The organism is Empedobacter sp. UBA3475 (assembly GCF_002378465.1).
GTDB classification, from domain to species: domain Bacteria; phylum Bacteroidota; class Bacteroidia; order Flavobacteriales; family Weeksellaceae; genus Empedobacter; species Empedobacter falsenii_B.
The window spans coordinates 1-46,670 of sequence record NZ_DFRA01000063.1 but is presented as its reverse complement, the minus strand read 5'-3'; the positions used below and the strand labels follow the sequence as shown (position 1 = coordinate 46,670).

General features: G+C 31.2%; 44 protein-coding genes, 7 tRNA genes and 1 pseudogene. 26 read left to right on the top strand and 26 right to left on the bottom strand.

The annotated features are described in order from the left end of the window. Positions 1 to 297 (top strand): Lrp/AsnC ligand binding domain-containing protein (locus B3I31_RS13035; RefSeq protein WP_291046406.1); only part of this gene is annotated, 297 nt, incomplete at its 5' end. A 78-nt stretch (positions 298 to 375) separates the two neighbouring features. On the opposite strand, the gene B3I31_RS13030 is transcribed toward B3I31_RS13035, so the two are convergent. Then, positions 376 to 828 carry a CopD family protein gene (locus tag B3I31_RS13030; RefSeq protein ID WP_286495935.1) on the bottom strand — a complete coding sequence of 151 codons (453 nt, stop codon included), beginning with the start codon at positions 826 to 828 and terminating at the stop codon, positions 376 to 378. Positions 829 to 861: 33 nt separating this feature from the next. Then, positions 862 to 1,161 carry a hypothetical protein gene (locus B3I31_RS13025; RefSeq protein ID WP_286495936.1) on the bottom strand — a complete coding sequence of 100 codons (300 nt, stop codon included), beginning with the start codon at positions 1,159 to 1,161 and terminating at the stop codon, positions 862 to 864. A gap of 443 nt (positions 1,162 to 1,604) precedes the next feature. Between B3I31_RS13025 and B3I31_RS13020 the strand changes: the two genes are divergently transcribed. Further along, positions 1,605 to 1,808 carry a YwbE family protein gene (locus B3I31_RS13020; RefSeq protein WP_286495937.1) on the top strand — a complete coding sequence of 68 codons (204 nt, stop codon included), beginning with the start codon at positions 1,605 to 1,607 and terminating at the stop codon, positions 1,806 to 1,808. A gap of 171 nt (positions 1,809 to 1,979) precedes the next feature. Here the strand turns inward: B3I31_RS13020 and B3I31_RS13015 are convergent, their stop codons facing one another. Continuing rightward, on the bottom strand, positions 1,980 to 3,707 hold the full coding sequence (locus B3I31_RS13015; RefSeq protein ID WP_286495938.1) for a hypothetical protein: 1,728 nt from the start codon (positions 3,705 to 3,707) through the stop codon (positions 1,980 to 1,982). Between the two features lie 662 nt (positions 3,708 to 4,369). On the opposite strand from B3I31_RS13015, the gene B3I31_RS13010 reads away from it, so the two are divergent. Beyond that, on the top strand, positions 4,370 to 4,561 hold the full coding sequence (locus tag B3I31_RS13010) for a helix-turn-helix domain-containing protein (RefSeq protein WP_286495961.1): 192 nt from the start codon (positions 4,370 to 4,372) through the stop codon (positions 4,559 to 4,561). A 44-nt stretch (positions 4,562 to 4,605) separates the two neighbouring features. Further along, positions 4,606 to 5,187 (top strand): annotated as a pseudogene (locus B3I31_RS13005) (DDE-type integrase/transposase/recombinase); the annotation flags it as partial. A 342-nt stretch (positions 5,188 to 5,529) separates the two neighbouring features. Here the strand turns inward: B3I31_RS13005 and B3I31_RS13000 are convergent. After that, positions 5,530 to 5,614, bottom strand: a tRNA-Ser gene (locus tag B3I31_RS13000). 339 nt (positions 5,615 to 5,953) lie between these two features. Here B3I31_RS13000 and B3I31_RS12995 point away from each other — a divergent pair. The 3 genes from B3I31_RS12995 (at position 5,954) to B3I31_RS12985 (ending at position 10,855) form a co-directional block, all read left to right on the top strand. Continuing rightward, positions 5,954 to 7,393, top strand: coding sequence for a glyceraldehyde-3-phosphate dehydrogenase (locus B3I31_RS12995; protein WP_286495940.1), 1,440 nt, complete (start codon positions 5,954 to 5,956; stop codon positions 7,391 to 7,393). Positions 7,394 to 7,574: 181 nt separating this feature from the next. After that, entirely contained in the window at positions 7,575 to 10,574 is a 3,000-nt protein-coding gene (locus B3I31_RS12990) for a hypothetical protein (RefSeq protein ID WP_291046416.1), read from the top strand. A 65-nt stretch (positions 10,575 to 10,639) separates the two neighbouring features. Continuing rightward, positions 10,640 to 10,855 (top strand): hypothetical protein, encoded by a 216-nt coding sequence (locus B3I31_RS12985; RefSeq protein ID WP_291065907.1) that lies wholly within the window; start codon positions 10,640 to 10,642, stop codon positions 10,853 to 10,855. A gap of 51 nt (positions 10,856 to 10,906) precedes the next feature. On the opposite strand, the gene B3I31_RS12980 is transcribed toward B3I31_RS12985, so the two are convergent. Then, entirely contained in the window at positions 10,907 to 11,944 is a 1,038-nt protein-coding gene (locus B3I31_RS12980; protein ID WP_180904915.1) for a hypothetical protein, read from the bottom strand. Positions 11,945 to 12,048: 104 nt separating this feature from the next. Here B3I31_RS12980 and B3I31_RS12975 point away from each other — a divergent pair, with 104 nt between their 5' ends. Continuing rightward, positions 12,049 to 13,560, top strand: a complete 1,512-nt coding sequence (locus tag B3I31_RS12975; protein WP_219034775.1) for a carbon-nitrogen hydrolase family protein — start codon at positions 12,049 to 12,051, stop codon at positions 13,558 to 13,560. 172 nt (positions 13,561 to 13,732) lie between these two features. Here the strand turns inward: B3I31_RS12975 and B3I31_RS12970 are convergent, their stop codons facing one another. Then, positions 13,733 to 14,989: a DUF3748 domain-containing protein gene (locus B3I31_RS12970; protein WP_291078052.1), complete on the bottom strand. Its 1,257-nt coding sequence runs from the start codon at positions 14,987 to 14,989 to the stop codon at positions 13,733 to 13,735. 433 nt (positions 14,990 to 15,422) lie between these two features. Then, a complete protein-coding gene (locus tag B3I31_RS12965) occupies positions 15,423 to 15,935 on the bottom strand; it encodes a gamma carbonic anhydrase family protein (protein ID WP_286495943.1) in 513 nt (170 codons plus the stop codon). 59 nt (positions 15,936 to 15,994) lie between these two features. Between B3I31_RS12965 and B3I31_RS12960 the strand changes: the two genes are divergently transcribed. Then, positions 15,995 to 16,876, top strand: coding sequence for a NifU family protein (locus B3I31_RS12960; protein ID WP_125348840.1), 882 nt, complete (start codon positions 15,995 to 15,997; stop codon positions 16,874 to 16,876). Positions 16,877 to 16,946: 70 nt separating this feature from the next. Here B3I31_RS12960 and B3I31_RS12955 read toward each other — a convergent pair whose 3' ends face one another. The 3 genes from B3I31_RS12955 to B3I31_RS12945 all read right to left on the bottom strand — a co-directional run bounded on the left by B3I31_RS12955 (position 16,947) and on the right by B3I31_RS12945 (position 19,445). Further along, positions 16,947 to 17,522: a hypothetical protein gene (locus B3I31_RS12955; RefSeq protein WP_125348839.1), complete on the bottom strand. Its 576-nt coding sequence runs from the start codon at positions 17,520 to 17,522 to the stop codon at positions 16,947 to 16,949. Positions 17,523 to 17,606: 84 nt separating this feature from the next. Beyond that, complete coding sequence (locus B3I31_RS12950) at positions 17,607 to 18,389, bottom strand: hypothetical protein (RefSeq protein WP_280049999.1); 783 nt, start codon at positions 18,387 to 18,389, stop codon at positions 17,607 to 17,609. A 36-nt stretch (positions 18,390 to 18,425) separates the two neighbouring features. Then, positions 18,426 to 19,445 carry an isoaspartyl peptidase/L-asparaginase family protein gene (locus B3I31_RS12945; protein WP_291060451.1) on the bottom strand — a complete coding sequence of 340 codons (1,020 nt, stop codon included), beginning with the start codon at positions 19,443 to 19,445 and terminating at the stop codon, positions 18,426 to 18,428. Positions 19,446 to 19,559: 114 nt separating this feature from the next. Between B3I31_RS12945 and B3I31_RS12940 the strand changes: the two genes are divergently transcribed. The 5 genes from B3I31_RS12940 to B3I31_RS12920 all read left to right on the top strand — a co-directional run bounded on the left by B3I31_RS12940 (position 19,560) and on the right by B3I31_RS12920 (position 24,568). Then, positions 19,560 to 20,594, top strand: a complete 1,035-nt coding sequence (locus B3I31_RS12940) for an AI-2E family transporter (RefSeq protein ID WP_291060453.1) — start codon at positions 19,560 to 19,562, stop codon at positions 20,592 to 20,594. A gap of 23 nt (positions 20,595 to 20,617) precedes the next feature. Further along, positions 20,618 to 21,049: an acyl-CoA thioesterase gene (locus B3I31_RS12935; RefSeq protein ID WP_052217929.1), complete on the top strand. Its 432-nt coding sequence runs from the start codon at positions 20,618 to 20,620 to the stop codon at positions 21,047 to 21,049. A 93-nt stretch (positions 21,050 to 21,142) separates the two neighbouring features. After that, a complete protein-coding gene (locus B3I31_RS12930) occupies positions 21,143 to 21,628 on the top strand; it encodes a SixA phosphatase family protein (protein ID WP_038336593.1) in 486 nt (161 codons plus the stop codon). After that, positions 21,625 to 23,691: a polyphosphate kinase 1 gene (ppk1, locus tag B3I31_RS12925; RefSeq protein WP_221856143.1), complete on the top strand. Its 2,067-nt coding sequence runs from the start codon at positions 21,625 to 21,627 to the stop codon at positions 23,689 to 23,691. Before B3I31_RS12930 ends, ppk1 begins: the two co-directional genes overlap by 4 nt. Then, positions 23,681 to 24,568, top strand: a complete 888-nt coding sequence (locus tag B3I31_RS12920; RefSeq protein WP_291060456.1) for a Ppx/GppA phosphatase family protein — start codon at positions 23,681 to 23,683, stop codon at positions 24,566 to 24,568. Before ppk1 ends, B3I31_RS12920 begins: the two co-directional genes overlap by 11 nt. 95 nt (positions 24,569 to 24,663) lie before the next feature. Here the strand turns inward: B3I31_RS12920 and B3I31_RS12915 are convergent. The 4 genes from B3I31_RS12915 to B3I31_RS12900 form a co-directional block, all read right to left on the bottom strand. Continuing rightward, a tRNA-Ser gene (locus B3I31_RS12915) sits at positions 24,664 to 24,748 on the bottom strand. Positions 24,749 to 24,879: 131 nt separating this feature from the next. Next, positions 24,880 to 25,287: a hypothetical protein gene (locus tag B3I31_RS12910; protein ID WP_219034769.1), complete on the bottom strand. Its 408-nt coding sequence runs from the start codon at positions 25,285 to 25,287 to the stop codon at positions 24,880 to 24,882. 85 nt (positions 25,288 to 25,372) lie between these two features. Beyond that, positions 25,373 to 26,104: a YebC/PmpR family DNA-binding transcriptional regulator gene (locus B3I31_RS12905; protein ID WP_219034768.1), complete on the bottom strand. Its 732-nt coding sequence runs from the start codon at positions 26,102 to 26,104 to the stop codon at positions 25,373 to 25,375. Positions 26,105 to 26,199: 95 nt separating this feature from the next. Then, a complete protein-coding gene (locus B3I31_RS12900) occupies positions 26,200 to 28,308 on the bottom strand; it encodes a M3 family metallopeptidase (protein ID WP_219034767.1) in 2,109 nt (702 codons plus the stop codon). 225 nt (positions 28,309 to 28,533) lie between these two features. Between B3I31_RS12900 and B3I31_RS12895 the strand changes: the two genes are divergently transcribed. Genes B3I31_RS12895 through B3I31_RS12885 form a run of 3 tightly spaced genes read left to right on the top strand, consistent with a single transcriptional unit; the run spans position 28,534 to position 31,453 of the window. Beyond that, a complete protein-coding gene (locus tag B3I31_RS12895) occupies positions 28,534 to 29,178 on the top strand; it encodes an NUDIX hydrolase (protein ID WP_115001319.1) in 645 nt (214 codons plus the stop codon). 19 nt (positions 29,179 to 29,197) lie between these two features. Further along, entirely contained in the window at positions 29,198 to 30,082 is an 885-nt protein-coding gene (locus B3I31_RS12890; RefSeq protein ID WP_038334575.1) for a lysophospholipid acyltransferase family protein, read from the top strand. Positions 30,083 to 30,100: 18 nt separating this feature from the next. Continuing rightward, positions 30,101 to 31,453 carry a UDP-N-acetylmuramate--L-alanine ligase gene (locus tag B3I31_RS12885; RefSeq protein ID WP_115001321.1) on the top strand — a complete coding sequence of 451 codons (1,353 nt, stop codon included), beginning with the start codon at positions 30,101 to 30,103 and terminating at the stop codon, positions 31,451 to 31,453. Between the two features lie 392 nt (positions 31,454 to 31,845). Here B3I31_RS12885 and B3I31_RS12880 read toward each other — a convergent pair whose 3' ends face one another. The 3 genes from B3I31_RS12880 to B3I31_RS12870 all read right to left on the bottom strand — a co-directional run bounded on the left by B3I31_RS12880 (position 31,846) and on the right by B3I31_RS12870 (position 33,744). Then, entirely contained in the window at positions 31,846 to 32,670 is an 825-nt protein-coding gene (locus tag B3I31_RS12880; protein WP_291060459.1) for a helix-turn-helix domain-containing protein, read from the bottom strand. Positions 32,671 to 32,689: 19 nt separating this feature from the next. Then, complete coding sequence (locus tag B3I31_RS12875; protein ID WP_038334569.1) at positions 32,690 to 33,016, bottom strand: DMT family transporter; 327 nt, start codon at positions 33,014 to 33,016, stop codon at positions 32,690 to 32,692. A 74-nt stretch (positions 33,017 to 33,090) separates the two neighbouring features. Continuing rightward, entirely contained in the window at positions 33,091 to 33,744 is a 654-nt protein-coding gene (locus B3I31_RS12870; RefSeq protein ID WP_291060461.1) for a hypothetical protein, read from the bottom strand. A 218-nt stretch (positions 33,745 to 33,962) separates the two neighbouring features. Here B3I31_RS12870 and B3I31_RS12865 point away from each other — a divergent pair, with 218 nt between their 5' ends. Then, the gene (locus B3I31_RS12865) at positions 33,963 to 34,721 is read left to right on the top strand and encodes a 5'-methylthioadenosine/adenosylhomocysteine nucleosidase (protein ID WP_280063251.1); all 759 of its coding nucleotides are present in this window, start codon (positions 33,963 to 33,965) and stop codon (positions 34,719 to 34,721) included. Between the two features lie 99 nt (positions 34,722 to 34,820). Here B3I31_RS12865 and B3I31_RS12860 read toward each other — a convergent pair. From B3I31_RS12860 to B3I31_RS12840, 5 genes are all read right to left on the bottom strand, one after another. Continuing rightward, positions 34,821 to 34,901 (bottom strand) — tRNA-Tyr (locus B3I31_RS12860). 32 nt (positions 34,902 to 34,933) lie between these two features. Then, positions 34,934 to 35,007, bottom strand: a tRNA-Thr gene (locus tag B3I31_RS12855). Positions 35,008 to 35,048: 41 nt separating this feature from the next. Further along, positions 35,049 to 35,125 (bottom strand) — tRNA-Thr (locus B3I31_RS12850). A 7-nt stretch (positions 35,126 to 35,132) separates the two neighbouring features. Then, positions 35,133 to 35,213 (bottom strand) — tRNA-Tyr (locus B3I31_RS12845). Between the two features lie 17 nt (positions 35,214 to 35,230). Continuing rightward, positions 35,231 to 35,304, bottom strand: a tRNA-Thr gene (locus tag B3I31_RS12840). A gap of 277 nt (positions 35,305 to 35,581) precedes the next feature. Between B3I31_RS12840 and B3I31_RS12835 the strand changes: the two genes are divergently transcribed. From B3I31_RS12835 to B3I31_RS12825, 3 genes are all read left to right on the top strand, one after another. Beyond that, entirely contained in the window at positions 35,582 to 37,228 is a 1,647-nt protein-coding gene (locus B3I31_RS12835; RefSeq protein ID WP_291088131.1) for a Na/Pi cotransporter family protein, read from the top strand. A 29-nt stretch (positions 37,229 to 37,257) separates the two neighbouring features. Next, positions 37,258 to 37,647 carry a hypothetical protein gene (locus B3I31_RS12830; protein WP_115001331.1) on the top strand — a complete coding sequence of 130 codons (390 nt, stop codon included), beginning with the start codon at positions 37,258 to 37,260 and terminating at the stop codon, positions 37,645 to 37,647. 208 nt (positions 37,648 to 37,855) lie between these two features. Further along, entirely contained in the window at positions 37,856 to 38,839 is a 984-nt protein-coding gene (locus B3I31_RS12825) for an acyl transferase (RefSeq protein ID WP_286495957.1), read from the top strand. 42 nt (positions 38,840 to 38,881) lie between these two features. Here the strand turns inward: B3I31_RS12825 and B3I31_RS12820 are convergent, their stop codons facing one another. From B3I31_RS12820 to B3I31_RS12810, 3 genes are all read right to left on the bottom strand, one after another. Continuing rightward, entirely contained in the window at positions 38,882 to 39,988 is a 1,107-nt protein-coding gene (locus tag B3I31_RS12820) for a hypothetical protein (protein WP_219034758.1), read from the bottom strand. Between the two features lie 6 nt (positions 39,989 to 39,994). Continuing rightward, positions 39,995 to 40,750: a DUF3857 domain-containing protein gene (locus B3I31_RS12815; protein ID WP_125348827.1), complete on the bottom strand. Its 756-nt coding sequence runs from the start codon at positions 40,748 to 40,750 to the stop codon at positions 39,995 to 39,997. Positions 40,751 to 40,820: 70 nt separating this feature from the next. After that, the gene (locus B3I31_RS12810; RefSeq protein WP_221856027.1) at positions 40,821 to 41,711 is read right to left on the bottom strand and encodes a TIGR01777 family oxidoreductase; all 891 of its coding nucleotides are present in this window, start codon (positions 41,709 to 41,711) and stop codon (positions 40,821 to 40,823) included. A gap of 45 nt (positions 41,712 to 41,756) precedes the next feature. On the opposite strand from B3I31_RS12810, the gene B3I31_RS12805 reads away from it, so the two are divergent. After that, the gene (locus tag B3I31_RS12805) at positions 41,757 to 42,632 is read left to right on the top strand and encodes an ion transporter (RefSeq protein WP_286495960.1); all 876 of its coding nucleotides are present in this window, start codon (positions 41,757 to 41,759) and stop codon (positions 42,630 to 42,632) included. Here B3I31_RS12805 and B3I31_RS12800 read toward each other — a convergent pair. Next, positions 42,629 to 43,600: a YihY/virulence factor BrkB family protein gene (locus tag B3I31_RS12800; RefSeq protein ID WP_219034754.1), complete on the bottom strand. Its 972-nt coding sequence runs from the start codon at positions 43,598 to 43,600 to the stop codon at positions 42,629 to 42,631. The two genes, B3I31_RS12805 and B3I31_RS12800, sit on opposite strands and share 4 nt — an antisense overlap. Positions 43,601 to 43,626: 26 nt before the next feature. On the opposite strand from B3I31_RS12800, the gene rlmH reads away from it, so the two are divergent. From rlmH to B3I31_RS12780, 4 genes are read left to right on the top strand one after another with little or no spacing between them, the layout of a single operon-like run. Further along, the gene (gene rlmH, locus B3I31_RS12795) at positions 43,627 to 44,100 is read left to right on the top strand and encodes a 23S rRNA (pseudouridine(1915)-N(3))-methyltransferase RlmH (RefSeq protein WP_115001348.1); all 474 of its coding nucleotides are present in this window, start codon (positions 43,627 to 43,629) and stop codon (positions 44,098 to 44,100) included. Continuing rightward, positions 44,093 to 44,926: a CPBP family intramembrane glutamic endopeptidase gene (locus tag B3I31_RS12790; RefSeq protein WP_219034753.1), complete on the top strand. Its 834-nt coding sequence runs from the start codon at positions 44,093 to 44,095 to the stop codon at positions 44,924 to 44,926. The genes rlmH and B3I31_RS12790 overlap by 8 nt, the downstream gene beginning before the upstream one ends. Further along, positions 44,927 to 45,508, top strand: a complete 582-nt coding sequence (rdgB, locus tag B3I31_RS12785; RefSeq protein WP_219034752.1) for an RdgB/HAM1 family non-canonical purine NTP pyrophosphatase — start codon at positions 44,927 to 44,929, stop codon at positions 45,506 to 45,508. Continuing rightward, entirely contained in the window at positions 45,505 to 46,425 is a 921-nt protein-coding gene (locus B3I31_RS12780) for a ribonuclease Z (RefSeq protein ID WP_219034751.1), read from the top strand. The genes rdgB and B3I31_RS12780 overlap by 4 nt, the downstream gene beginning before the upstream one ends. Positions 46,426 to 46,670: the final 245 nt, after the last annotated feature.

The following is a 46,670-nucleotide window of genomic DNA, read 5'->3' as shown; positions in this document are numbered from 1 at the left end:
CGAAGTCATGAAGTACGACAGCTGTTCGTAGAAATTGAATTGGATACAGATAAAATTGAATTTATTGATGAAATAAAATCAACTTTCAATAAAACTCCTCAAATTCAGCAATGTTATTATGTAACAGGTGAAGTAGATTTTGCATTGATTATGGTGGTTAATACTATGCGAGAATACGAATCCTTGACTCGAAAATTATTTTTTAGTAACTCGAATATACGACGTTTTAAAACTTTTGTCAACATGCATACAGTTAAAACTGGATTACAAATACCATTACCTAAGAATGATTCATAGCTACTTTGTTACTATTGTTCTCTACTAAACTATAACAAGAAATTTAATAAATAGATAGGCTAAACTACTAATATTTATCTAAATACCACCATATCGTACGAAGCTACCTAGTATTAACATGATTATACTAATCGTTGTCACCGCTATAATATGAAATGTCATGAGAGGAAGTTTTGTATCATCTGTTTTTAAACGAGGAAGCACATAAAATTGAGCACTCAAAGCCAATAATACAATTGTTGCTAAGCCTATCAGTTTTAATGAGACAACTCTTTCAATGGGGTTTTCGAATTGAAACCAATTACTAATCTTGATCGTGTAGATATAAGACATTCTTACTCCTGTAATAACCATAACTAATAAAGCTGGAAGTCCTATTCGTTCGTATTTACTTTCAAAAGAGAACAATTTCTCTATCGATTTTTCTTTCCATACTTGTGGTAAAATAACCAAACTTAATATAATATGTCCACCAACCCATATCGTAGCGCCTATTAAATGGAAAATTAATAATAGATGTAATTCGTGCATATCAAGAAATATTAATTCATTTTATTGATGATCTTATTTTACTAAAATCAACTGACTATTTACTAAAGCCTCTAACTTATGTATAACATTTGGTTCTATCGTTATATAGTCACTAGAGCTTAATTCTATTGTTTGTTCATTTTCATCTGAATACACTACTTTTCCAGTAACACATAAAAGCAAAGCAGGTATTTTTGTACTGTGCTCTTTTAAAACACTTTTTTCTAATAATTGAATTGATGTTACATTACTAGATTCGCCTTTGAAAATACTTATCGCTCCAACGCTTTTATCAGTATCATGAATACTATTTAAATTTGGTAAATTTTCCATAATGAATTATTTATCTTCTAAATTTATTCCAAATCAATTAAATACTCGACCAAATCTATCTTATATTTTCTTATTTATACTCAGTAATAATTAATTTTTAAATCAATTACCATTTCAAATAAAAATCACTTCACTTCTCCCCTATTTTGTTCGCCCACTTTTTCCGAAACATTATCGAACAACACTCGAACAAATCCTATTTCTAGTTTTATGATTTTCACCTCAACCCCTCTCCAATAAAAGAAAGTTGTATTCTTGTTATTCTTGCCTTTATATTCAATCTCAAATTTTTTCAGCTGGGTTGTAAATAAAATAATAAAAGAGAAAATTCATAAATTTCATATTCAATCCCATTTCATTTTTACCTTCCAGATGAATGTATTTTTTAATTTCCTTTACGATAGAATGAATATCTTTTCCATTTATTTTAAGATATTTGTAATATGGATGGTAAAACAAGAGCAAATATAAAACCTGGTATGCTGGTTAATATTGTATTGAAAAAGGATCAACGAACTGGCGAATTGACTGAGGGTATCGTGAAAGATTTATTGACTTCTGCGCCTTATCATCATCGTGGTATAAAAGTTCGTTTGACGGATGGACAAATTGGACGTGTGCAAGAAATTATTGAAGACGATTTTTAGAATGCATCAAACTATAAATTAAAAGCTCTTATCAATACAGATAAGAGCTTTTTACAATTTTTCACCTTTGCCTTTTCTATTTCAACAAATAGATTTTAATTAACAAATTGTGTGTTATAACAACTTAAACCATCTATTTGAATAATTTTATTTCAAAATGCACAACTGGTTTTAATTAAGAATCCTATAAATCGGATATTGTCTGTAAGTATTCTTCTCAAAATAAGGCGAATTTTTATAAACCCAATCCAACTGTGCTTCGCCATCATTAGCAAACTCTGGTTTTAATGCTTTTTCTGCTTCAAATGCGGTTTTCAAAACCACATTATTTTTCAATAATTCAGCAGCTGTATCCTCAAAAATATAAGCCGAATAATATTCTTTCTGACCTAATATTCCATCGAAAAAATTCCAGTTAAAGAACGAATCCAATGCCTCTGGTTCTAAGGTTTCAAGAATATATTTCACTCCATCTTGTTGTGTTGGCACAATATAATCTCCTTCAAAAAATTTAAGCGATTTCATCGATTTTGTAACCACCGTTTCGTAATGATTATAATGTCCTTCATATGCATTTTTATTGGTTTTAAAATCTGATATTTTATACGATTCGACGTTAATTAATGTATCATTTTCTATTCGTTTCATTTGAATATCATTTCGTTGCAAAGCTTCTACAACGCGATATTCAGCTTGTGGAAGAACATAATATTTCGGAATTGTAATGTAACTAATTGGTTTTGCAGAATTGAATAATTTAATTTTTTTTGTAAATGGTTTCGATCGATCATAGTACAATCTATCTTTTCCCGAAACCGCACTTGGCTTGTATCCTGCTTCAAATCCTTTAAAATTCATTGTTGTAAATTGAGTAGAATCTATTTTCCAACGAATTCCATATTGATTTCCGACCTGATATTGTTTTAGATTTTCTTTTCGTAAATTTCTGATTGTCAAATATTCTTTATCTAAATTTTCTAGATTTACCAACATATATTTATACGTTGCGTCTACACGGTTTTCATAAGGCTTTAACATATGTGTTTCGGGCATTGTGCTTAGTGCATTAAACAATGTTGTATAACCTGTAGAATAGCGTGGAGAATCTTCGAAAGCTGCAAAACCAATATCAGGAACATCGCCATGTATGTTCACATATTGCGTACTTTCGTAACCATTTTTTTGCATTTCGGCTAGATTATTTGCTTGATATGTCGTATAAAAATAATCGCCCAAAACATTTCCTACACGCGCTTTAAAAGACGAAATATAGGTAAATGTGTACTGATAATCTGCCCCATTACTTACATGATTATCAATAAAAACATCAGGTTTCAACCAATGAAAAATCGTCTGAAAGCTTTTTGCATTTTTTGAATCATTTTTAATAAAATCTCTGTTCAAATCATAATTTCTGGCATTTCCACGAAAACCATATTGTTCAGGTCCATTCTGATTTGCGCGCGAAAAAGCCCCTCTATTCAACATACCACTTACATTATAGGCCGAAATCGCAGCAATAATAAAATTCTTAAGCGGTTTAATTTTTTTCATTGCCAAATCTCGCATCAACATCATCGTCGCATCAATTCCGTCCGGTTCTCCAGGATGAATTCCATTGTTTACGAAAAGCACTGCTTTTGTTTTACGTAATTCTTTTATATCTTTTTCTTTAAATGGATTATAAACAACTACATAAATTGACTTTCCATTATCGTCTTCTCCTTTTTTTACATACTGTATTGTCTCAAAATTTTCCGCTAAATTTTGATAAAACACATTCATTTCATCATAGGTTGTAGTTTGATTTTTATTTCCTTTTTCGTAAGGAGTTATAAAATTATTTTGACCAAAAAGTAGTGTAGAAGTAAGAAATAAAAACAGTATTTTAAAATTCATATCATTAATTTCTTACTAAAATAGAGAGAATACAAAAGATTCAACATGAAAATGAATTATTTTTCTAAAATAATCTTCTACATACAGTAAAAAACATTTGAAATTATAAGGAGAAGCTCTTGTGGAGCTTAGGTAAACTTGTTACAAGTTGATTAATAAATTATATGTTCATTTTTTTTCTTGATAAAAAAAACGAACCAAAAAAAATCAAGTCCGTGCCTACAAGTCGGTCAATAACGACTACTCGCTAAATGCTTTAAATTATTCACATATAAAATGTGAACAGTAAATCATTTTTAACGCTCACTACGTAGAATTGACACTCGACTCTTCAGCAATGACAGCTTTAAAATTCGTTATTATAAGTGAATTTGAATATTGAAAAAGGAATTAAAAATCCGACGATTTAGTATCGAAATGAAATTCAATTCTAAATTATTGGAATAAAAAAAGTTGGAGTGTCTGAGTGGAACGAGTTGACAACTTTATGAAAATAATTTAGTTAGTTGAATCATTGAGAGACTACTGTCGGCATCTTTTTTTGTTTCGTTTTTTTTGGATGAACAAAAAAATGAAAAGAAGAAATATAGAATCACCCTATCCCTACTTCCTCTTATCATTTATTTTATTTAATTAACTCGTATATTACTGAAATTAAATAAATTAAAACATATAACAAAGTTCACGAATTCTACGACAGTGCAGATGTGCAAAGGCTACTTAACGTTAGTGAAAAAACGTTGTATCGCATGAGGAGAAACAAGACGATTCCTTGTTTTAAGCTCGGTAAAAAGTACTTTTTCCCAAAACATTTCTTTAATATAAAATTCTTGGATAAGAGCCTTTTTTGTTAAAGAATGTCTTATCCTAAAATAAGTTGACACCAAATCAACTTATCATGAAAGAATCATACTTAGAAAGAGAAAAGCGTACACAACGCGATTACACCTTAGGCTTTAAGTTAGCTGTTGTACGCCAAGTAGAAAAAGGCGGCTTTACGTATAAACAAGCCCAAAAACACTACGGTATACAAGTTCGACTAGGCACTCAATGGGGTTACCTGAGTTTAATAACAGATGCTTATTCAAGAAAAATAATGGGGTATTGCTTCCGTGAAGATTTATCAGCTGATGGTTGTATTGAAGCGCTTAACATGGCAGTAAATAACAGGCTTTATAATGAATCTATAATTCATCATTCTGATAGAGGATCGCAGTATTGCTCACATAAATATGTAGATTTATTACTCTCAAATAACATAGCTATAAGTATGACAGAAAAAGGTGATCCCTATGAAAATACAATGGCAGAAAGGGTTAATGGAATAATTAAAATGGAATTTAATTTATATGAAAGCACATTAGGTTTTGATCAGACAAAAATTAAAATTACTAATAGTATTAAAACTTATAATGAATTAAGACCACATACAAGTTGTGATTATTTAACTCCAAATGCTGCGCATTTGCAGTCAGAAAAATTAAAGAAAAGATGGAAAACTATAATAGAAGTTTTAATAATCAAAACTCCTTTGTATAGTAAATTTAGGATTAAGATCAATTGGTGTGTAACTATAACAGGATTTATTTAAAAACATGTATAGTTATTTTAGGACCGGGTCATTTGTTTATTCTAAAGCTAATACTTTACAGAAAAAAGAATTTGTAAACATAGTGTTCGACAGCAGTTTACACTATGAAAATGGGATTTATCAAATACCTACAATGATGGATTTATTTTCGAGTAACCATTTGAAAATAAAGGAAGAAAACTTTTTTATTTATACAAAAAAAGAGATTCTAAGTAATAGAATCCCTTTCAGCGGAGAGTGAGGGATTCGAACCCCCGGAGGTGTGACCCTCAACAGTTTTCAAGACTGCCGCATTCGACCACTCTGCCAACTCTCCAACACAGCGTTTATTGCCGTATTGCGAGTGCAAATATAGAACGCTTTTTCGAATTTGCAAATAAAAATTTTTAACAATTATTTTACGAAAACGTTTTCGTAAAATTCAATTCAATTTAAATTAAACAATAAAATAATGGTTAATAGCTACTTATTAGTATTCATAAAATTTAAAATTTCCTATTAAAAATTTATTTTTTTTCTATATTTTAGTATTTTCGTAGGAATAGTTGTGTTTTTATGACAATAATTAGTTTTTGTAAAAAAAATGTACGAAATCGTTATAATTGATTACTTTTGCCAAGAATTAAGTAAATAAACACAAATAAACATTTATTAAATGAACCACTCTTCTTATGATCAACAACTTGCATCTTTCAATGAAATGAGCAAAAAGGTTGTAGAATTCATTAAAATTGTTTCAGATTTATGGTATGATCAATCTGTTGAATTGGTAATTTTCCGTAATCAATTAGTTGATAAAAACGTTAGTGACATCGTAAATCTACATCAGTATGCTGAGGAATTTGTAGAAAAAAAGATTGCTATCGACGATACATTAGCGATTGCTAAAGCTATTTCTGAAGCTAAATTACCAGCTTCTAGACTTGATGTTGGAAAATTAGCTAAAGAATATATTTCTGGGAATTACGCTTCGGCAGAAGCTTTCGTTGAAGAGAAATTAGGTGCAAGCAAAAATGTAAAAAGTGTTGAACCAAAAGACGTTGTTTTATACGGTTTTGGTCGTATCGGACGTTTATTAGCTCGTGAGTTGGCTTCTCAAATGGGAAAAGGTCAACAATTAAGATTACGCGCTGTTGTAACACGTGATAAAAACGATCCTGTTTTGTTAGAAAAAAGAGCTTCTTTGTTACGTCATGATTCTGTTCATGGTGATTTTGACGGAAACGTTGTAGCTGATCACGAAAATAATGCTTTAATCATCAACGGAGTTTCTGTTTATATGATTTCTGCAGCTCAGCCAGAAGAAATTGATTATACTACTTACGGAATTAATAATGCTTTAATTATTGATAACACAGGTGTTTTTAAAGATGAAGAAGCGTTATCTCGTCATTTAAAATCTGTTGGTGCTGATAAAGTTTTATTAACAGCGCCAGGAAAAGGTGTTCCGAATATTGTTTACGGTGTTAATCATGAAGAATATAGCCCAGAAAATGTAAATATATTCTCAGCTGCTTCTTGTACAACAAATGCAATTACACCTATTTTGAAAGTTGTTGAAGATAATTTAGGTGTTGTAAAAGGGCATTTAGAAACAATTCATGCTTATACAAACGACCAAAATTTGGTTGATAATATGCACAAAAAATATCGTCGTGGACGTGCTGCTGCTTTGAATATGGTAATTACTGAAACTGGTGCTGGTAGTGCTGTAGCAAAAGCTTTACCAAGTTTAGCAGGTAAATTAACTTCGAATGCAATTCGTGTTCCTGTTCCAAATGGATCTTTGGTTGTCTTGAATTTAGAAGTTAGTAAAGATACTTCTGTAGAAGCGGTAAACAATTTGATGAAAGATGCTGCATTGAACGGAGAATTAGTTGAGCAAATTAAATTTTCGTTGAACAATGAATTGGTTTCTTCGGATATTGTTGGAACTTCTGCTCCGTCGATTTTCGATAGTAATGCGACAATTGTTTCTGCCGATGGTAAAAATGTTGTGATGTATGTTTGGTATGATAACGAATATGGATACAGTCACCAAGTAATGCGTTTAGCAAAACACATTGCAGGTGTTAGAAGATATACATACTATTAATAGTATTTTTTCCCTTTATTTAAAATTAATCCGTTAACATTTATTTGTTAGCGGATTTTTTTTGTAGGATATTCATTTAAAAATACTTAAGTAAATTTTATGTATTATTTTTGTTAATGTTATATTAATATTAGTTTAGAAAATTAACTTTTTTTAAAAAAAACTTAAAACAATTTATCGTATGAAAAAACTTTACTTTTTTAAATCATCCTTATTAACATTATTGTTATCAGGATTTGCTTTTGGACAGGGAACAGAAACTTTTGAGTCCCAAACAGCATTAAGTAGTTCTTATGCAACAGGATCATTTACTGGAGAAACAGGAGGAATTGTATGGAATTATACAAATGCAAGAAATGAAAGTACATATCCAATCACAAATAAAGGAATCCTATTTCAAGCTTCAGGAAATACATTAGAAACTACAATTTCTAATGGAATCGGAAAATTATCTTTTGATGTCAGAAAAGCTTTTACTGGAGGTTCAAATAATAGAAAGATTGAAGTATTAGTAGATAATGTAGTTGTTTACACTTCACCAACATTTGGAAAAGCACAAACGGATGCTACTATTCATTCATTTGAAGTAGAAATAAATAAGTCAGAGGCAGCTGTTATTACATTTAGAAATGCAGGACCACAACTTACTTTAGATAATATTTCTTGGACTGCCGCTGGAATAGCAACGGAAAAACCAGTTGTGTCTCCACGAACAATTACAGGAACTTATGGTGTATTATTGCCTGATGGAGCTGTGACAGCAACTAATAATCCTACCTTTTGGACTCAAACAGGTATTTTACCTTTAGGAATTACATTTGATAATGGCGTTTTCTCAGGTACACCTGAACAAGCAGGAACATTTACAGCACAGGTAGCAGCCACAAATCAATATGGAACTTCTGATCCGGCTACTATAACTTTTGAAATTGCAAAAGCAAACCAAACAGTAGATTATAACTTTGAAGCTTTAGTTCAAAACCAAGGAACCACTTTTTCTGGTTTACCATCACAAACAGATCAAGGGTTAAATATTGTGTATACTTCTGCTGATAATTCTATTGTTTCTATAAACGGAAATAGCTTATCATTTGATGGTATTGGTTCTACAACTATTAATGCAACTGCCGTTAGTAATAATAATTATAACGAATTTAGTACAACTTTTGATGTTTCAGTAACAGATCCTAATGCTACTTATTGTTTTGAGGAAACATTTGATGGTTTAAATGGTAATAATACAAGTACTGCAGGATCTAATAAGGCTTGGAATGGGAATTCTAATTTTCCTACTGTAGTTACTGTTTATCAAGCAGGAAATGCTATTAGGTTAGGTTCAAGTAATAACAAAGGGGGGATAACATCAAAAGTGTTAGATCAAATAGCTGGTAATGTAATAGTTTCTTTTGATGTAAAAGGTTGGACAGCAATTGAAGGAAGTGTCAATGTTACATTAGGTTCAGAAACTAAAAATGTTGTTTATACAGCGAAAATGGCAGATAATTTCGAAACACAAACTGTAAGTTTTGAAAACGTAGCTGCTGGTTCTACTTTAAAATTAGAAACATCGGCAAAAAGAGCATTTATTGACAATGTTAAAATTCAATGTTCAACAGCTGAAAACTCTACAACTTGGGACGGAACTGCATGGTCTAATGGAACGCCGGATCTTACAAAAGATGTAATCATCAAAGGTAAAGTAACAGTTGATACGCAATTAGAAGCTAAAACGTTTACAGTTTCAGATGCTGGAGGTTCAGTTGTCGTAAAGTCAGGTGCTCGTTTAATCGTTGATGGGAAGATCGACAATCAAGCTGGTCTTACAGGATTAGTTGTAGAAAATGGTGGTAATTTAATCCAAAATCAAAACGTTGCTAACTCAGGAGCAATTACAGTTAACCGCGATAGTAAATCGATGGTTCGTAATGATATGACGTTCTGGTCTTCTCCGGTTCAGCAGGAAGCATCGCAACAAACTATACGTTCATTCTCTCCGGAAACATTATACAATCGTTTTTGGACATATAATGAAACAACAGATGAATTTACTCAGATTTTAACTTCAGATACAGACTCAAAATTATTTGAACCAGGTAAAGGGGTTTCTATCCGTGTTAAAAACACTTTACCAACAGGGCAAAATACAATTCATAATGGTGCATTTTTAGGTGTTCCGTTCAATGGAGATATAACAGTTCCTGTTCAATTTACAGCAAATGGATACAATTTAGTTGGTAACCCTTATGCTTCTAACATTAATGTGGAAAAATTCTTATTAGCAAATGAGAATGTTAATTCATTATATTTCTGGACACATCAATTCCCTGTTGGTTCTTCAGAATATGCAAATAATTATGCCGCATTCAACGTTGTAGGTGGTGTTATTCCTGATTTGTCAAACATTTCTGTTGGACAAGGATTTATCGTAGGACTTTCTCAAGCTACACCTACAGTTAATTTTAACAATACAATGAGAACTTCGCAAGATGCATTTTTCTATAAAAATTCAATTGCAGAGAAAAACAGAATTTGGTTAAGTTTATCAAAAGAAAGTAAAACAATTAGCCAAATTTTATTAGCTTATATGGATGGAGCTACAAACGATGCGGATAATCAAATTGATGCAAAAGTGATGCAAAGAGGATCTTCAGCAATCTACTCATTGATTAATAATGAAGCATATGCAATCCAAGGACGCAGCTTACCTTTTAAAACTGATGATGTCGTAAAATTAGGTTTTGAAACTTTAGAGCAAGGAAATTACACAATCAATATAGAGAAAGCTGATGGGTTGTTTGAAAAAGGACAGATTGTTTATTTAAGAGATAAAGAGTTAAATCAAGTACATAACTTATCAGAATCAGCTTATTCATTCACTTCTAAAGCAGGAATATTTGATACTCGTTTTGAACTTGTGTATACAAATAAAACATTAGGTACAGATGAATTGTCAAAAGAAAATGTTATTGTTTATACTAAAAACAATACAATTGTAGTGGATGCAAAACAAAATAAAATTTCTTCGGTAGAGTTGTATGATATTCAAGGAAGAAAAATATTTGTGAAAAATAACATTCGTGCAAGTGTTTACCAAGTTGAATCTTCTGCAAAAGGAATTTTAGTTATAAAAGTTCTGACTGAAGACGGAAAAGTTAAGACTCAAAAAGTTGTAAACAAATAATTTAACATCTAATAAAATAGTACAATATGAAAAATATAAAACAAATTATCTTAGTTGCAGGAGTTTTGCATTGTTCAATAGGTCTATCTGCTCAAGAAAATAAGATTTCGTTCTTTGAATCAACTAATCAAAATGAAAGTTCTGCTAGACCAGGAACCGGTGGTGGTGGAACAGATGTTGAAGATGCTGATCCAGCACCAATCGATGATTATTTACCATTATTGGTAATAGGGGCAGGATTGGTTGCTTTACGTTTCAGAAAGCAGTTATTAAAAAACTAATTTCTAAATTATATAAAAAAAGAAAGCTTCTCTATTTTTGAGAAGCTTTTCTTATTTTATCTGTTCCAAACTATTCGCAATTGCTTTATATAGAACTTCACCCATTCTTTCACAATTTTCGTAAGATTGATCTTTATAAAACTTTGCAAAACCAGTTCGTAATTGTGCAACATTTTCTGGTTTAGAAATATGATCATTTTTCATGATTTTCATTAAATCACGAAAACGTTTCGAACTATTCGAAATTCTTTTCGAAATCAAGGATTTTACTTCTTTTCTATATTGATCGACAGAATTTGGTTTCAAGCGATTATTCACCAAATCAACCATAATTTTATTTTCTTTGAAATACTGTGGTCGATAAATTTTTAAATTTCCTTCATAACATTGTTGATCGAAATCTATTGGTCGAATTCTATAGATAACTTGATCAAAATCGTGAATTGGAATCACCACATAATTATACGATCGCATATCACCTAAAAGACCAATAAAACAGCGTTCATTGAACTTTACAAACTCTTTTGCAATCTGATTTTTCTCTAAATCATTACATTTATCCAAATAATTTTTGATAAAAACATCTCCTGGAATTCCTAAAATATGCTCTTCAATCAATGTATTTTTGTAGACCAAAAAATTGATTCGATGTGGAGACAAAATATCTTCTAATTCTAAACCATAAATACGCGAAGCATCTGCTTTTTTGATGTAAAAATTGGTATAATTATCATTCAAAATATTACGAACCCGAATACGAAAAGGTTTCGAATTTCCGAACGTACAATAATCAATAGAATCAACAACAAGATAAGGCAAAGACTCCTCATCTCCGTCTGAATGTAAGTAGGTGTAAATTCTGTTTAGACTATCTTGAATTTCCTGATGTTCCGAGTCGGTATAATAAACACCTAACCAATGCGTATCATTTCCTTCCTTATCTTCCAATGCTACACAACCCGAAAAACGCATCAAATCATCATATTCTACACTCGCTTTTGTTTTGCGATGATATTTCTCTAAATAATGATTTAATTCGTCACTCACAGGATAAATAGGCTTTCTAAACTCTATTTTTACATCTTTCATTTCATGCTTATTAGTCTATACGAAGATAGGTCTAAATTTATTTTTTAAAATTGTTTATTGGATTAATATTTGCTAAATTCAAACATAATCTAAATCTAAATAAAATGAATATTCAGGTCAGAAATTTGACTCTTGAAGATTATAGTGATTTGACTGAATCTACAAAAGAAGCCTATCACAATCAGCTTGGAACTTGGACTGTCGACGAAATTAAAGAATTATTAGCTATTTTTCCGCAAGGTCAACTTTGTGTTGAAGTGGATGGAAAAGTTGTTGCTTCGGCATTAAGTATTGTGGTTAATTCGAAAAAAACGAATATCGAATCGAATTATGATACGATAACATCTAATGGTAAATTTTTAAAACATGATCCAGAAGGTGATGTAATGTATGGAATTGAAGTTTTTGTTCATCCAAATTATCGTCAATTGCGCTTGGGAAGACGTTTATATGACGAACGTAAAGCGCTTTGTGAAGAAATGAATCTAAAATCAATTGTAGCTGGTGGACGTATTCCAAATTATCATAAATATTCGCAAGAATTATCTCCTAGACAATATATAGAAAAAGTAAAAAGTAAAGAAATTTATGATTCAACTTTAGCTTTTCAGATTTCGAATGATTTTAATGTTAAAAAAATCTTGAAAAATTATCTGAAAGATGATAAAGAATCCTTAGAATACGCCACTTTATTAGAATGGAATAATATCTATTACGAACCTGAATTGAAATCTAATTCACCGACAAAACGTACTATTCGTCTTGGTTTGGTGCAATGGCAAATGCGTTTATTTAATGGTTTACAAGATTTTTATGATCAAATTGAGTTTTTCGTAAGTGCGGTAAGCGATTATGGCTCTGATTTTATTATGTTTCCAGAATTTTTCAATTCGCCGTTGATGAGTCCATATAATCATTTGAAAGAGATTGAAGCGATGCATCAATTAGCAACGATGACGGACGATATTGTGAAGAAAATTCAAGAATTTGCAATTACATATAATGTCAATATTATTTCAGGATCTATGCCTCATCTAAAGGAAGGAAAACTATATAATACGTCATTTTTATGTCATCGTTCGGGGAAATTAGATTCGTATAGTAAAATACACATTACACCAAATGAGTTCAAATATTACGCATTGAATGGTGGCGATGAAATAAAAGTTTTTGATACCGACTGCGGAAAAGTAGGTTTACTAATTTGTTATGATGTCGAATTTCCTGAATTGAGCCGTATTTTAGCCGATCAAGGAATGGAAATTTTATTTGTTCCATTTATGACTGATACGCAAAATGGTTATACGCGAGTACGTAGTTGTGCGCAAGCTCGTGCAATAGAAAATGAGTGTTATGTGGCTATTGCAGGCTCTGTGGGAAATTTACCGCGTGTGAATAATATGGATATTCAATATTCACAATCGGCAGTTTTCACACCTTCAGATTTCTCTTTTCCAAACAATGGAGTTAAAGCAGAAGCAACTCCGAATACAGAAATGGTACTGATTTCTGATGTTGATCTTTATCTTCTAAAAGAGTTGCATGAGTATGGAACTGTAAAAACGATGAAAGACAGACGCAAGGATTTGTATGAAGTAAGACTAATAAAAACATAAAAAAAACCTCCAAATTGGAGGTTTTTTTTAGTTCTTATTCCCATTGGTTAGACTCGAATAAGAGCATAGACCTTAGGTTCGGTTAAGTATCTGTACTAAAATTAGAAATATTTTTTATAAGGGACAAATATTTTTTAGAAAACTTTGAACTTTAACATATTTCAATTTTGTTTTATAACTCTAATTCGAAGATTTGAATAAACTTTTCATTGAAATTATTTGAAACAAATTGATTAAAATAGATTTTTTTTCCATCGTTAGAAAAATGCGGAATTCCCGTTAATTCATTATTGATTTTTTGAACTTGATAGATTTGTTTAGATTTTTTTTCGGTTAAATCATTTAGATATATTTTATCGTTAACAAAATAAATAGCATATTTTCCGTTTGATGAAAGATTGAATGGAGAGGTAATCGAATTTTCTAAAAAAGAATATTGAATAATTTCATTCGAAACTAAATTTACACCAAATAATTGCGTTTTATCAAATTCATCTTCCATCAAAAAATAGATAATTTTCCCGCCAGGAGAAGAACGTAACCAATGTCTAAAATTACTAATTCCATGTTGAGTAAAAGTGATTCGTTTCTGCGAAATACAACTTGGCACATCTGGCAAAGTAGTTAAAGTTCCTTTTAAATTATCGTTTTCATCAAACCTTATTTCATTTGGAATTTCAGCAATAAAAATTTCCGTTTTCAAATTCCCTTTTTCATCACGCACATGTCCCTGAAATGCGATATTGTTTGTTGAGTTAATCCAACATTCATCAAAAGCTTTTTCGACTTCATCACTTCCATTTTTAGGATTTGTCACTATTTTCGAAACGATAATCGAGAACATTTCACCAAAATTATTCTCTAATGTTTTATCAAAATCAACCTCAACTTTTTTTGGAAACATCATTCCAACCACTCGCTGATCTTTTATGTTAGAATTGTGTTTGGATTCTTGTTCCAAGACATAATCGTTGTAAGTAAAACTAATCCAATTCTTCTCTTTTTGCCACGAATGCGAATGTGTTCCTCCACGCAAAGCACCATTTGTAAAGGGAAAATTTATATTTCGAGCATCCATAAAAATAGGCTGATTTGGAAATTCTAAATCAATTGTGACACCTGTCCTTCTTGTTGCCGAATACGGATTTGCTTGATTCGCATTTCGAATACCATGAATAAAAATAACTTTATTCTCAACTTGCGAAAAAGAGGCTGCACCTACACCAGGACCAAACTCTGTTTGATTATTTGTTGTATAAATAATTTCGGATTCGTAAGTTTTCGTGTGAAGTAAACAGATAGAAGAAGTCTCTCCTATTTTTGTATCATCATTACGTGTATCAAAAACAAGATAATTGCCATCAACCGATTGAATTTGATTATGATGAAGCGTATGTCCAAAATCATCATAAGTTAACTGCTTTACCATATCGTATTGTTTAATAATATTTTATTTACTTAATAAACATTTAACAAGCAACTAAAAACGTAATTATTTGATTACTAGAAACATTCTTTATAAAAATTTGTTACAAAACTGTATTTTATTTTTTTTTGTCTAGATTAATTATAATTAAAAATATAATTTTTTCAATGTTTTATTTTCCTTAGTATAAGTTTTGTTAAACCTTAAACAACAAAGGTAATATTTAATGAAGATTTTGGAAAATCTACAACCAGAATTGATTCGCAATATGTTCCACAATCTGGAAATAATAACAACAATTAAATAGTTTTACTCGTATAGACATGTTGTCAATGATATTATTTCTCCTTATCCAAAACAATTGCCTTTTTTGATGGTAAAGTTTGGAATTTCTGGAAGTAGAAAATAAAAGCTCAGTTACAGACTGAGCTTTCTTTTATTTATACCAACTACTATACATCAAATAATTATTGGCGATTCTTTCTATTTCTCCTTCTTTCAATTCTTTTGGAACATCTTTAATTTTTTTCGCTGGAATTCCAGCCCATAATTCTCCTTCTTTTACATGCGTTCCTTTGGTTAAAATTGCACCAGCAGCAATCAAAGAATTAGATTCAACAATGCAATCATCCATCACAATTGCGCCCATTCCAACCAAAACATTATCATGTATTGTACAACCATGTACAATAGCATTATGCCCTATCGAAACGTTATTTCCAATTGTTGTTGGCGATTTTTGATACGTCGCATGTATTGTTGCGTTATCCTGAATATTTACTTTATTCCCCATTTTAATATAATGTACATCTCCACGCACAACTGCTGAAAACCAAATTGAGCAATCATCTCCCATTTCTACCTCTCCTACAACCACAGCATTATCCGCTAAAAAGCAGTTTTCACCGAACTTTGGTGTATGCCCATTTAATTCTTTAATTATTGCCATAACAAAATCTATAATTCTAATGATAAAGATACATTTTTATAGCGTATTTTTGTAGAACTATGAGAGTATACGAAGAAATTACACCAAATAATAATGTGATGAAGTTCGTTTGTGACGAGACTTTAACACAAGGTGGCGTGGAATTCGATAAAGAATCTACAGCTACCGAATCTCCTTTAGCGCAAGTTTTATTGACTATACCATTTATTCAAAAAATATTTATCACAGCGAATTTTGTTGCGATAGAAAAAATAGATGCTGTTGATTGGGCTGATGTTACAGAAGATTTGAAAGAAATTATCAATGAACATTTAGAAGAAAATGCAATTTTAGCACCAATGAAAAAGGCTCCTATTTCTATTTATGCAGAAATGACGCCTAATCCTGCTGCGATGAAATTCGTTTCAAATTCTATGTTAGCGCCAGAAATCATCGAGATAAAATCGAGAGAAAAAGCTGCTGGAGTTCCATTAGCTGTTGCGATTTACAAAGAATATCCTTTTGTTGAAGAAGTTTTTATTGTTGATAATTATGTTTCTTTAACGAAAAACGAAACAGAAGATTGGTCACTTTGGGCGATGGATGTTCGTTCGTTTATTACGAATTATTTACAAGCTGGAGGTCCTGTTTTTGATGAATTTTATGAATTCACAACAGAAGCTCCTGAGCATGTTGTGGTAAAACCTGCTGAAGAGTTTTCTTCTGTTGAGCAACAAATCAAAGCTATTTTAGACGAATATGTTCAACCAGCAGTTGCAAATGATGGTGGAAATATCGAATTAATTGAATTTGATGAAGAAACGCGAACAGCAAAAATGTTATTACAAGGTGCTTGTTCTGGTTGTCCATCTTCTACAGCAACGCTTAAAAATGGTATCGAAGGTATTTTAAAACAAATGATGCCTGATGTTGTAGACAACGTTGAAGCTGTAAATGGATAAGATTAAACACATAGTATCAAAAAAATCCAACTCGTTTTGAGTTGGATTTTTTTTATTTAATATCTCTCGATTATTCATCAAAAAAGTCGATAGAACGACGATAATTATAAAAAAATAACCTTCTGCGAGCTTCTAAATCATTGACACGAATCGACGAAACATCATCAATCTGAAAATACAAAGAGCCTTCGTCCGTTCCTTCCGAACCAATACATTTTAACTCGAAATCATCTTCAGTTAAATTCCGAATAAAACCTGCAAAACGACTATTGTTATTTAATTGAATACGTGATACATATTCGGTTTGATCATTTATTTCGCCTAAAATTTGACGAACCCAATTTTCTTCTGCTGTTGCATTAAATGTGATTGGATTTTCTTGATCCAAATCGGTGTGATGTTCTTTCAAATAATTGAGACATTTGCAGTAATCATCAACATCTATTCGACTAATTTTAAAATAAGGTTCGATTAAAATTCCATCTTTTTTACCATATTTCGAAATGTGTTGCATCGTAAAAAATTCGTCATTAAAATCTAAAATATATCCAGCCCAAAAATTGTCTCCTTCTGGATCATTGTAAACGGCAATAATTGATTGATTTTCTTTTGAGTGTTGTAATATTTTATAGAAGTTAGAATTCATATTTCTTTGGGTTAAAAAGTCAAATTACGAATCTTTGTGGATAAAAAAAAGGTTCTTGATTATTTCAAAAACCTTTTCTTTCTATTAATTCGCTTTTCGGAAAATCGAAGCTTCATAACTTAATGATTGCCAATCTCCTTTTTGCAGATTATCTAATTTTATTTTTTTGTAGATATTTTCTTCTCCTGCAACTGTTATTGTAAATTGTGTACGATCTAAAATATTTTTTTCAGTAATTGTATAATTAATATCAAATTTCTTTTTTGTCAATTTCTCTACAATTGGTTTTAAATAAGCTATAGCAGCTTCAGAATTTTTGAATTGTTCGTTTTGTGGAAATTGCACATCAAAATATCCTTCGTATGTAAAATCTGGTTCTGTAATAATCAAATTATAAGGATCAGCAAACAAGGCTGGACGCTGTTTTTGGTATTCTTTTTCAGTTTTATATTGACGTTTTTCTTCTTTATAAATCAACGGATATTTATCAGCAAGAACAGCTAATTTATCGGTATCATAAGAATACGGAATTCCGTCATGAAAAACATTGTAGAAGGCAGGATTTACCAACCATTGATCGACAATTTTCTTATCTTTTACCATATAAATCATTACTCCATTATCTTGTGCTTGAAAAGTAGATGATTGATATCCATACTCCAAAATTGGTTTTCCTAATTGTATAGCCGCAGCATTTTCTAACATAAAATTAAACTTCTCATAAGCCTTTGTTTCATCGCTTAAAGGAGCCATTCCATATACTTTTGTCGAAGCATCTACATTTTTATCATTAATCATAGAGGTTACTTGCGCTGTTGCAAAATTTGCAAGAACAACAGTGGCTGTAAGTAAAATTTGTTTTATCATGTATTGTATATCTTTATTTTAAAATGTGTTCCAAATTTATTGATAAATTTCGATAGTTATCTTACCTGATTGTGTATTACTTCCGCGATACATTCCGGCAGTGTTAAAAGGAAAACTTGCTTGACCATTTTTATCTAAAATAATCATTCCGCCATCGCCTCCTAAATCACCAATTTTCTTAATAACTTCTTCACCAGCTTTTTTCGAAGAAAGTTTCTTGTAATTCATCAAAGCCGCAACATCATATGCCGCAACAGCTTTTATAAAATATTCGCCCCAACCTGTACTTGAAACACCAACTTCGCTATTTGCATACGTTCCAGCACCAATAATTGGCGAATCGCCTACTCGACCAAAACGTTTATTTGTCATTCCACCAGTCGAAGTTCCTGCCGAGATATGACCTTTATTGTCCAAAGCAACTGCTCCAACAGTACCAAATTTTTCGTCAACAAAATTGAATGGAACATACGCTTGTGTTTTAGCATCATGGTCTAATTCCATTTTTTCTTTATCCTTTTCCAAAACTTTTTGAAGAGAATTCCAGCGTTCCTCAGTTTTAAAATAACTTGGATCAACAATTTCTAAACCTTGAGTTTGAGCAAATTCTTCTGCTCCTTTTCCAACCATCATCACATGAGCAGAATTTTGTAAAACAGCTTTTGCTGCTAAAATTGGATTTTTAATCGTTGTAACTCCAGCCACAGCACCAGCTTGCATTGTATTTCCAATCATCAACGAAGCGTCTAATTCATTTTTACCTTCATGCGTAAAAACCGCTCCTTTTCCTGCATTAAACAAAGGTGAATTTTCCATTACTTTTATGGCTTCTATCACTGCATTTTCACTTTCGCCACCTTGTTTGATGACTTCATAACCTTTTGTCAAAGATTCAGCTAAAGCATCTCGGTACGCTTTTTCCTTTTCGGGTGTCATATTTTTTTTCAAAATTGTACCAGCACCACCATGAATTACCAAAACAACTTTGTCTTGTTTCGTTTGTGCATATGTCGTCATCGTCAAAACGGATAAGATTAAACCAACTATTTTTTTCATGTGTAAAATTTTATTCAACGCCTAAAAATAGAAAAGTTTATAGAAATTAACTATTTTTAGCATTGAATTTGATAACGAAATATCAACAACTGTTATTAAACAAATAAATTACCTATGAACTCTAATAAACACTATCTCTCTAATAACATTTTATTGCAATTAGCTTTTATTGCAATTATACTTTTAGTTTTTGGATTAATTACCAAAAATTTATTGGCTTTTTTTCCAGGTTTTCTTGGTGCTTTGTGTTTGTACGTTTTGCTCCTGAATCCTTTGCAATGGTTAGTTAAAGTAAAAAAATGGAACAAATTAGGAAGTGTAATCTTTTTAATGATTAGTAGTGCAATTCTAATTATAGGACCTCTTTATTTATTAATTCAAATGTTAACGAATAAGGTTATGGTGCTATTAAATGACACAGCTCAAATTAAAAAAGATGTCAATAAAATTATTGAAATGTTGCAAACCAAATTTCATATCGATGTGTTTAGTGCAACAAACATTGAAAAAATAACACAAGTTGGAGGTAAATTATTAGAAAAAACACTGAATGCTTCAATGGATATGACAGTTCAGTTGGGTGTTGCTTTCCTTATTTTGTATTTTATGTTGATGAACCATCAAAAACTTGAAAATTGGTTTTACAGAACAATTCCGCTTAAAACAAGTAATTTAGTCAAAATGAACAAAGATTTGAAAGATTTAGTTATTTCAAATGCTGTCGGAATGCCATTAACAGCCTTTCTACAAGCAATAATTGCCTACATTGGATATCTTATATTTGGTGTAGATGATGCGTTTACTTGGTTTATTTTAACCATTTTTGCTGCAATGTTGCCTGTCGTTGGTGCCGCACTTATTTATGTACCTCTTGGACTATTTTTACTTGCAAAAGGTGAAACTGGATCAGCGGTTGGATTATTAATTTATTGCTTTGTAATTGTTGGGCTTTCAGATAATTTAATCCGTTTAGTTTTACAAAAAAAAATGGCAGATGTTCATCCATTAATTACTATTTTTGGAGTAATCGTTGGTTTAAATCTATTCGGATTTATCGGAATTATATTTGGACCTATCTTATTTTCAGTATTCTTTTGGTTAGTCAAATTGTACAAATACGAATTTATTGATCCAAATCCTGAAGATTAATTATTATTAAAAACCAATTAAAAATGAGTATAGAAAACTTTAAATTCTTTAAACCTTTAGAACCACGTTGGAGCGATTTTGATCCAATTGGTCATGTAAATAATGTATTTTATTTCGAGTATTTCCAGATCGGTAGAGCCTATTATATGATGGCTTCGAGCAAAAAATGGCAATGGACGCGACACATGTTTGTCATTGCACATATGGAAGCGAGTTACCAAAAAGAATTACGTCCAAATGCGATAGAACCTCGTATTGGTGTACGAGTTACAAAATTAGGAAATAAGAGTTTCGATTTTGAATATATTGTCACAAGTAAAAGCGAAAATGGTGAAGATGTTATTCATTGTATCGGAAAAAGTACACAAGTAATGTACGATATGGAAGAGAAAAAATCGATGGAATTGCCAGATTGGGTAAAAAATGATTTTAAGAATTACGAAGGTAATCTTTAGAAAATAATCCTAAAAAAAATACAACAGTAGTTAAGTCTTTTCATTAGATAATGATTAGATTTAACTACTTTTTCTTTTTAAACTCGTTGCGTTATGAAAAATTTGTTTTTAATGCGTCATGCAAAAAGTAAATGGAACGAAAATGTTTCAGATCAATTTCGTTCTATCACAGAGATTGGTGAATTCAAAACGAAGAAAGTAGCAAATTATATTCATCAAAATTTTGAATTGAAATTTGATCAAATATTTTCGAGCAAAGCAGTTCGAGCAAAAGAAACTTCTCTACTTGTCAAACCTATTTTATTTCCTAATCAAACCATTCATATCGAAGATGATTTGTATACTTTTTCGCATTATTTATTAGACAAATGGATTAGAAATTTGGATAATGAATTGCAAAATGTTCTTATTTTTGGACATAATCCTGCGTTTACAGATATTACCAATCAGTTAGGAAATGAAATGATTTACAATCTTTCGACTTCTGGATTTGTCTGGATACAGTTTGATTCTGATAATTGGAAATCGATTCAAAAAGGAAAAACTATAAAAATAATTTTACCTAAAGAAATTAAATGAAAAAATATATAAACCGCGAAATCAGTTGGCTTTCTTTCAATGCGCGCGTGTTGCAAGAGGCTTCTGACGAAACAGTTCCGTTGTTAGAACGAATTCGTTTTTTAGGAATTTATTCGAACAATTTAGATGAATTTTATTCGGTTCGATATTCTACAATTTTGCGCTCGATACAGTTCAAAGATGTAGAAATTGTTTATCAAAATATTGTACCAGATCAAACGGACGAAGAATTGATCGATGAAATCAATGAAATTGTGCGTCAGCAGCGAGTCCAGTACGATGATTTGCATAATCAATTATTCAAAGAATTAGAGAATCACAATATTTTTGTGATAGATGATACATCGATTCCTGAGAATTATTTAGAATTTATTTCCGAATATTTTTACAACGAATTTATTCATACGGTTGGAGTTTTTATTTTAGATGATATTAAAAAAGCACCGCCTTTACGCGATGGATCGTTCTATTTAGCGGTGAAAATGCAATTAAAAGACAAAGTTCAATATGCACTTTTGATTGTTCCAACGCATTTATTTTCGCGTTTTATTGTGCTTCCAAAGTATGATCAAAATACGTATGTCATGTATTTGGAAGACATTATTCGTTTTCATTTGAAAGATATTTTCAAAATGTTTGATTTCGAAACAATTGAAGCACATTCCATCAAAATTACACGAGATAGCGAACTTGATTTTGATAACGATTTAGAACATAGTTTATTAGAAAAAGTCATCAATAGTTTAGAAAATCGTAAAAAAGGTGTTCCTGTCCGATTAGTTTATGATGCTGAAATTGCACCAGATACGTTGAAATTTTTCTTGAAAAAATTACGATTAGATGAATATGATAGTATCAATCCGGGAGGAAAATATCACAACAAACGAGATTTGATGAGCTTTCCAAGCTTTGACATTCCAAATTTAACGTACGAAAAAATAAAACCAATTATTCAGAAAAAACCTTTTGAATATAACAGTTATTTTCAGGCTTTTACGGAAAATGAGGAAATGATGATGGCGCCTTATCACGATTATTCTTTGTTGTTAAAATTTCTTCGAGAAGCTGCAATTGATCCTAAAGTAACCAAAATAAAAATTACAATTTATCGTGTTGCAAAGGATTCGCAAGTGATGCATTCGTTGATAAACGCAGCGATGAATGGAAAAGAAGTAACAGCTGTTTTGGAACTTCGTGCGCGATTTGATGAATCGAATAATGCGATGTGGTCGAAAAAATTGCAAGAAGCTGGTGTGAATGTTATTTTTGGGGTTCCGGGGTTGAAAGTACATTCGAAAATTGGTTATATCGAACGTAAACCAGAAGGAATGTTGGCGCAGAAATATGTGTTTATTAGCACAGGAAATTTTCATGCAGGAACAGCAAAAATTTATACAGATTATACGTATTTCACAACCAATCCGGGAATAACAAAGGATGTTGAACAGATTTTTAAATTTTTCGGAGCTAATTATTTGAACTTAACGTACAATCATTTATTGGTTTCACCTTATGGAACGCGTAAAAAAATTGTCAAGATGATTAAACGAGAAATCAAAAATCATCAAGCTGGTTTACCTGCGGAAATCAACATGAAACTAAACAGTTTAAGCGATAAACAAATCATTGATTTATTGTATAAAGCTTCTCAAAAAGGAGTAAAAGTCCGTTTGGTTGTGCGTGGAATTAATTGTTTGATTCCTGGAGTTAAAAATCTTTCCGAAAATATTGAATGTGTCAGCGTTATTGATAAATTTTTGGAACATCCGCGTGTGTATTGGTTTAAGAATGCAGGCGATGACAAAGTTTATATTTCCTCTGCAGATATGATGGAACGTAATTTGGATAATCGTGTAGAAATTGCGTGCCCGATTTACGATCATAAATTCAAAAAAATAGTTATGGATACGTTTAATTTGAGTTTTGAAGATAACGTAAAAGGTCGCCAAATAACGGCTGAATCTTCTTTAGAATACAAACGAAACAATAAAAAACCAAACCGCTCTCAGTTTATGACCTATGAATATTTTAAAAAATTAAACGAACAAGAAAATGAAGATTAGAAAATTAGGAGCAATAGATATTGGATCTAACGCCATGCGATTGTTGATTAATTATGTTTACGAAGAAGAAGGTCGTACGCCAATTTTTAATAAAACCAGTATTGTGAGAATGCCTATTCGTTTGGGACATGACGTTTTTATTGATGGACAAATTTCCGAAACAAATATAAATCGTATCTGTGATGCTATGTTGTCTTATGCATTGATGATGAAGGTTTATGATATTGAAATTTATAAAGCTTATGCAACTTCTGCCATGCGCGAAGCCAAAAATGGAAAAGATGTTGTAAAAAAGGTGATTAAAAAATCTGGAATTAACATCGAGATTATAGATGGAAAAACCGAAGCTGAATTACTTTTTAATACAGAATTAGGTGATTTTATACAAGACGAAAAAATCTATTTGTATGTAGATGTTGGTGGTGGTAGTACCGAATTAACATTATTAAAAGATAATAAGGTTTTTACGTCAAAATCTTTTGAAGTAGGAACTGTACGTTTGTTGGAAAATAAAGTTTCACCAAATACTTTTAACGAAATGAAACAATGGATTCACGAAAATATTGGTGATGATGAAGTCGAATTAATTGGTTCTGGTGGAAATATCAACCATGTGTACAAATATTCAGGCGTAAAACTAGGAATGCCTTTGAGTAGTGTTTATGTCAAAAAACATTATCAAATTTTACAAACGATGACTGCGGAAGAACGTATGCAGAATTTCAATATGAAACCCGACCGTGCTGATGTAGTGGTTTATGCATTAGAAATTTATAGTAATGTACTAAAATGGTCGCATGCAAAGAAAATTCATGTTCCGAAAATTGGACTTTCGGACGGAATTATTCGAAAAGTATATAAAGATTTAGAAAAATAAATACTTCTATTATAAGGTCAGATTAATCTGGCCTTTTATTTTGATTAAAATTTTATAAAACAAAAAAAAGCTTGAACAAATGTTCAAGCTTTCAGCGGAGAGTGAGGGATTCGAACCCCCGGAGGTGTGACCCTCAACAGTTTTCAAGACTGCCGCATTCGACCACTCTGCCAACTCTCCAATAACGCAGTCTACTGCGGTATTGCGAGTGCAAATATAGAACGCTTTTTCGAATTTGCAAACCTTAATTTAAAGTTTTTTTAATACAAAAACATAGTTTATTCAGTATCAAATAAATATTTTAAAAAAAATTATACAATAACGACCAAAGCTATCTGAATAAGGAAACCAAGCGTAAAAAACAAAGCGGCAAACTTCAATAAAGTAAAACGAAAAGTTTCATTCAAGATTAATTTATTGACCAATGGTTTCGAGATTTTTTCGTCCAAAAGCTTTTCTACTTTTTTATAGAAAATCAATAATAAAATTATAATCATTATAACAACGACAAATACAAAAAAAGAACTCATCGAATGATAAAACATCACTCCCATCGCCATTCCTAATACAGCTAATATTAATTGTGGCAACTGATTAATTGCTTTCCGAATCATTTCTTCGGTTTTACTTAACCAATCAGCTCCAAGAATTTCTGGCGCAGCCATCCAAAATGCAAGAAATTGCAATATCAAACCAAGTAAAGTAAAAATTTTTATCATTCTCAAAAATTCAATTATAGTTAAAGATAAAAAAAACCGTTTAAAATAAATTAAACGGTTTTCATATTATTCTTTTCAAAAAAGATTATTCTTCCTCTTCTTCGTCTTCTTTCATCGTATGATAAACGTTATTTACGTCCTCATCTTCATCAAATTTCTCTAACAATTTTTCGATGTCAGCTTTTTGTTCTTCTGTTAATTCTTTTGTTGTTTGTGGAATTCTTTCAAATTCTGATGAAATAATTTCATATCCACTTTCTTCCAAAGATTTGAAGATTGTTCCGTAATTCTCAAAAGGTGCAATTAATACAATTCCATCTTCATCCTCAAAAATCTCCTCTACTCCAAAGTCAATCATTTCAAATTCTAATTCCTCTAAATCTAGATTTTCAGGTTTTTGAATCTTGAAATTACAGATATGATCAAACATAAATTCAACAGAACCTTGCGTTCCTAATTGTCCATTACATTTACTGAAATAAGAACGAACGTTAGCTACTGTACGATTGTTGTTATTTGTAGAAGTTTCAACTAAAACGGCAATTCCGTGAGGTCCATAACCTTCAAAAATAACTTCCTTATAGTTTTCTGTATTTTTATCAGATGCTTTTTTGATTGCGCGTTCGATATTATCTTTAGGCATATTTACAGCCTTCGCATTCTGAATTACCGCGCGAAGATGAGAATTTGAATGCGGATCAGGTCCTCCTGCTTTTACTGCCATTACGATATCCTTCCCAATTTTAGTAAACGCTTTAGACATTGCTGCCCAACGTTTTAATTTACGTCCTTTTCTAAATTCAAATGCTCTTCCCATTTATACTTGTTTTAATAGTTGCAAATTTATTCATAAAACGAAAAAAATCCAAGAACTATGTCTTGGATTTTTAAGTTGTTAATATTTTAGAATAATTATTTCAATCCGTGGTATTTCAACATTGGTTCAATTGAAGGATTTTTACCTCTAAAATTTTTGTAAATCACATTCAAATCATCCGAATTCCCTTGAGAAAATACTTTATCTCTCAAAATTTGACCATTTTTACGTGACATTCCTCCATTTTCTATTGTCCATTCGTAGGCATCATGGTCTAACATTTCTGCCCAGATATATGCAAAATATCCCGCTGCATATCCTCCACCAAAAATATGGCTAAAATAAGAAGAACGGTAACGAGGCGGAACTTGTGGTAAATTTGTTTTATTATCAATTAAGGCTTGTTTCTCAAAATCGTCTACGCTTGTGATTGTTTTATCGACAGAAACAGTGTGCCAAGATAAATCTAAAGCCGCAGCAGAAAGTAATTCTGTTAACGTATAACCTTTGTTAAAGTTAGATGCTTTTTTCATTTTTTCTACCAACACATCAGGAATCGCAGCTCCTGTTTGATAATGCTTTGCATAATTTTTTAGGATAGATGGCTCCGTTACATAATGCTCGTGAAATTGAGATGGAAACTCTACAAAATCTCTTGAAACATTTGTTCCAGATAAAGTTGGATATTTTTGATTCGCAAAGAAACCGTGCAATGCATGTCCAAATTCGTGGAAAGTTGTTACCACATCATCATACGAAATCAATGCAGGTTGACCATTTGCAGGTTTTGTGTAGTTTCCGACATTATAAATAACAGGTTTTGTGCCAAATAAGTGCGATTGCTCCACGATATTACTCATCCAAGCTCCCCCTTGTTTAGAATCTCTTTTGAAATAATCTGTATAAAATAATCCCAATTGCGAACCATCTTCATTAAACAATTCGTACACTTTTACATCTTCATGCCAAGTTGGTATATCTGTACGTTTTTTGAATGAAATTCCGTACAATTCTTTCGCCATAAAGAAAATTCCATTCTCTACAACTGAATCTAAAACGAAATAAGGTTTCATTTCATTTTCGTCGATATCATATTTCTCTTTACGAACTTTCTCCGCATAATAGTTCCAATCCGCAGCTGTTAATGTATTTGCTGGATTTTCTTTCTTCGCTAAGGCTTCAAATTCTTTTGCATCTTTTTGTGCCATTGCAGTTGCTGCCGGAATCATTTGATTTAAAATTCCTTTTGCTGCTGTAGGATTTTGCGCCATTTGATCTTGCAAATTCCATTCTGCATAATTTGCAAAACCTAATAATTTAGCTTTCTCCGCACGTTTTTTAACCAAAGTTAAAATTGTATAACGTGTATCATTTTCGTCTTTTTTCTCTGTTCTAATCCAAGCTGCATCAAATAATTTTTTTCTTGAAACTGCATTGGTCATATTTTGTAATTCAGGTTGTTGCGTTGTATTCAATAAACTGATTAAATATGTACCATCAGCTTGTTTGAAAGCCTCTAAATCAGCATCACTCAAACCAGCTAATTCTTCTTTCGTAAAAGTAACGCCACCAGATTTTGTTCCTTTTAATAATTGATTGGAGAATTTAGTTTCTAAAGAAGCGATTTCTCCATTCAATTTTTTCAATTCATCTTTTTGTGCAGCAGATAAATTTGCGCCAGCCAATTCAAATCGTTGATAATATACATCTAACAAACGAGATGACTCTTTATCTAAATTCAATGATTTTTTATTGTCATGTAAAGTTTTTACACGTTGAAATAATTTATCATTCAAATAAATGGCATCGCTATGAGCCGCAAATTTAGGCGACATTTCCTCCTCAACTGCTTGCAACGTTTCGTTTGTATTTGCTCCAGTCAATAATCCAAAAACATGATTAACTCGTGTTAATAATTGACCCGATTTTTCCATCTCAACTAATGTATTTTCGAAAGTTGGTGCTTCAGAATTATTCGCAATTTTATTGATTTCGACTAATTGTTCAGTCATTCCTTGCAACAAAGCAGGTTTGAAATCTTCGTTTTTAATTTTCGAAAAATCAGCAGTTTGATAAGGCAAAGTGCTCACTTCAAAAAAAGGATTTTTATCGTTCCACATACTATTTGTTGACTTTTCGCTACAAGAAGTGGTTAGGATTGACGATCCAACCATCATTCCGTAAAAAAGTTTTTTATTAAACATTTTTATAATTTTTAGACCTAACGAAGTTAAAACTTATAATGTTAAATTTCAAAAATATTCAATTTTTCATTCAAACAATGGGAAATATTTAAGCTAAATCTTAAAAGTTAAATAATTAATAAACCTTACCGAAAAGGTTGAATTTTCTTCAACGAAAATAATTATCTTTGAAAAAGAGTGAGGAAAAATTTCACTCTTTTTTATTACCCTAAAAATCAATCCATTTTGTATTTAGATTTAGAAGAATTAAAATATTTATTAGCTGAAAGTGTTGAAGAATTGCCAAGTTGGGAATCACACCAAAAGCTTTCACCTCCATATCGTCAAAAATTTGATTTAGAATATGTAAAACGTACCAATCCTAGAAGTGCGTCTGTGATGATTTTATTGTATCAAAACGAAGATGGAGAAGTTGAATTCCCAGTAACCATGCGTGTTTCTTACGAAGGAGCGCATTCGCATCAGTTTTCTTTGCCAGGTGGACAATTTGAAGAACAAGATATTAGTTTTGACGAAACTGCTATTCGCGAAACTATGGAAGAACTTGGTGTAGAGTACGAAAACATTGAGATTGTAAGACAATTGAGCGAAATGTATATTCCGCCAAGTAATTTCTTGGTTTATCCTTACATCGGAATTTATCATGGAGAACCACATTTCAATCCAGATGAGCGCGAAGTACAATACGTTGTTCCATTAAATTTGGAAGCTTTTTTGAATGCTGATTACGAAGTTTTTGAGAGAGAATTTTCTGGTCAAGTTGTCGAAATTCCTGGTTATAACATTGGTGATGATGAATTTCTTTGGGGCGCAACGGCAATGATTTTAGAAGAATTTAAAGATTATCTAAAAATCGTATTAAATTTGTAACTTAAACAATTAAGAACTCGTGTCTCAAAAAGCAAAGAAAAAGAACGCATTTCGCGATTCATTTGGACATTTATATTTCCTAAAAAGGACGTTAATTTTCTTATTAGGATCATTTACTTATAACCGTTACAATGGTTTTAATAAATTAAAAGTTAGCGGTACAAAAAACTTGGTTCATTTGCCAGCTCAAAATGTATTATTCGTTTCGAATCATCAAACTTATTTTGCTGATGTTTTCGCGATGTATCATGTATTTTGTAGTGTAAAAAATGGTTTTATTGATACCATCAAAAATCCAATTTATTTACTTAATCCTAAGATTGACTTTTATTACGTTGCCGCTGAAGAAACAATGAAAGATAATCTTTTGACGAAATTATTCGCCTACACAGGAGCGGTTACCGTAAAAAGAACGTGGCGTGCAAAAGGAGAAAATGTAAATAGAAAAGTAGATTTAAGCGAAATTAACAATATTGATATTGCGTTGCAAAGTGGTTGGGTAGTAACATTTCCGCAAGGGACTACAACTGCGTTTGCACCTGGTCGTCGTGGAACTGCACATTTAATCAAGAAAAATAAACCAATTGTAATTCCAGTTGTAATTGATGGTTTTCGTAGAGCTTTTGATAAAAAAGGTTTGCGTATTAAAAAACGTGGAATTAATGCGACAATGACATTCAAAGAGCCTTTGGAAATCGATTATGAAAATGATTCGAGTGATGCAATCATGAAAAAAATTATGAATGCAATTGAGCAAGCACCAGAATTTAATAAAGTTCGACCAATGGACGAAATTCTTGCTGAAAATAGTGAAAAATCATTGGATGATTATTTGAATGAAGACGACGAAGAGTTTGATGATTTCGAAGAAATGGGCTACGACGAAGAAAATAAAAAAGACTAAAAGAATACAACATACAAAATGAAAAAAGTTCATTTTATTGCAATTGGTGGAAGTGCAATGCACAATTTGGCGATTGCTTTGCACGAAAAAGGATATCAAGTAACAGGTTCTGACGACGCAATTTTCGAACCTTCGAAAACACGTTTGGACCAACGTAGAATTTTACCAGAAGAAATGGGTTGGTTTCCAGAAAAAATTACAACAGATTTAGATGCTGTGATTTTGGGAATGCATGCTCACGCTGATAATCCTGAAATGTTACGTGCTCAAGAATTAGGTTTAAAAATCTATTCATATCCAGAATATTTGTACGAACAATCAAAAGATAAAACGCGTGTTGTAATTGGTGGTTCGCATGGAAAAACGACAATTACATCAATGATTCTTCACGTTTTGCATTATCATAATATCGATGTTGATTATATGGTTGGTGCGCAATTGGATGGTTTTGATGTGATGGTAAAATTGACAGAAGACAACGAATTTATGATTATGGAAGGTGATGAATATTTATCATCTGCCTTAGATCGTCGTTCAAAATTCTTGTTGTATCAACCAAATATTGCGTTGATTTCAGGTATTGCTTGGGATCATATCAATGTTTTTCCAACGTTTGCAGATTACACTTCTCAATTCTCAAAATTCGTAGAATCTATCGTGAATGGAGGTGCTTTAATTTACAACGAAACAGACGAAGAAGTTGTTAAAGTGGTAGAAGAAACGGAGAAAGCAATCAAGAAATTCCCTTATCATTTACCAGAACATTTTATCGAAAATGGAATCACTTTTATCGAAACAGAAGATGGACCAATTCCGTTAGAAGTCTTTGGTAATCATAACTTGATGAATTTAGAAGGTGCTCGTGCAATTTGTAAACAATTAGGTGTAATGGATGATGATTTCAACGAAGCAATTCAATCATTCAAAGGAGCATCTAAACGTTTGGAATTAATTAATCGTACTTCTGATTTTGTTGCGTATAAAGATTTTGCCCATGCGCCAAGTAAAGTAACTTCAGTTACGAATGCAGTAAAAGAACAATATACAGATAAAACAGTTGTAGGATGTTTAGAAATCCACACCTATTCGTCTTTGAATCCTGAGTTTTTGGTGCAATACAAAGGTGCTTTAGACAAAACTGATATCAAAATTGTAATGTATAGCCCAGAAGCATTAGAAATAAAACGTATGGAAATGATTTCTCCAGAAGATATCAAAAAAGCCTTTGGAGATGATTCTATTTTGGTATTTACAAATGGTGAACAATTGCAAGATTATATCGAAAGTTTAGATAAAAAAGATAAAGTATTTTTGATGATGAGTTCAGGAAACTTCGGTGGAGTAAACTTGAATGAATTATTTAAAGCATAAAAAAATCACCTTTCAATAAAAGGTGATTTTCCACTTAAATATCTATAAAATATAGAAAAAGAGAACTTAATTTTTTAGGTTCTCTTTTTGTTTTTTGTCAAATGGTCAAAATAATCATTTTAGGTTTTTGGATTACTTCTTTTCAAATATCAGTAAACTTAGAACTATTTTAAACTTTTTCGGAACTATTAATTTTAAAAACATTATTTTAGAAAAAACAGAGGTGATATAAACTTTTAGTAATACTCTACTCACTTTTGTTAGCTTTCGCCATCAAAAAACACCTCTGTTTTACTATAAAATTATAGTGACCCTTTTGATAGTAACAAAGATGATAAAAATCGAGATAAAAAAAAGTTTGAAAAGTAGCCTAAAGATGTCCAAAACGGAAGTTATTGTAAACTTTTTCTAAATTGAGTTGGACTAATTTTTAGATGTTTTTTGAAAAAATTTCCGAATGAATATTGGTCAGAAAAGTTTAACTCATTCGAAATTTCAGAGATTGTTTTAGTTGTTTCACTCAACAATACTTTCGATTCACGAATCACAACAGAACTGATTAATTCTTTTGTCGTTCTACCTGTTATTGATTTGCAACATTCAGTTAAATATCGTACTGTAATATTCAATTTATCTGCATAATATTTTGCATCTCTGTTTTCTGTATAACTCTTATTTAAATCATTCAAAAAACGCTTTACAATATCATCTTTTCGCGTTCCTTTTCTTACAATAATTGTTTGTTGTTTCGAAAGTTCGCTAAACGTTGTGTAAACAATCGCATAAAATAAATTGAACTGTAAATAGCGTACGAATTTGGTCAATTTCTCTTGCAAACGCAACTTCAATTGCAATAAAAGTTCGATTAAAGCAGAAAATTCTATTTCATTGAAATGATAATTATTGATTCTACCTTCACCAAAAAATTGGTTGTATTCATAACCACTCAAATCGATAATCGACGTATCTAAAATCTTTTTGGTTAAGACTAAACTCAATAATTCTAAATCAGATGATTTTGAAATTATTTGATAGGATTTGTTAGGTTCTGGGAAGAAAACATCGTGTTGTTTAAGTTTAATTTCTTGGTCATTTTGAGAAATAATTAAATAACCATGCTGAATAAAAATCGTTTGAATCAAATCTTTTTTCAAACGTTTATTCTCGACAGTTTGTTGAATAAATTCCTCTTGATCAAAAACATTAAAATTCTCCATAAATCAACACAATTTTTAGTTAATTTGAAACAAATTTTAATCCAATGATTGAGCAGATTAAAGTCGTTAAAAAGAATACACGCCAAAAACTTGCAGGTTCTTTAAAAATAAAAATTCCGACCAAAACTGTTCCGACCGCTCCAATTCCCGTCCAAACTGCATAAGCCGTTCCGATTGGTAATGTTTGCGTTGCTTTTACCAACAAAACCATGCTCACCGTTAAGAAAAATAAAAAACCACCATACCATAAATACGTATCATTTCCGGTTGCTTCTTTTGCTTTTCCAAGACATGATGCGAAACCGACTTCGCACAATCCTGCGATTAGTAAAATTACCCAATTCATTTTTTACTGATTTATTTATAAAAATTAAGACTACAAAAAATTGTAGCCTTAAAATTAATTATTTATTTTTTGAATTATTTACCGAAACTATCACTAAATTCTACTTGACCTTTGATGTGTACTTCGCTCCATGTTTTAGAAACGCCATCTGCACCTTTGTGTAATTCGAAACAAGCCTGATTAAGAGCTTCCATCGCTTTTCCTGTGTTAAAATCCATCAAATCAACATCCGTTTCAATTGTAAAAACATTGTTCTCAAACGTCGATTTTACTTCATATTCTTTAGAAGCATTATTCAACGTTAAATTCAAGAAAGTTTTACCATCTCTGAAATGTAATTGACCTTTGATTTCGCTTGTATTGATCATATTTCCGAACAAAATATCTTTCAATTTTTGATCACGATCAATTTGATCTGAATTTAATGTAGCAACTGTCGCAATAATATTTGCACCTTCTAAAACTTCTTGAGGCGTTTTTCCATCTTCTTTTGCATCTTTCACCAAAACAACATCAAAACGTCCTGAAACAGCCACTTTTTCTGTCGTTTTATAAGCCGTCCACTCAACTCCTGATTTTCTAATCACACCTTCTACAATTTCCGTTGGCTCTTCCACTGTAACAGCAGTTTTAGCAGGTTGTTCTACTGGTTTTTCTTCTGTTTTATTCGTACAATTCATCAGCATTACTGATGCACAGCATATAATCGCTATAGATAATTTTTTCATTTCAAACTTTTATGCTACAAAAGTACAACAAGCCAAGACTAATTCACAATTGATTTTTAACATATTCTGAAAAAACTCTACTTTTGTAACATGATAAAAAATCTTCTAAATACATGTTTGATTATCATTTGTTTGCCATTTATCTTAATTTATGAGATTTATTGTTCGGTTTACAAATACAGAAAATAAATTGGTAACTTCGCTTTCAAATTGAAAAGATGAGCGAAAGAATAATAGGAATAATGGGTGCTATACCGCAAGAAATAAACGGTGTAGTCAATTTATTAACAAACAAGCAAGAACATAAAATTGGTCGAAGAAGTTATTTTACTGGAGAATTAAACAATCAAAAAGTTGTGGTCGTTTATTCTCGTGTTGGTAAAGTTGCTGCCTCTGCTACAGTTACAACTTTAATCCTTGAATTCAAAGTTTCTGAATTGATTTTTACAGGTGTTGCAGGTGGAATTCATGCTGATGTAAAAATTGGAGATATTGTGTTAGGACAAAGTTTGATTCAACATGATATGAATGCACAACCTCTTTTTCCTGCATATGAAATCCCAATGTTAGGAAAGGCTTATTTTGAGGCTGATTCTTCTCAATTAGAAGTTGCGACAACAGCTATTTTAGAAATTTTAGAAGAACAACATTTGCATAATGTGATTTCTGAAAAAGATTTGGATAAATTTAATATTCATCAACCTCAACTACATGTTGGCTTAATTGGTTCTGGAGATTTATTTTTCTCGACAAATTCTCAGAAAGAAAAATTACAACAAAACTTACCCGAAATGCTTTGTGTCGAAATGGAAGGCGCTGCTGTAGCACAAGTTTGTTATGAATTTGATATTCCTTTTATCATCATCAGAACAATATCAGACGATGCCGACGATCATTCTACATTAGATTTTAATAGTTTTATAGAAAAAATTTCGAATGTATATTCAATAGAGATTATTAAGAACATCATCAAGTAAAAAGTCCTTTAAAAAGGGCTTTTTTTTTGATGCTCACATTAATAAAAAAATCATCAAAAGATTTGATGATTTGCTTTTCCAAATATTTAAAATGGATTGTGGGGAGAGCAGGATTCGAACCTGCGAAGGTTACCCAACGGATTTACAGTCCGTCCTCGTTGGCCGCTTGAGTATCTCCCCGCCTAATAATAAAGTATTCTTCAAAAAAGAAGAGCCGATAGAGGGACTCGAACCCACGACCTGCTGATTACAAATCAGCTGCTCTAGCCAGCTGAGCTACATCGGCGATTTTTTATTTTTGTTTTAAAAGTAAAATATAAACTTTTTTGGAGCCGATAGAGGGACTCGAACCCACGACCTGCTGATTACAAATCAGCTGCTCTAGCCAGCTGAGCTACATCGGCTTTTTAGTGGGGAGAGCAGGATTCGAACCTGCGAAGGTTACCCAACGGATTTACAGTCCGTCCTCGTTGGCCGCTTGAGTATCTCCCCGACCTATATTTTTGCTGAGCCGATAGAGGGACTCGAACCCACGACCTGCTGATTACAAATCAGCTGCTCTAGCCAGCTGAGCTACATCGGCAAAAATATTATTATTTGTATATTTCAAATTGAAAACAGGATATTCATTTCTCGAAAGAAGTATTGTTCCTTTTTCGTGGTGCAATATTAGGGCAGTTTTTCGAATCTCGCAAATGTTTTTTCAAAAAAAAGTAGAAGTTTTTTCTAAAAATTTACTTCAATTTTGAAAATCAGAATTTTAGAATTCAAAAAAAGATTAAACTTTTTTTCAATAAAAGTAAAAAAGATAATATTCTATTTACATTAGAGTCCCTATTTTTGTAGTCAATTAATCATTAATGCATCTTATCATACAAATTTTGCAACTTTTCGGAGCAATTGCTTTGTTCATTTTTGCGATAAAACTATTAAGCGAAAATTTACAAGCGTTATCTGGATCGAATTTTAAACGCACTCTAAACAAATTAACCAAAAACAATTTATCGACAATTGTTACAGGTACTTTTTTTACAACAGCTATACAATCTTCCTCGGCTGCGAGTGTGTTTATATTGGGATTTGTAAATGCTGGATTGATTAATTTGCGAAAAGCATTTGGCTTAATATTAGGCGCAAATATCGGAACTACGCTTACATTGTGGTTGGTCTATTTCGGAATGAAATTCGATTTGGTACAAATTGCATTGCCTCTTATACTGGTGGCTTTTCCATTTTATTTATCGAAAAAACGTAACCAAAGAAAAGTAGGTGGAATTTTATTTTCGCTTTCCTTACTTTTTCTTTCGCTTTATTTCCTGAAAACTTTTTTACCTTCTATCGAAAGTCATCAGAAGTTACAAGAATTCTTTCAGCAATTATCGCATTATGGTTTTTTGACTAATTTGTTATTTATTCTATTTGGAATATTACTAACGGTTTTAGTCCACTTTTCATCAGCATCAATTACGATTGCAATTTTATTAGCGAGCAAAGGTTTACCTATCGAATTAGCTGCAATGATTGTTTTGGGAGCAAATATAGGAACAACTTTTACAGCGCATTTAGTTGCCGCAATTGGAGATAAATACACGAAAGTTGTCGCAGCATTTCATACATTTTTCAATATTGTAATTGCGTTGATTTTTATGTTGATTGCAAATTTTGTTTTAAAATTTATTGGAACAACAATTTCATCAAATATCACTGTTCAACTGATTACTTTTGATACTATTAGTAATTTCGTCGGGGTCATTTTGTTTACGCCTTTTATCAATAAAATAGCTTTCTATTGTCAGAAAAAATATTTCTCTGTAAAATCAGCAGACAATAAATTAGAATTTTATGCAATTCCATTCGGAACAAATTCTGACCTATATAAAAATGAAGCCAACAAAAAACTTCTGAAACTCGCTTCTACAACGAAACAAACGATTTATACGCTTGGGCGAATGATTACTGAAAGTGATGAAGAAAAGATTTTGGTTTTTCGTGAACGAATTTTGGAACTGGAAAAAGAAGGTGATCAATTGGAGAGAGAAGTCAATGAATTTTTGAATGAAATTGCTGATTTAGATTTACCAAACGAAAATACAATTGCGATTCATCAACTAATTACACTTTGTCATCATCTGGAAAGTGTGGGCGATATTGCGATTAAGATTTCTTCTATTCATCGTCGTCGTAGAATGACAAATAGTTATTTTACACCAAAAATGAGAACGTATTTGGTCGAATTTCAAAATAATTTGGATCAAACAACGCGTATTCTAAATCAAAATTTGAACGAAACACAAGAAGAAGTTTCTATCAAACAAGCGGAGTTTATCGAAAAAACGATTAATACAATTTACAAAGAAGCCGAAGCAAATTTAATGAAGACGATCGAAAAAGAGAAACTTTTGACTACAAGTGCGCTTTTCTACAAAGATCTAATTCAGAATTACGAAATTCTTGGCGATCATCTTTACAAAGCCAATGCAACAATTGTTAAGCTAAAAAATCAGTAGATTTTTGTAAGTTTAAAGAAATTTATTGCATGGCTACTACATTTACAATAAAGCTTGAAGAACAAATTATTGGAACTACAGAATTTGAATTTGCAGATGTTCCGATGGGAGTTGTTTATGGCAAAATAAATTTTATAGATATTGAATCTCCTTATTTATTATTCAAAAATTATTGTTTAGCAAATAACATCCATATAAATTATGATTCTGAAAAAGAAAGATTGATAGACACAGCGATTATTCCAAATCTTAGAATTTATTATAATGATTTTAAAGAAGAATTAAAAAGTTGGGGAAGTTCTATTTCTGGAATTGAAATTTCTGATGACGTATTTGAATTTGAAATTACTTTATATGGTTTAGAATCTGAAACGATGTCAACTTTATTCAAACATCATTTTGATGAATATTTTAAATAATAACTTGTCTTGAATTAAAATTCGTCAATTCGAGTGATTTTTAGAAATATATTTCTAAAAATTGTATCGAGAATTAAGATGAATTTTATCTTCTAAAACCTTATTCTCGACACAAAATTCTAAACGAATTTCACTCGAATTGACGGTTTTATTTATAAAATAATATAATTACTTCGCTCACTTCTACTCTATTTTGTAATTTTGCAAAATGTTTGATTCAAAGCAAATTTTTTCTATTCAATCCGAAGAAGATTTCCAAAACGTTGCATTGGAAGTTTTCCGTTATCAAGCGCAAGAAAATGAGGTGTACAAAAACTTCTTAAATTTCTTGAACGTTGATTATTCTACTGTAAAACACACCAACGAAATTCCTTTTTTACCGATTCAGTTTTTTAAGAAATTTAAATTGATTTCGGGAAATCGTGAAGTGGAAAAGGTTTTTACAAGTTCGGGAACAACTGGAATGGCGACAAGTAAACATTTGGTAACGGATTTGGCATTGTATCATTACAGTTTAGAAAAATGTTTCGAACAATTTTATGGTCCACTTCCCGATTATACTATTTTCGCGCTTTTGCCTTCGTATTTGGAGCGTACAGGTTCGTCTTTGATTGATATGGTGGAGTATTGGATTGAGAAATCTGGTAGCGATAAAAGTGGTTTCTATTTGTATAATCACGATGAATTGTACGAAAATCTTATTGCGCACGAAAAAACGGGCAAGAAAGCAATTTTGATTGGTGTTTCATTTGCTTTATTAGATTTTGTCGAAAATTATAAAATGAATTTGCAGCACACAATTGTGATGGAAACTGGCGGAATGAAAGGTCGCAAGAAAGAAATTACGCGCGAAGAATTGCATTCAATTTTGAAAAATGGTTTCGGAACAAATGAAATTCATTCGGAATATGGAATGACGGAATTGCTTTCGCAAGGTTATTCTCGAGGAGATTTGACGTTTAAATCGCCAAATTGGATGCGAATTTTGATCAGAGAAACCGAAGATCCTTTCCAATATGTTGAAGAGGGAAAAACAGGTGGCGTGAATGTGATTGATTTGGCAAATTACAATTCGATTAGTTTTATTGCAACTGATGATTTAGGTAAAAAAATAACTCACAATCAATTTGAAATCTTAGGACGTTTCGATCATTCGGATGTGCGAGGTTGTAATTTGATGGTGATTGAATAATAAATAAAATTCCGCACTGAAAAATTCAGTGCGGGATTTTATTTATTTCTTTTTCATTAAAACTTCTTTCAGAGATTCTGTTTTTATTTTCTCAAAAAATTGTTTCAATTCATTGTATTTATCCGCTTCATAAACACCTTCTGGCAATAAAAATTGAATTGCTAGTATCAATTGTCCATCTTTCACTTTTGCTTCCTGATAATACTCTAAACCAAGCTCAGTTTTGTGATGTGCTTTGTATTTTTCATCAATTATCACTTCGTAACCATCTGGAATTTTAGATTTCACCTGAATATTAAACAAATAAGGATAATTAAATTCTATTTTGCGCTGACGATTTTTATCTTCAAAAGTATATTGTTTTAGAAATTCGCGCAAAGGATTTATAAATGTATAAAATGGAGCATTCGGAATTACAGCTTTTGCTTTATAATTTTTAACGTAAGAATCAGTATCAAAAACCGTTTTATCATTAATTTCTTCGTCTAAACGCACATCTAAAGATTCAGTCAAATATCTATTCAAAACATTTTCTTCGTCTGCAGCATCATCATAAAAATAATCATTGAATTTGTCTTTACGATAAAGAATTAAATTTCCATTACTCATAAAATCATACTTTAATGATGATTCGTAATAAGACAATTTTTGATTCAACTTTACAAACGAAGCTTCACCTTTTTTGATGACAATTCCATGATAATTAAACACATCTAAAGGTCCAAATTCGATTTGTTCTTTATTTAATTTTGAAGCATCTAAGATAATATTTGAAGCACCATTATTTAATTTCACAACTGTTAAAACAGAATTGAATTGATTGACAATTGGATAAGAAAACAAAATTTGTCCATGATGACGACTACTAAACATAACCATCGAAGTTTCGAAACCTTTAGCTGTTAAAATTTCATTCAATAAAAGATTCATATCTGCCGTAGAACCAGACTTTTCTTTCAATAAAGTTTTGTTCGAACGCGTTGGAATAATTCCATAAAATCTATTCCATTTTACATTTGAATCAATATATTCAATCACATTTTTCAAAGTTTCTACCTCATCTTTTCCATTCGGAATATTTTGCGCAACATCTCTGATTGCAGAAGGATTTCGATACAAATCATATTGTGCATTTATATCTTGAATCAAATCTATCTACGCGCTCATCGTAGTTTTCTTTGCTCCATCTGTATGATAATTAGCTGCCTGAATTTTAATTCGTTCACTTTGATCTTCAGGATTATAAACGTATTTTAATTGATTATAACTTTGGATATTATGTAATAACCATTCCGTTGAACTAGATTTACCTTTATACTTTGTATTCAAACCATCACCAATTGTAATAATCGAATATGTACCATAAGCCTGATTATTTAATCGAAACTTGCTCGAAAGCGTTGGTATATCATGTTGAAAATTCCACGCATCAATAGAAAAATTGTGTTCGCTACTTTTGATATAAGTATATTCGATAATAGAACCAACTTTTACATTTGGAAAAGTAAAACGTTTTGCAGCATACAATTCATTTAAAGAAACATCAAAAATCTCTTTTTCATCAATCGGAGTCATTTGCTCTACTCCATTTACAATATTAATTGTACCTCCCTTAATTCCGCTTATAGATTCATTTCTATTCTTGCTGTAATAATTCAGTTGTATATTTGCTTCATCAAGTCCTTTATCAGTCAGTATTTTGATTCTTCGTTTTACAGTCAAATAATAATTAGACGAAGTTAAATCCATTTTTCCTTCTTCCGAAAGAATAACAGCATCTGCATTTTTCTCGAAAGGAACTTGAGTTAAGTTAATTTCTTGCTCCGAAATTTTTCCGAATTTTAAATCTTTCGATTGCGCATTTGTATATAATGCAATAAATAAAAAGAGTAAAGTAATTTTTAATTTCATTTCAATTTGTAATTCCTGCAAAAGTACAATACACAACAATACATAAAGAATAATCTAAATAAAATTTTCGTTACTTTTCTATCAATTCTTCTAACGCTTTTTCTAAAGTAGGATATTGAAATTTGAAACCTGTTTCTTGAATTTTAGTTGCGTCAATTCTAGATCCATTTAGGACTAAACTACTCATCTCACCTAATGCTAATTTCATAACAAAAGCAGGAATATTAGGAATAAAAAAAGGTTTATTCATTTTTCTCGCTAGCGTATGATTGAATTCCGAATGATTTATATATTGCGGTGAAGATGCGTTATAACTTCCTTTTATTTTATCATTATCTACAGCTTCCGCATACATTTGTATCAAATCTGTAATATGTATCCAAGGCATCCATTGTTTTCCGTTACCTAGATTTGCTCCTACACCAAGTTGAATAGGTTTTTTTAATAATTTGAAACCTTCGCCGTTTTTAGACAAAACAAAAGAAGTTCTAAGACAAACCACTCTTGCACCTATTTTTTCGAACTGATAAGCAGCATTTTCCCATGCGACACAAACTTTACCTAAAAAATCAATATTCGGTTCATCAGATTCTTTGAAAATTTTGTTCGAAGTAATTTGTCCATAATAAGCAGTTCCAGACGCGGAGATAAAAAATTTCAAATCAATATTCAATTTTTTGACATACTCAAAAAGTAAATTCGCTGTATCAACTCTACTCGAAAAAATTTCTTTTTTGTAAGAATTTGTCCATCTTTTCGCAATTAAGCTTCCAGCCAAATGAATAATTCCATCCAAATTTTCAAAAACTTTTTCATCAATTGTATCTTTCTCCCAATGATAAAAAGGATGTTCAATCTCTTTTTCTCTTGTCAAAATACGAACTTGATGTCCATTTTTAATTAAAATCTTTGTTAATTCTGAACCAATTAATCCACTTCCACCAGTCAATAGAATATTCATACTAAAATTTTTTCCTAATTTAGCTCATTCCAAAAATATAAACTAATGTTTAAAGGTAGATTTCCTTATCTAAAAAGAATGGGAGCTGATGAAGAAAAGAAGCTAAAACAAAAAATATTCGATATAGTTTTTGAAGCTGATACACCTTATGGAAAACTTTTTGACATCTCTTTATTACTTTTAATTTTATTGAGTGTTGGCTTAGTTATGTTGGAGTCTATTCCGGCAATTAACGCAAGACACCATACAGTTTTAGTATCTTTAGAATGGATTTTAACCTTTTTGTTTACTATAGAATATTTATTAAGAATCTATTGCGTTAAAAATCGTTGGCGATATATTTTTAGTTTTTATGGAGTTATTGATTTATTGTCTATTTTACCATTTTATCTTGGTTTAGTTTTACCTACAAGTAAGTACCTAGCAAGTATTCGTATTTTAAGATTACTACGTATTTTCAGAATTTTTAACCTTACTCGATTTACTCGTGGGAAAAATGTGTTGGTGTTAGGACTGAAAGAAAGTAAAGATAAAATCATCGTTTTCTTATCATTTGTAGTATTAATTGTTGTTGTAATTGGCTCGATTATGTATATGGTTGAACACGATCATCCCGAATCTGGTTTCACAAGTATACCAATTAGTATTTATTGGGCAATTGTTACTTTAACAACAGTAGGTTATGGTGATATTTCACCTGTCACTGGTTTAGGACAATTCTTAGCTTCTGTTGTAATGATTATAGGTTATGGTGTAATTGCTGTTCCCACAAGTATTGTAACTATGGAAATGAATAAAGCGGCTAAACATAAGGAAGATATTCCTACAAACACGCAAAGATGTCGCAATTGTGGCGATGATTACCACCTAGATGGTGCTATTTATTGCAAAACCTGCGGGCATCTTTTAAATGAACCTTAAAATTTATCCAAATTAATGAATCGATTATTGTCAATATGATTAACGTATTCGTAATTTTTGGTGTAATTAATTGACATATTCAATTCATAACCAACTAACATCAAAATAACATTGATGTAAACAAAAATCATCATAATCATCACTAATCCAAGCGATCCATAAAACAAATCAATATTTGTAAAATAACTTAAATACGAATTAAAACCAATCACAGTTAACAAGAACAAAACAGAAGTTAACAATGCCCCTGGAATAACTGTACTACGCGATTTTTTGTGATTTGGTCCGAAATAATACAACATACACATCGAAACAAAATAAAAAATAAATACCGAAAAATAGTTGATTAAATACGAAAATTGTCCAAGTTTACTTAAAAATGAAACGTTGGTTAAGTATTTCCAAATAATTGATGTCGAATAAGATAAAAACACTTGTAACACAATAAAAACTGTAAAAAACAAGGTTAAAATTATCGAAATCATTCTCGATTTTGAGTTTTTTCGCTTTACATAAACATCTTGATACGAAACATTAAATCCATTTATAATCCCTTGTATTCCGTTGGATGACATAAAAATTGTAATCAAAATCAAGAAATAATTCACTTTACGTTTTCCTTGTACAGCCGTCGTTTTATCAATATACGAAATCACTTCATTGCTCACATGTTTAGGTAAAAGTTGAGGAAGAAGTTGTGTAAATAGCAAGTTTTTTATTTCTTGGTAATAAACCAAATGCGGTAAAATACTAAACAAAAAAAGCAAAAATGGAAACATACTAAAAAATAAAATCCACGAAACTGCCGCCGAACGCAACGGAAAATTACCTTTCATGACGCGAATCCAAAAAACTTTCAAGAAATCATATACCGTGATGCCCGTATTTTTGTTCATCAATTTTGTTTTCGACCAATCTCGAAAATAATTTATTCCTGTATATGTTTTAAAATCTTGTAGAATGCGCATATTTTTGTCTCAATAAATAATTTTGAATGAATATTACGACCATTTGTATCGGTAAAACAGACGAAAAAGCCATCGAAATGCTATTACAAAAGTATGAAAATCGATTGCCTTCGCACATTAATTATCAAAGAATTGAAATTCCTGACATCAAAAATCGTAAAAATTTGTCCGAAATTCAACAAAAACAAAAAGAAGCTGAGCAAATTTTGAATAAAATCATCAATACAGATTTTGTTATTATTTTGGATGAAAAAGGAAAACAACCTACTTCGAAGCAATTTGCAGATGATATTCAGAATTACATGAATCAATCTGTCAAAAATCTTGTCTTTGTGATTGGTGGTCCTTATGGTTTTGACGAATCTGTTTACAATCGTGGAAATAAAAAAATGTCTTTATCCAATATGACATTTACGCATCAAATGGTTCGTCTATTTTTGACTGAGCAAATTTACCGAGGATTTAGTATATTGCAGGGTAAACCTTATCATCATGAATAACACCTCTCCATTTGAAGAATTTGTTCCTAAGCAAGAAAATAAACTAAGTTTTGGTATTGGAAAAGCTCTTTTGTATAGCGCAATTGCAGTGATTATAATGCAGTTTGCTGGCGGACTTGTTTCTGCTCCAGCACTTTTTTACAAACCGCTTAATCACTTACTTTTACCGTTAGGATTTTTAACAGGAACGGTTTGCGCAATTGTTATTTTATTGATGTTGACACAAACTAAATTTGCATCAATTTTAAAAGATATCAAACATTCTTTTACTCCAATTCAGCTCATATTATCAATAGCTTGTTGGTTATTTCTTTTGCCTTTAGCCGAGGTTGCAACAAGTTTAATTCCAACAACTGGACCTTTAGAAGAAATCTATAAAATCTTTCAAGCTTCTTTTGAAATGATGTTAGATTACAAAATCGCTGGATTTATTATGATTTGTATTTTGGCTCCAATTTTCGAAGAAATTATTTTCAGAGGAATAATCTTGAAAGGAATGCTAAATTTCAATGTAAATCCTACAACTGCAATCTTAATCAATGGATTTATTTTTGGATGTGCACATATGAATCCTTGGCAATTTATAGGCGCTGGACTTTTAGGAATCATTTTTGGAATAGTTTATTATCGCACAAAATCGTTGTTTTTACCTATGTTATTACATTTCCTAAACAACACTCTTTCGTACTCGTTAATGCTAATGCAGGGCGATATGGAAGGCGAAGTTTTTGCGCAAAGAGATTATTTATTAATTGGAGGAATGACACTTATCGGAATTTTATCTGTCTATTTATTAATCAAAAAAACAGAACAAAAAACAATATAAATGGAATTAATTTTTGCCACACATAACAACAATAAAGTAAAAGAAGTTACAAAAATGTTACCTTCTTACCTATCGATGAAATCATTGACTGATATTAATTTCTTTGATGAAATTGAAGAAACTGGTACAACTTTCGAAGAAAATGCGCAATTAAAAGCGAAAACTATTTTCGATAAAACTGGGAAAAATATCTTTGCAGATGATTCTGGATTAGTGATAGAAGCGTTAAATGGAGCACCTGGTGTATATTCTGCTCGATATGCTGGCACAGGAAAAGACGAAGATAATATTGCAAAAGCGTTGAAAGAATTGGAAGGAAAAACAAATCGAAAAGCGTATTTTATTTCTATTTTCTGTTTAATTTTGGATGGAAAGGAATATTTTTTCGAAGGACGAGTGAATGGAACTATTGCAACTGAAATTATGGGTGACAATGGTTTTGGCTACGATCCGATTTTTATTCCTGATGGTTTTTCAAAATCTTTTGCACAAATGTCTCCTGAAGAAAAAAATGCAATTAGCCACCGAGGAAAAGCTGTCGAAAAATTAAACGATTTTTTAACTAATCTAAACGTAAATTGAGTTTACAACTAACAATATTAGGATTTAATTCAGCATTACCAACAGCTTTTACGCATCCGACCGCTCAATTATTAAACATCGCAGAACGCTATTTTTTGATTGATTGCGGAGAAGGAACACAAGTACAATTGCGAAAAGCGAAGGCAAAATTCAACCGAATAAATCACATTTTTATATCGCATTTGCACGGCGATCATGTTTTTGGATTGATTGGATTAATTTCTACACTTCAATTGCTTGGTCGCGATATGCCTTTGCATATCCATGGTCCGAAAGGAATTGAGGAATTTATTACAACACAATTACGTTTAACAGAATCTAATAACTCATTCGAGATTATTTTCAACGAATTGCATACAAAAGAATCTGTTTTAGTTTTTGAAGATGATAAAGTTGAAGTTTATTCTATTCCGCTAAATCACCGAGTTTATACAAATGGTTATCTTTTTCGAGAAAAGCCAAAACCTCGAAAATTGAATATGGATACGATCGAGGAATTTCCAGAAATTGAAATCTGCGATTATCAAAATTTGAAAAATGGAAAAGATTTTACGTTAGAATCTGGAAAAATAATTCCGAATGATTATTTAACATTTGATGCTCAAAAGTCCTTGAGTTACGCGTTTTGTTCGGACACAAAATATAAACCAGATATTGTTCCAATTATAAAAGATGTCGATTTGTTATATCACGAATCAACATTTTTACACGAATTGAAAGATTTAGCGGTTTACACAGGGCATACAACTGCAAAAGAAGCTGGAATGATTGCGAAACAAGCCAATGTAAAGAAATTAATTTTAGGTCATTTTTCTAATCGTTATCACGATTATAAACCTTTGTTAATCGAAGCCCAAGAAGAATTTACGAATACCGTTTTACCAGAATTGTTGAAAACAATAAAAATAGAAAGTTAGTAATCAAAATATAAAAAAATCCGTTCGATAGTCGAACGGATTTTAGTTTTACAAATGTTTCTCAATCCTATGGATTTTGAACTAAAACTCCTTTAGAAACAATAATTTGTTGTTCAGGAATATATTCAATTACTTCATTTGCTGTAGCAAGAATAGTGTATAATGGATTACTTCCTGATAAATGTGTACCAGGGTAGCGTCTATCCATTGTCAACCCATTTCTATATGTGGGTACGTCATATCCT

Coding starts and splice junctions, on each gene's coding strand:
- B3I31_RS13030 (WP_286495935.1), bottom strand. CDS start 828: ATGCACGAATTACATCTATTATTAATTTTCCATTTAATAGGCGCTACG.
- B3I31_RS13025 (WP_286495936.1), bottom strand. CDS start 1,161: ATGGAAAATTTACCAAATTTAAATAGTATTCATGATACTGATAAAAGC.
- B3I31_RS13020 (WP_286495937.1), top strand. CDS start 1,605: ATGGATGGTAAAACAAGAGCAAATATAAAACCTGGTATGCTGGTTAAT.
- B3I31_RS13015 (WP_286495938.1), bottom strand. CDS start 3,707: ATGAATTTTAAAATACTGTTTTTATTTCTTACTTCTACACTACTTTTT.
- B3I31_RS12995 (WP_286495940.1), top strand. CDS start 5,954: ATGAACCACTCTTCTTATGATCAACAACTTGCATCTTTCAATGAAATG.
- B3I31_RS12990 (WP_291046416.1), top strand. CDS start 7,575: ATGAAAAAACTTTACTTTTTTAAATCATCCTTATTAACATTATTGTTA.
- B3I31_RS12980 (WP_180904915.1), bottom strand. CDS start 11,944: ATGAAAGATGTAAAAATAGAGTTTAGAAAGCCTATTTATCCTGTGAGT.
- B3I31_RS12975 (WP_219034775.1), top strand. CDS start 12,049: ATGAATATTCAGGTCAGAAATTTGACTCTTGAAGATTATAGTGATTTG.
- B3I31_RS12970 (WP_291078052.1), bottom strand. CDS start 14,989: ATGGTAAAGCAGTTAACTTATGATGATTTTGGACATACGCTTCATCAT.
- B3I31_RS12965 (WP_286495943.1), bottom strand. CDS start 15,935: ATGGCAATAATTAAAGAATTAAATGGGCATACACCAAAGTTCGGTGAA.
- B3I31_RS12960 (WP_125348840.1), top strand. CDS start 15,995: ATGAGAGTATACGAAGAAATTACACCAAATAATAATGTGATGAAGTTC.
- B3I31_RS12955 (WP_125348839.1), bottom strand. CDS start 17,522: ATGAATTCTAACTTCTATAAAATATTACAACACTCAAAAGAAAATCAA.
- B3I31_RS12950 (WP_280049999.1), bottom strand. CDS start 18,389: ATGATAAAACAAATTTTACTTACAGCCACTGTTGTTCTTGCAAATTTT.
- B3I31_RS12945 (WP_291060451.1), bottom strand. CDS start 19,445: ATGAAAAAAATAGTTGGTTTAATCTTATCCGTTTTGACGATGACGACA.
- B3I31_RS12940 (WP_291060453.1), top strand. CDS start 19,560: ATGAACTCTAATAAACACTATCTCTCTAATAACATTTTATTGCAATTA.
- B3I31_RS12935 (WP_052217929.1), top strand. CDS start 20,618: ATGAGTATAGAAAACTTTAAATTCTTTAAACCTTTAGAACCACGTTGG.
- B3I31_RS12930 (WP_038336593.1), top strand. CDS start 21,143: ATGAAAAATTTGTTTTTAATGCGTCATGCAAAAAGTAAATGGAACGAA.
- ppk1 (WP_221856143.1), top strand. CDS start 21,625: ATGAAAAAATATATAAACCGCGAAATCAGTTGGCTTTCTTTCAATGCG.
- B3I31_RS12920 (WP_291060456.1), top strand. CDS start 23,681: ATGAAGATTAGAAAATTAGGAGCAATAGATATTGGATCTAACGCCATG.
- B3I31_RS12910 (WP_219034769.1), bottom strand. CDS start 25,287: ATGATAAAAATTTTTACTTTACTTGGTTTGATATTGCAATTTCTTGCA.
- B3I31_RS12905 (WP_219034768.1), bottom strand. CDS start 26,104: ATGGGAAGAGCATTTGAATTTAGAAAAGGACGTAAATTAAAACGTTGG.
- B3I31_RS12900 (WP_219034767.1), bottom strand. CDS start 28,308: ATGTTTAATAAAAAACTTTTTTACGGAATGATGGTTGGATCGTCAATC.
- B3I31_RS12885 (WP_115001321.1), top strand. CDS start 30,101: ATGAAAAAAGTTCATTTTATTGCAATTGGTGGAAGTGCAATGCACAAT.
- B3I31_RS12880 (WP_291060459.1), bottom strand. CDS start 32,670: ATGGAGAATTTTAATGTTTTTGATCAAGAGGAATTTATTCAACAAACT.
- B3I31_RS12875 (WP_038334569.1), bottom strand. CDS start 33,016: ATGAATTGGGTAATTTTACTAATCGCAGGATTGTGCGAAGTCGGTTTC.
- B3I31_RS12870 (WP_291060461.1), bottom strand. CDS start 33,744: ATGAAAAAATTATCTATAGCGATTATATGCTGTGCATCAGTAATGCTG.
- B3I31_RS12865 (WP_280063251.1), top strand. CDS start 33,963: ATGAGCGAAAGAATAATAGGAATAATGGGTGCTATACCGCAAGAAATA.
- B3I31_RS12835 (WP_291088131.1), top strand. CDS start 35,582: ATGCATCTTATCATACAAATTTTGCAACTTTTCGGAGCAATTGCTTTG.
- B3I31_RS12830 (WP_115001331.1), top strand. CDS start 37,258: ATGGCTACTACATTTACAATAAAGCTTGAAGAACAAATTATTGGAACT.
- B3I31_RS12825 (WP_286495957.1), top strand. CDS start 37,856: ATGTTTGATTCAAAGCAAATTTTTTCTATTCAATCCGAAGAAGATTTC.
- B3I31_RS12815 (WP_125348827.1), bottom strand. CDS start 40,750: ATGAAATTAAAAATTACTTTACTCTTTTTATTTATTGCATTATATACA.
- B3I31_RS12810 (WP_221856027.1), bottom strand. CDS start 41,711: ATGAATATTCTATTGACTGGTGGAAGTGGATTAATTGGTTCAGAATTA.
- B3I31_RS12805 (WP_286495960.1), top strand. CDS start 41,757: ATGTTTAAAGGTAGATTTCCTTATCTAAAAAGAATGGGAGCTGATGAA.
- B3I31_RS12800 (WP_219034754.1), bottom strand. CDS start 43,600: ATGCGCATTCTACAAGATTTTAAAACATATACAGGAATAAATTATTTT.
- rlmH (WP_115001348.1), top strand. CDS start 43,627: ATGAATATTACGACCATTTGTATCGGTAAAACAGACGAAAAAGCCATC.
- B3I31_RS12790 (WP_219034753.1), top strand. CDS start 44,093: ATGAATAACACCTCTCCATTTGAAGAATTTGTTCCTAAGCAAGAAAAT.
- rdgB (WP_219034752.1), top strand. CDS start 44,927: ATGGAATTAATTTTTGCCACACATAACAACAATAAAGTAAAAGAAGTT.